This is a genomic window from Thalassolituus marinus, assembly GCF_020320395.1.
Lineage (GTDB): Bacteria > Pseudomonadota > Gammaproteobacteria > Pseudomonadales > Oceanobacteraceae > Venatoribacter > Venatoribacter marinus.
Genome location: NZ_JAEDAH010000005.1, coordinates 1 through 56269, shown reverse-complemented (window position 1 = coordinate 56269; position 56269 = coordinate 1). Strand labels below are relative to the sequence as shown.

Sequence of the window (56269 nt, the reverse complement as noted above, 5' to 3'; positions counted from 1 at the left end):
AATGGCCTCTCTGGGGGTTCTGGCTGCCGGGGTTGCCCACGAAATAAATAATCCTCTGGGCTATATCTACAGCAACTTCTCCAGTCTGGTGGAAGGGTTGCAGGATATTCAGCGTTTTCTGAATCAGGCCGACCAGCTGATTGTTGGTGGACAATCCGTCGAACAGATTCAGGAAGCATGGCGGGAAGGTCTGATGCTGTTTGATATCGCCTATCTGCTAAGCGATTATCAGAATCTGGCGATTGAAACGATAGAGGGGCTTGAGCGGGTTAAGCAGATTGTTGCGGATCTTAAGTCCTTTACCCGCCAGGACGATGGGACAAGAACGGCCGTCGATATTAACGACTGTTTGCGTGCGGCTATCAATATTCTCAATAATCAGACGAAGTATCATGCTCAGCTCAGCGTCGATTACGGCGAGTTGCCGGAGATCAGTGGCTATTTTGGCAAGCTGAACCAGGTGTTTGTCAATCTGATAGCCAATGCCAATCAGGCGGTTGAGGAAAATGGTCAGATTGAAATTGTCAGCCGGGTAAACAACGGCTTCATTGAGGTTGTGATCCGTGATGATGGGCATGGCATTGACGAAGAGCACATGAAGTATCTGTTTACGCCATTCTTCACTACCAAGCCCGTGGGACAGGGAACAGGTCTTGGCCTGTCGATTTCGCATAATGCGGTGCAGGAGCACGGTGGCGATATCCGGGTCGAAAGTACCCTGGGGGTTGGCACGACCTTCACCGTAAGAATTCCGCTCGATAAGGCCTGATTTTCGCAACAAACGCAGGCTTTAACCTCTTATTATTTCCGCGCAGTCAGGTTGAATACCCCCATTCATCTGGGAAATGTCAGATATACATCTTATTGATTTCAATTATGGGGGGTAAGCCTCTACTATTCCCCTGCAATTTTTACGTAGGTTCGCCGCCATTAAGGCATCCGGACAACGTCACCCACCCAAAACTGAAGGATTGACTCATGTCATACCAAGACGAAATCAAAGCTGCAGCGGCAGTTCTCGAGAAAGCAGATGCTTCCTGGTCAGCAATCCAGGCTGAATCTGTTGCGCGTATGCGTCTGCAGAACAAATTCAAAACTGGTCTGGACATCGCTAAGTACACCGCCTCTATCATGCGTCGTGACATGGCTGAGTTCGACAAAGACAAAACCAAATACACTCAGTCTCTGGGTTGCTGGCACGGTTTCGTAGGTCAGCAGAAGCTGATCTCCATCAAGAAGCACTTCGGTTCTACCGAACGTCGTTACCTCTACCTGTCTGGCTGGATGGTTGCAGCTCTGCGTTCTGACTTCGGTCCACTGCCTGACCAGTCTATGCACGAGAAAACTGCTGTAGCTTCTCTGGTTAACGAACTGTACACCTTCCTGCGTCAGGCTGACGCTCGTGAACTGGGTGGTCTGTTCCGTGCTCTGGACGCAGCTCGTGCAGCTGGCGACGAAGCAAAAGCAAAAGAAATCGAAGCTCAGATCGATGGTTACGAAACTCACATCGTGCCTATCATTGCTGACATCGACGCTGGTTTCGGTAACGCTGAAGCGACTTACCTGATGGCTAAGCAGATGATCGAAGCGGGCGCTTGCTGTCTGCAGATCGAAAACCAGGTTGCTGATGAGAAGCAGTGTGGTCACCAGGACGGTAAAGTAACCGTTCCTCACAACGACTTCCACGCTAAGCTGCGCGCTCTGCGTTACGCTTTCCTGGAACTGGGTGTTGACGATGGTCTGATCGTTGCACGTACTGACTCCGAAGGCGCTGGCCTGACCAAAGAAATCGCAGTGGTTAAAGAGCCAGGCGATCAGGGTGACGTTTACAACTCTTTCCTGGACGTTGAAGAAGTTGACGTTGCTGACATGAAGCAGGGTGACGTTGTATTCAACCGTGACGGCAAGCTGGTTCGTCCTAAGCGTCTGCCTTCTGGTTTGTACCAGTTCCGTCCTGGCACTGGCCACGAGCGTTGTGTATTCGACTGTATCGAAGCGATCAATGCTGGCGCTGACCTGCTGTGGATTGAAACTGCAATCCCAACAGTTCACGAAATCAAAGGCATGATGGACGAAGTACGTAAAGTACACCCAGACGCGAAACTGGTTTACAACAACTCTCCATCTTTCAACTGGACTCTGAGCTTCCGTCAGCAGACCTATGATGCATGGGCAGCTGAAGGTAAAGACGTTTCTGCATACGATCGCGCTAATCTGATGTCTGCTGAATACGATGAGTCTGAGCTGTCTGCAGCTGCTGATGCTCGTATCAAGACTTTCCAGGCGGATACTTCTCGCGAAGCGAACGTATTCCACCACCTGATCACTCTGCCTACTTACCACACGACTGCGCTGTCTGTTGATAACCTGGCTAAAGAGTACTTCGGTGAAGCCGGTATGCTGGGCTACGTTGCTGGCGTACAGCGTAAAGAAATCCGTCAGGGTATTGCGTGCGTTAAGCACCAGAACATGGCTGGCTCCGACATGGGCGACGACCACAAAGAATACTTTGCTGGTGAGAACGCTCTGAAAGCCGGTGGTGCTAAGAACACTTCTAACCAGTTCAACAACATCTAATTGTTGCTGACACGTTAGTGTTCTGAAAAGGCGACCTTCGGGTCGCCTTTTTTATGCCTGTAATTCTCGGATCGTCGTGAGCACCAGCAAAGCTTTGTGGCGGCCACAAAGGCACAAAGAAAGCCTGTTGCTGGTGAGAACGCTCTGAAAGCCGGTGGTGCTAAGAACACTTCTAACCAGTTCAACAACATCTAATTGCTGACTGGCTACATCCATGTAGCCAGCTCTTCGAGCAATCTGATGATTGTCCAAACCTTCTTTCCTGAAGGTTTGTGCTGACACGTTAGTGTTCTGAAAAGGCGACCTTAGGGTCGCCTTTTTTATGCCTGCAATTCACGGATAGTGGCTTTGCTGACAGGTCCGATCATCATTGGTACGTGCTTGCCAACATTGGCGGGCTTTTACCTATTCCTGATACGACAGCGCAGCGCCTTTCCAATAGAATGCTGAAGCTATTAATATTGTCAGTAGGCGAAAGGGAATTCAGCGATGTCACTGCGGGAGCCATTACACCGGCGAACACTGATCAAAATCCTGTTACTGATTACAGGTGTCAGTGGCGTTATTTTCTTTGCCCTGAATATGAGTCGTGGTCTCTATGTACTGGGTACGGTTGAACTGATCGTGGCAGCCTATTCTTTGTTGCTGTATCGCGTTGTCAGTCGTACAGAGCATCTCGATAAATGGATTCTTGCGTATCTCATCCCCTTTCTGACGACTATGATGTTTGCACTGGCTCAGCCAGGGGCATCTGACACTATTTTTGTCTGGGTCTTCCTCATTCCTCAGATTTCTTATCTGCTGACGGGGGTAGGTCGTGGGTTTGTAATCACTGCGTTTTATTTATTCACCGCAGCCTGTATTTTCCTCTACCGTTTCTACTCCTCCGGGGTGATCAGTCCGGTCAGTGTGGCGAACATCGTTATATGTGCCGTCGCCATCTGGAGTTTCGCACACCACTACGAACATGGGCGCGAGCGCTATAGTCGCAAGCTTTTGCATTTTGCCGAACGTGACAGCCTGACCGGGTTACTGAACCGGATGCGACTGGCGGAGCTGGTGGAGTCTGAAATTCGCAATGCCAGGGCACGCCAGCAGAGTGTAGCCATCGTGTTGCTGGATCTCGACTATTTCAAAACCGTTAATGATCGCTATGGCCACCCGGCGGGAGATGAGGCATTGATTTTCACAGCCGAAAAACTGCAGTCTGTGGTGCGCAGGACCGACTATATCTTCCGCCTGGGTGGCGAAGAGTTCTGTATTTTGCTGCCAGGCGCCGATTTAAATGCCGGGCGGGAGGTCGCTGAGTCTGCCCGGCGTGCCCTGGAGCAGGGGGATTTCCACATCGGCGAGCTGGATGTTCCTTTCACTGGTAGTTTTGGCGTGGCAGTCAGTGGACGCGATGGCGACTCCCTGATTGACCTTTATCATGCCGCAGACCAGCGGTTGTATGCCGCAAAACATGCGGGTCGAAACCGGGTTGTGAGCGATGAAATGGAGTTGATGTTCAGTGTTGCGGAACCCGCTGACTGAGCGTCTGTGAGGTCAAAATATTATTTCCTTAAAGTTAATAGTATTTGAGTTTAAGCTCTAAATTATTCATATATTTCACCTTTTAATGTTAATCATCCGGTGTTCACTGTGATAGCAGGTTTGTAAGTGCTAACCTGATTTTGCTTACAAAATGTAACAATTTACGCCACCAAAATCCTCTCAGCCAGGCCATTGGACTTTGGTTTTAGGAGTCGTTAAAACGCGCCGTATGTGCCTTTTGCACCCTGCAAACGTGCCACGATGGACGATGAAAATGACTCAATCTCAGACACTTGAACTTAATACCTGGAGCAGAGGCCTGCGTTGGGTGACCAGCGCCGTGACGCTGCATCAAAACCTGGCGGATTACGTTGAACCTCTGGCGCAAATGATCTGGCCTGGGTGGCAGGCGAGTAGCTGGCGTGCCCGCGTGCTGGAGGTTCGCCCTGAGCAAGCTGATGTATATACGCTGGTACTGCGCCCTTCAGCCAGCTGGAAAGGGTTTTTAGCAGGTCAGTACATTGAACTGTCTGCAGAGAAAAATGGTGCCAGGGCTATCCGTTGTTTCAGTATTTCGTCTTCACCGGATCACTATCGTCGTACCGGGTTAATTGAACTGACGATTCGTGAACAGCAGGGTGGACTGATTACTCCATGGCTGAAACAGGCCTTCGCCAGCGGCGGCGGTGTGAATATTTCGGCGGCAAAAGGTGAGTTTCTCTGGCCACAGGGTGATAAGCCTCTGCTTATGATCGCCGGTGGCAGCGGTATCACACCGTTTCGCTCCATGTTGCAGGAAGCTGCAGCGCGCAGCAGTACTCGTGCGGTGCATCTTATGTATTACGCACGTGATGCACATTCGTGGCTCTTTCATGAGGAATTTCAGAAGCTGATGCTGAGCTTTCCGGGGCTGACGCTGTCTTTTATGGATTCAGATGTTCAGGGCTTCATCAGCGCCCAGCATTTACACGACTTTTGCCCTGACTTTGTGACGCGGGAAGTCATGATCTGCGGGCCTTCTGCCATGATTGGCATGGCCCGCGATATTTGTGCGGGTGCGGGGATCGTATCTGACCATATCCACTTCGAGTATTTCGGCGCAGCGCCCCTGGATATGCCTGAAGCGGCGGATGGCAATTACGTGGTGTCGTTTGAGCGAGAGGGAAAAGCGGTTGCTACTGATTCTGATGCACCACAGACGTTGCTGGATGTGGCAGAGGCTAATGGTCTGAAACCGGTTTCCGGTTGTCGTATGGGAGTGTGTCATCAGTGTATCTGCCAGAAAAAGAGTGGTGTGGTGTTCAACACTCAGACTGGCCGTTATTCAGACACCGGCCCTGGCGAAATTCAGCTGTGCGTATCCGTCGCCAGCAGTGATGTCATTCTGGATTTGTGAGTTTACCCATGACGAAAACAGCTACTCCTTCAGCAGAAACACTGAATGCTTTTGAGCGTGAACTGAACGACGTTCGCGACGACTTTATGTCCCGCATTGGCCAGGCCGATGCAGATTATATTCGCAAGGTTATCCGAACTCAGCGTCTGCTTGAACTGAGCGGCCGTCTGGTGATGGTGCTGGGGTTTGTTCATCCGCTATGGTGGGTAGCCGGTGTGATCATGCTGGGCCTTGCCAAGATTCTGGATAATATGGAAATCGGCCACAATGTGATGCACGGTCAGTACGACTGGATGAATGATCCGAATATCAGCTCGCGCCGCTTTGAATGGGAAAATGCCGGTGACGGAAATTCCTGGAAGCGTTACCACAACCATGAGCACCATACCTATACCAATATTATTGGTAAGGATCGTGACTATGGGTATGGCATGCTGCGTTTGAGTGACGACTTGCCGTGGCGTCCTAAAAATCTCTGGCAATTTATCAGTTATATTAATCTGAGTTTATTGTTTCAGTGGGGCGTTGCGTACCATGAAGTGGCGGCGGAGCGCATTTTTGTCGGTAAGAACAAGCGCCGTAAAGACAGTAGCCTGCCAATCAGTCGCCGTCAGCTACGTAACGATTTCCTGAATAAAGCCGGCAAAACGATTTTTCGTGATTATATTTTCTGGCCACTGGTGTGTTTCCCTGTGTTCTGGTGGGTGTTCTTTGGCAACCTGGCAGCGAACATTATTCGTAACCTGTGGACTTCAACCATTATTTTCTGCGGTCACTTTACGGAAGAAGCGCAAACCTTTCGTGAGGAGGATTGCATTAATGAAACCCGCGGGCAGTGGTATTTTCGCCAGATCCTTGGTTCGTCTAATCTGGAAGGGCCACGCTGGTTTCATATTCTGACGGGGCACCTGAGCTGCCAGGTTGAGCACCATTTGTTCCCGGATATTCCTGCACGCCATTATCCTGAGATGGCGAAGCGCGTTGCGGAAATCTGTCATCGTCATCAGATTCCCTACAACACTGGTAGTTTCGGGCATCAGTACTTCACGGTGGTTAAGCGCGTACTCAAGTATTCTCTGCCGGATTATTTTCACTCCCGACCACGGGCTGCCGCCTGATTTCTCTGACCTGCCTTAGTGCAGTGTCTGGCCCGATGCGTATGATTTTGGTGCGCTCGGGCCTGCCTCACATATTTGCTGCCAGCAAAATGCTATTCTTCAGGCCAGATCTGACGCGGATGAGTGACTTTTTTCAGTTTTCTTGACCAATTGGCCAACTTATTGCTAAAAGCCTCTTACCAAAGCTTAAAAGGCCCTCAGGGGCACACGCTTAAATAACGGAGAGAGTTATGAAGAAAAAGCATACCAACCTGCAACGGCTGCTGGCATCAGCTGCACTGGCTCTGGGCCTCGGAGTGTCCGCTTCCGGTGCGCTGGCTGAAGATCCGCTGAAAGTCGGTTTCGTTTACGTTGGCCCGGTCGGTGACTATGGCTGGTCTTACGAGCACGATCGTGCCCGTCAGCAGGTTGAAGAACACTTCGGCGATAAAGTTAAAACCACTTACGTTGAGAAAGTGCCGGCAGGTGCTGATGCCGAGCGTGTTATCCGTCAGATGGCGCAAAGCGGCAACGACATCATTTTCACTACTTCCTTCGGTTTCATGAACCCAACCGAAAAAGTGGCCAAGCGTTTCCCTAAAGTTACTTTTGAGCACGCCACTGGTTACAAGCGCAGCAAGAACATGTCTACTTACGCGCTGCGTACCTATGAAGGCCGTTACCTGTCTGGTACTGCTGCCGGTATGATGACCAAGAGCAACACCATTGGTTACATCGCGTCTTTCCCTATTCCGGAAGTCATTCGTGATATCAACTCTGTGTACATGGCGGCTAAGGCTGTCAATCCAGAGGTTAAAATCAAAATCATGTGGGTAAGCACCTGGTACGATCCGGTTAAAGAAAGCGAAGCTGCAAACGCACTGATCGATCAGGGCGTTGATGTGATTATTCAGCACACTGACTCCCCGGCACCTCTGATGGCTGCTGAAAAACGTGGTATTAAAGCTATTGGTCAGGCGTCAGACATGAGCAAGTTCGCACCGAACGCGCATATGTTCTCTATCCGTGATGACTGGGCACCACGCTACATTGACGTTATCGAGAAAGTGAAAGCCGGTACCTGGGCACCACAGGACTTCTGGGGCGGTTTTGCTGAAGACATGCTGTCGGTTGCTTCTATGAATGACAACCTGCCAGCAGACGTTAAGAAGGCAGTTACCGAACTGCAGGCGAAGATCAAATCCGGTGAATTCCACCCATTCACTGGTCCGATCAAAGATAACCAGGGCAACGAAGTGGTTCCGGCTGGTCATACTCTGACTGACGCGGAACTGGCTGGTGTTAACTGGTATGTAGAAGGCATTGATGCCACTATTCCGAAGTAAGACATCTGTTATCTCACGCAGATGATAAACAGAGCGGCACCCGCCGCTCTGTTTGCATGGAAGCCAGACCATAAGAGCCTTGAAGCCACTCTTGGTAAGAAGATGAGCCAGCACAGCCCTGTGCAATAGACGGCTTGAAATACCCTCTTGGTAAGAGCGAATACCGGCAATGCACACGGAGTTCCGTGTGGCACCCGTTCCATTGGGGAGCAGGTGTAACATTTACCGAAAAGGCCTGACACTATGACAACAATTCCTGTCATTGATATTTCAGCACTGAGCAGTGCAAACCGTGATGACTGGCAACCAGTGATTGCCCAGATCGACCAAGCCTGTCGCGAGATCGGCTTTCTGGCCATTACCGGCCATGGCATCTCACAACATCAACTCGACTCGATGTTTGCTTTGTCCAAACGATTTTTTGAACAGCCAATGGCCGCAAAAGAAGCCATGGCAATCGCCAACAGCAGTAATCACCGTGGCTGGGGCAGCCATGGTGCTGAGCAATTGGATCCGAGCAATCCCGGAGACTGGAAAGAAACCTTCGATATGGCGATGGATATCCATCCGCAGCATCCGGTGGCACAGGCCTGTCCTGCGCTTTACGGCCCGAACCAGTACGGTGAGCTGTCAGGTTTTCAGCAGCAGATGAATCAGCACTACGGCTTACTGATGAGCGTCGCCCGCCGCATGCTGAGGGCCATGGCAATTGCACTTGGGCTCGAGGACGATTTCTTTACCCGCTATTTTACCAGCGAGCACATTTCCGTGTTACGCATGATTCACTATCCGCCGCGCCCGGCGGACCAGGTGGTGGCAGAAGGCGCCATGGCTGCCGGAGCTCACACCGATTACGGCTGTATCACTTTGCTGGCGCAGGATGACGTTGGTGGTCTTGAGGTGCAAAGCAAAGATGGCTCGTGGATCAGTGCGCCACCGGTTGCAGGCTCGCTGGTGGTAAATATCGGTGATTTACTGCAGCGCTGGACTAATGACGTCTATCGCTCTACGGCGCACCGGGTGCGCAACCTGGCGCCTGGCAAACACCGCTACTCAATGCCATTCTTTGTAGAACCGCGCTATGACACACCGGTAGCGACCATTGATGCCTGTATTTCTGCAGACAACCCGGCTCGTTATGAACCGACCACCAGTGGCGAATGGATTCTGTCACGTTTCGCTGCCACTTATGCCTATCGTCAGGATGATGCTGACGCCTGAGGCAAGCTGCGCAGGGATGCGCTGACGATCATGCGGCATCCGCCGCTGAGGAGTAACTTATGACGTTAATCGTGAAGCAGGGGCAGGAGAAAGCCAGTGAAGCATTTATTCGCATGCTGCCTAAGGCTGAGCTTCATCTGCACCTTGAAGGCTCACTTGAGCCGGAGTTAATGTTCCGCCTGGCGGAGCGCAACGGTATTCAGTTGCCGTATGGCAGTGTCGATGAAGTTCGCAAAGCCTACGATTTTACCAACCTGCAGTCGTTTCTCGATATTTATTATCAGTGCGCTGATGTCCTCAGAACCGAACAGGATTTTTATGATTTAACCTGGGCGTACCTTGAACATTGTCAGCAGGATGGGGTGGTTCATATTGAACCCTTTTTCGATCCGCAGACGCACACGGATCGTGGTATTGATATTGGTACTGTGGTCAGTGGCATTACCCGTGCGCTGCGCGACGGTAACGAGCAGCTGGACATCAGCAGTGGTCTGATTTTGTGTTTTCTGCGCCACCTGAGCGAAGACGATGCCTTTGCAACGCTGGATCTGGCGCAACCCTATCTGCAGCATTTTGTTGGTGTGGGGCTCGACTCATCTGAGGTTGGCAATCCACCTGAAAAGTTTGCGCGGGTCTTTTCCCGTTGTAAGGAACTGGGTCTGAAACGGGTGGCTCATGCGGGGGAAGAGGGGCCGGTTGCTTATATCGAAGGTGCACTTGATATCCTTGATGTGCAACGTATCGACCATGGTGTTCGCTGTACCGACAGCGAGGCCATGATGGCGCGGCTGGCACATGAGAATATACCGCTGACCGTATGTCCGCTGTCGAATACCAGACTCAAGGTCTATCAGCACATGAGTGAGCACCCGATTCTGACCTTGCTGGAGCGTGGTCTGTGCGTCACTGTTAATGCTGATGACCCCGCTTTTTTTGGCGGCTATCTGTTAACCAATTATATGGCGCTGGTGGATAGTCTCGATATGAGTCGCGAACAGGCCGCCAGGCTTGCGGCGAACAGTCTGACGGCGAGCTTCGCCAGCGAGGAGCAGAAAGCGCTCTGGCTTGAACAGCTGCAGCAAGTCTGCGCATAAATTATCAGGGGCTCAGCCCCCTTTTTATTCGCTTAAATACACCAGAAGATCGGCCAACAGTTTGTTGGCAGCACCGGCATAAGCAGTGATGCCTCTCTCGATAACATCTGCCGACTGAATCCCTGGTTCAGCTTTTAATTCCCAGGAAAAATCCCGAATAAAATACTGAATTTCTGCTGAAGTCATTTCCGGATGAAACTGTAAGCCGATAATTCGGCGGCCGATCTGAAAGGCCTGATTTTCATAGCTTGGAGAGGAAGCCAGACGTTTAGCACCAGCAGGCAAATCAAAGGTATCGTAGTGCCATTCCATCACGGTGAAAGTATCGGGGAAACGATAGGTATCGGCGTCCGGACTGAGCCCGGTTAATTCAAACCAACCGATTTCTGCCTGATGATTACGACGTATTTCGGCACCGCATTGGCTGGCAATTAACTGGGCACCTAAACACAGTCCGAGAATGGCGCAGCCACTATCAATGGCTTGTCTGATATACGCTTTCTCAGCACTAAGCCACGGGTGTTCGTGCTCATCGTGAATGCTCATCGGACCGCCACAGATAATCAGCAGATCGACGTGGGCTAAACCAGGCAGAATATAGTGCTCGTTGTACAGTTGGACCCGGCTGATTTCTGCTGTGTGTAACTGCAACCACTGTTCGCAGTAACCTGACCCTTCGTATTCAATATGCTCAAGAATGACTGCGTGCATTGCTCAGTATCCGCAAGTGTTTCCGCCAGCATATAAGGTGTTATGCGTGAATGGCATATCCTTCAGGGGGTAGGCAGCAGACATAAAAAAAGCCACCGTTAAGGTGGCTTTTTTTATGTCTGCTGAGAGGCTGCTGCTTATTTGCCGCCTTTCAGCACGTGATTAATACGTGCCTGGGTTTCCGGAGTATCCAGCAGGTTGCCAAACATCTCCATTTCCAGCTCAACCGCTTTATTAACACGCGCCTCGTGGCCCTCGGCTTTGCCCAGTTTCTTGATGGCACGAATAGAATCCTGGGAATTCTTCAGCAGCTCGCGTGCGGTATTCATGGCGGTTTCCAGTGCCTGGCCATCGTCGACCATGGCAGTCAGCAGACCCCATTTCTCGGCTTCTTCAGCGCTGAAGAAGCGGCCGGTGTACAGCAGTTCATTGGCGCGCTTAGGACCAATCGCTTCAGCCAGCAGAACAGAGCAGGCGCCTTCAGAGGTTACACCGATTTTGGCGAATGGCAGGCTGTAACGGATGCTCTTGCCAGCATAGGCGATATCAGCATGCAGCAGCATGTTGGCACCAATGCCAATCGCGACGCCTTCCTGAGCAATGATCAGGGGCTTGCTGAGTCTGGCGAAGGCTTCAAATATACCGCCGACGCGCTTTTTCAGTTCGCGAATATCGCTTGGTGGCAGCAGATCTGACAGATCGTTCCCGGCGGTAAAGCGACCTTCGGCACCGGTCAGTACCAGAACTTTTACTTCGTCATTCTGATCACTGCTGTTCAGTGCATCAATCAGATCATCGTAAGTCTGAATACGGATGGCGTTCAGTACTTTCGGGCGGTTAATGGTGATCACGGCGATGCCGTTATCAATGCTGTAAGTAATGTCCTGATACATGGTCTGACCCCGTGAATTCATGTTGGCGGGCATGATGGCAAACCCTGTAAGACAGAGCAATGATCAAAGATTACAACTCTTCGTTTTGCTGTTGTGGATGATCATCCACAACCGTTTGCCAGTAAACGTGCCAGTGCCCGGGTTGCCGGCCCTGCAGTTTCGCGCTGAGCTTCAATCAGGTACAGGTCAACATAGCGGGTACCGTCTGGTTCCAGCGGCAGTTCTTTCAGTATTCCGCGGGCCAGATCCTGTTCAATCAGATTTTCCGGCAGCCAGGCAAAGCCCAGACCGCGCCGGACTATGTTATAGCGGGTGCTGGTATGTGTGACAGTCCAGCGCTGGTGGGCCCCCAGCCAACCGCCGCTGCTGCTGCGTTTTTTGCTGCTGTCGCGCAGGACGACCTGACGATGCTGAGCAAGGTCGTCATAGGTTACCTGGCGACCAAGCAGTTGCAGAGGATGATCCGGAGTCGTTACCGGCTTAAAGCGTGAACGGTAAATATGTTCACCGTGCCAGCCATTCGGTATTTGTGGCGTTACCAGAATGTCGATGCTGTCTTCAGCAAGCATCTCATTACCGCCGCTGAGCACGAACTCTTCAAGGTCTATACGGGTATCGGGAAATTCCTGTGAGAAGGCCTCGAAAATATCGAACAGCACATTGGTGGGGTAGATAGTATCGATCGCTACGCGCACCAGCGGTTCAACTCCGCGGCTGAGGGAGTTTGCGACTTTATCCAGATGTTCGGCCTGATCCAGTAACTGATCGGCACGCAACAGCAGCAGGCGTCCGTGTTCAGTGAGCACAGCCTTACGTCCTTCGACTTCCAGTAATTGCACACCCAGCTGTTCCTGCAATTTGTGTACACCATAGCTGATGGTCGACTGACTCTTATGAATGGCTTCTGCAGCCTGGGCGTAACCACCGTGTTCGACCACAGCTTTGAACATGCGCCATTGCTCAAGGGTTGTCTTCATAATGGAACCTTTCGTTTGGGTCGAATGTAATGGGCGAAAATATGTGATTTTTTATCGAATTTACCGGATTAATATATTCATAACAACTGAGGAAACATCGTTATGAACGTATTTGAAGCCCTGACACAGCGTACGTCTGTGAACTATTTTGACACCGAACGCAGTGTTGATTCAGACACGGTTGCCGAACTGATTAATTATGCCCAGAAAGCACCGACCGCGTTCAATATTCAGCATACCCGCTATCTGGTGATCCGTGAGCAGAGCAGCAAGGATGCACTGAAAGAGATTGCCTACGGTCAGCAGAAGGTTGCCGATGCGCCGGTGGTGATTCTGGTGCTGGCAGACGAACTGGGTCATGAACGCATGCCTGAGATTGCACAGCGTGGCGTCGATGCCGGTATTTATGATGCAGGTGTACGTGACTACATGGTGGGCGCAGTGAATAACAGCTACGCCAGTAATCCAGCGTCTGCCCATGATGAAGCACTGCGCTCAGCCAGTATGGCGACGATGAATCTGATGACGGCTGCCACGGCAATGGGACTGGCCACAGGCCCGATGATTGGCTTCGACGCGCAACGGCTGAAACAGGCGCTGCACATTGGCGAGCGCTATACGCCAGCGATGATGATCACATTGGGGTATGCCCGCGAAGGTAACTGGCCTGGCAAGCCAAGGCTGGCGGCAGAAGAAGTCTCTGTATTTGATCTGAAAGTTGGCGAGACGCACGCGTTCAGCGACTGAACCAGCTACGCACCGCACTCCAGCGGTTAACCAGCAGGGCGCTGAGGATCAGTGAGCAGCCGAGTATCTGAGCGGCTGCCATGCGTTCCTCAAACCAGAATGCGGCAATGATAGCGGTCCAGACCGGCTCCAGAATCATAATCACGGCGGCGTGACTGGGACTGGTCATACCCTGAGCGTAGGTTTGCAACAGAAAACGGGCAGCGGTACCGACGGTGATACTCAGCACTAACCACATCCACATAATGGGTGGAAATGCATCCGGCCAGTCTTCCAGAAAGAACGACAGGCTCAGCGCCACGATGCCAACCAGAGCCAGCTGAATAGCACTCAGCGCCAGGGCTGAAATTCTGGCCGCAGCGCGTCCGTTAAGGATGAAGGTTACCGACAGCAATAAGGCAGCGGTAAAGAAAAACAACTGGCCCGGGTCTGGATGAAAGCCGTCTCTTAACGACAGCAGGGCCAGACCGCAAACTGCCAGCGGCAGGGCAATAAACAGTGTTGCAGCTGGTCGTTCACCAAATACCAGCCAGTTCAGCAGTGGCACCAGTACAACGGCCAGACTGGTAATAAAAGCGCCTTCGCCAAGCGTGTGGGCGTTAAACAGCCCCATGATCCAGAAACTCATGGCGGCGCCGAACACCAGGCCGACCAGTGCAGATGTTCGCCATTCGCCAGCATTCAATGTGGCCAGTGGACGGCGTCCGGGAATGGCCAGCAGCAGACCGGCGAGCAGAAAGCGATAGCCCATGAACAGCAGCGGTGGAATGCCCGCCAGGGCTTCCTTGGAAAACATCCAGCTGATAGCTGCCAGCAGGGTAACCAGTAACAGAATCAGGTCGGCGCGCAGATGTTGTGCGCCAGCAGAAGAATGAGCAGACGATGACACTCAGAGCTCAGTACAGGCAAGCAAAAGGGCGGGCAGTATTTCATACCCGACGCAGGCTGTCTGCCGCTGATGAGTGTGCTTCGGGCAATTGAGTGTTCCGCAGACGGAGGTGATCAATATGATGGTATTCAGACCGGCAGATGAACGTGGTCAGGCTGACTTTGGCTGGCTGAACAGTGCCCATACATTTTCCTTTGGCGAATATTATGATCCGCAGCATATGGGCTTTTCTGCGCTGCGGGTTATTAATGACGATCGGGTGGCACCGGCGGCTGGGTTTGCAACCCATGGTCACCGTAATATGGAGATCATCAGTCTGGTGCTTTCCGGTCAGATTGCCCACCGTGACTCCGCTGGCAATCAGCGTGTTCTTCCGGCCGGTGAGTTTCAGCTGATGTCGGCGGGCAGTGGTATTCGCCACAGCGAATTCAATGCATCAACGGCTGAGCCGCTGCATTTCCTGCAGATCTGGATACAGCCGGACGAACTGAATACCGAGCCTGGCTATCAGCAGGCCGCGTTTGACCGGCAGGCGGCGGTACAGCCCGTCATCACTGCCGATGGTCGGGATGGCACTCTGTCAATTCGACAGGATGCTGTGGTTAGTCATGTTCGTTTGCTGGAGGATACTGAGGTTGTTGATATGTCCGCAGACCGAGCCTACTACCTGCATGTCATCGACGGGCCGCTGTTGCTGAATGGGCAGGGGGACGATGTGACGGAAAAGTACCTGCAGGCTGGTGATGGCGTGGCCATAACGGCTGAAGCCGGGATCGTGCTGAGCGGTAACGGCGCTCAGGCACTGCTGTTTGATCTGCCCGGCATTCGCTGAGCGGGCAGATCAGGTGCAGACTTAATCTAGGGTGATTTCGACCATCAGATCGTTGGAAATGGCTTCCAGGCGGTCGGCCAGGTCATCCACCTCAAAACCCTGTGGAACGCGCAGGCGTGCTTCGGCCTTGAACAGAGGCACAGCTGACATTTCTGCACTGGCGCAGTCGGTGGTGAGCTCCAGAACGTTAACACCCATACCAGCCAGAGCCTGAGAAACCTCTTTTACAATGCCGGCGCGGTCGTTGCCTACCAGGTTCAGAGTCAATTCGATGCTGGCGTCTTCTCCTGCAGCGGAGCCTTGTTCTGCGTTGACCAGAATACCGCTGCTGTTGAGCGCGCTCAGGTCAGCCATCAGTGCATTGGATGCTTCCGCCGGGATGGCAATGCGCAGAATACCGGCAAATTTGCCTGCCATATGCGCCATGCGGCTTTCCAGCCAGTTACCACCATTCTTCGCGATTGCTGCAGACAGCTGCTCGACAATGCCTGGTTTATCGTCGGCTATGACCGTCAGTACCAGAAAATTTGCCATGGTTTTGATCCTTCCGATGTTCTTTCTTTATTGGATAACCTGACACTAACACAGCGGGCTGACAGCGCCCAGCCAGATAATTGATCAGCCATTGGGCAACGGCCGCGGCTTAGCGTAGAATAGCGGCCTTTATTTACCCGGATGGACCGGGGTGACTACGACAACATCTCTGATAAGACAGGAGAGACGACCTTGAAACCGGTAAAAGTAGGTATCTGTGGTTTAGGTACAGTTGGTGGCGGTACCTTCAATGTACTGACCCGAAATGCAAAAGACATCGCACGCCGGGCGGGTCGTGAGATTATTATCGAGCAGGTGGCTACCCGTCACCCGAACCCGAATGTTGATACCGGTACGGTCGCGGTTACCGACGACGTTAAGAACGTATACACCAACCCCGAAATCGATGTTGTGGTTGAGCTGATTGGCGGTTACACCATCGCCAAAGATGTTGTTCTGGGCGCCATTGAAAACGGTAAGCACGTGGTAACTGCTAACAAGGCGCTGATTGCCGTGCACGGTGATGAAATCTTCGCTGCGGCTGAAGCCAAAGGCGTGAGCGTGATGTATGAAGCAGCGGTTGCTGGTGGTATTCCGGTGATTAAAGCGGTTCGTGAAGGTCTGGCTGCTAACCGCATTAACTGGCTGGCGGGTATTATTAACGGCACCGGTAACTTCATTCTCACCGAAATGCGCGACAAAGGCCGCGACTTCGCTGATGTGCTGGCTGAAGCTCAGGCTCTGGGTTATGCCGAAGCCGATCCTACGTTTGACGTTGAAGGTATCGATGCAGCCCATAAGCTGACCATTCTGTCTTCGATTGCTTACGGTATTCCGCTGCAGTTCGAGCGTTGTTATACCGAAGGCATCTCTAAGGTGACACCGGAAGACGTTGAATACGCAGACGAACTGGGTTACCGCATCAAACACCTGGGTGTGAGTCGTCGTACCGAGCGTGGTATCGACCTGCGCGTACACCCGACCATGATTCCGGTTGGTCGTCCGATCGCAACCGTTGATGGCGTACTGAACGCAGTGATGGTGAATGGCGATGCTGTTGGCGATACCCTCTATGTAGGTGCCGGCGCGGGCGCTGAACCAACAGCTTCTGCCGTGGTTGCTGATATCGTCGATATTGCTCGTGGCTACGATGCGCCAGCGCACGCCAGCGTAAACCATCTGGCCTTCGATAAAATCGAAGACGTCCAGGTTCTGCCAATCGAAGAAATTGAAACCGCTTACTATCTGCGTCTGCAGGTGGAAGACAAAGCTGGTGTACTGGCTTCTGTTGCCACCATCCTGAGTGAGCGCGGTATCAATATTGAAGCGCTTATTCAGAAAGAGCCTAAATCTGAAGAAACCAAAGCACAGATCATCCTGCTGACTCATAAAGTGATGGAGAAGCAGATGAATGATGCGATCACGGCAATCGAAGCGCTGTCCAGCACTGTGGGTTCCGTGACCCGTATCCGTGTTGAGCACCTGAACTGATTCATTTCGATTCAGGGAATAGATAAACGGAGCTATGCTCCGTTTTTTATTTCTGGAATTTGCTGCGCGGGCTGGTTTTAAACTAGTGTTAAGTAAACCAATCCCGGCTGGAGGGATTATGCGTATTGCAGCGGTGATATTCGGCTTATGCTTTATGCTGCCATTACAGGTCACGGCAGATGAGCGTGTCGTGCGCCTGGCGTCGCTGAATTGGCCTCCGTATTCCGGTGAAACTCTGCCCGGGCAGGGAGCCAGTGTCGAAGTGGTACGTCGCGCGCTGGCTGAAATGGATTATCAGCTGGTGGTAGAGTTCTTTCCCTGGTCTCGGGTGGTGCATGTCGCTGAAGAGGAGGGCAGCCGCTTTCACGGCTATTTCCCGGAATACTTCAGCGACGCAATCAGCCAGAACTTTATATATTCTTCATCCATTGGCTCCGGTCCTCTTGGCTTTGTAGAAAATAATGAAGCACCGGTGGTCTGGCATTCTCTGGAGGATTTGAGCCGATTCCGAATCGGTGTGGTCAGTGACTACGTAAATACCAGTGAGTTCGACCGCCTTGTAGAGAATGGACATCTGCATGTTGCACCGGTGGTATCGGACAAAAACAATATCCAGAAGGTTGCGTTCGGCAGAATCGATATTGCGGTTATTGATCAGAATTTACTTGAGTACAGTATTAACAACGATCCGGAGCTAATCCCGTTAGCATCGAAAGTCCGCTTTAACCGGCACCTGCTGGAGTTAAAACAGCTGTATGTCTGTCTCCGTCGCAATTATCCGCATTTAGCTAAGGTGCTTGATGAGGGATTACAACGAATCGATATCGCCAGAATTCAGCGAGAGTATCTGCAATCTTTAAACGATTCCGCTGAACGTAATTCGATACCTGACGGAAATTAGACTCCTGTCTTTTGTGCTTTTTATTTATCTTTATAACCTTCATAACACTAAAGGCGCCAGTTTTGTGGGGCTTTACCGTGCTTCAACTATGATTTAAAGCGGGTAATCATTAACTGCTCGCAGTCAAATAACGCCCGCAAATATTTGCCTTGGTTTTGTCGATAATCTGTGCAATGACAGATTTTGAAAAACATCAGGCCGCTGTTGATAACTTGCTGTCTGCGTCTGTAAAGGCAGAGCGTGAGTATTTTCCCCGGAGGAAAAAAGCATGAAAAAATATCTGACTTCTGCGCTTCTTTGTTTCCCCTTATCTGCGATGGCAGGTGTTTCTGCTGAACTGAGTCTGGTATCCGATTATCGTTACAACGGTGTTTCACAAACAGACAAGGGAGCCGCGCTTCAGGGCTCGCTTGATTATGCTCATGATTCAGGTGTGTACGCCGGTACCTGGGCCAGTAATCTGGACTACGGCAGTGGTGACGATACCAATCTCGAAGTGGACGTTTACCTGGGGTACTACCGGGATTTAAACGACAGTCTGGCGTTCGACCTGGGGTATGCACAGTACACTTATCACGGAGCTGATTACTCTGGTGACTATGATTACGGAGAGTTTTATGCGGGCGTTGTGCTGGCTTCAGGTACGTCGTTTTACTGGAATCATGCGAGTGAGTATTTCGGAATGGATGTTGCGCACGATATTCTGAAAATCAGTCACTCAATGACAATAGGGGACTATGGAGTGGCATTGACGCTGGATTACAACAAGTCTGCCGATGTCGATGTTTACGAGTGGGATGATGGCGAGGCGTCTTATTTCGGCTACGAAGTAGCGGTCAGTCGCGATGTGGCAGATTTTACCGTCACGGCAACGCTGATGGCGACCAGCATTGACTCGGACTACAACGACAATGCTGATACAACACTGGTGCTCGGCATAAGCCGTGGCTTTGATCTGTTGCCCTGACTTGTTAAACCCGGGCGGGTTATTCCGGCGCAGTGCTGCGCCGGAGTGTTTGTGCTTCAGCGCGGCAGGTGCTGCTTAATGATGTCGTAAAGCTCCGGGCGGTTCTGTTCAATTTCATCGGCGCTGAGCCCCTCAAGGGAATGCGGGTACTTCAGCCAGGCTTCTGTTTCGTGCACAAAGTAGTCCGGTACGCGGTCTGTCTGATTACGAGTTGGCTTGTAATAGGGCACTGCTACACGGATATCGTGTGGTGTATTCAGACGCGCCAGGCGTTTCAGCTCGGTAATGATGGCTTCAATCGAACGGCCGGTGTCATAGACATCATCGACGATCAACAGGCTGTCTTCGTGAGTGATGTTTTTCACCAGATAATTCAGGCCATGAACTTTGACTTCTTTGGCCTGGTTATCAATGCCCTGATAGGACGATGTCCGTATCGCGATGTTATCGGTTTCGATACCGTGGAAGTCGAGGAATTCCTGTACTGCAATACCGATGGGGGCGCCACCACGCCAGACCGCGATCATAAAGGTTGGCCGGAAGCCACTATCGAGCACCTGTCTGGCCAGCTGGTATGAGTCTTCCAGTAAGCCCTGAGCGGTTAAGTACAGTTTGGCACCCATCTTTGTGTGTCTCCGGTTAAATCGATTACCTGACCGAATGGTCAGGTGTTATCATACCGTCCTGATACATACTCTGTCACATAAGGTTCACCATGCAGAAACGATTTTTAGATGAAGAATCCGTCATTCAGGACGCTTTCCGTCTGGGAGTACAGATTTTTGAAAGTGGTTTCCGCCCGACCTTTATCGTTGGCCTGTGGCGTGGCGGCAGCTCCGTTGGTATCTATGTACAGGAATGCCTGCAGACGCTGGGGGTGAAAACCGACCATATCGCGCTGCGAACGTCCTATCGTGGTCTTCCTGCTTATCAGAGCATGGTGGAGGCGCCGGAGGATATCCGTGTTCATGGTACCCAGTACCTGATTGAAAATCTCAATGTTGATGACGGTTTGCTGATTGTCGATGACGTGTTCAGTACCGGCCTTAACATCAGTGCAGTGATTCGCCGACTGCAGACCAAAATGAAGCGCAACTTTCCAGAGGAAGTTCGTATCGCAACGCTGTATCAGCGTCCCGAGTTCAATCGCACCGAGCTGAAACCGGATTTCTTTCTGCATGAAACCGGTGACTGGCTGGTGTTTCCATACGAACTCAAAGGCCTGAGTCGTGAAGAAATCGACAGTTCCAAATCCTGGGTTGCACCGTATCTGGCTGATTAAATCATCATCAGTGATACTAAAGCGTCAGATCATAGGCTTGGTGAATACCTGAAAGCCTGAGACAATGGCCTCCCGAAGCGGAGAAGCCGACGTGAACCTCGATCGAATAGACCTGAATCTGCTGGTGTATCTGGACGTACTGCTGCGTGAAGGCAGTGTGACCAAGGCTGCCCAGCAGCTCGGTATTACCCAGCCCGCCATGAGCAACGGCCTGCGCCGTCTGCGCGAACTGTTCAATGACCCATTACTGGTGCGCACTTCCGATGGTATGACACCAACTGAACGGGCGCAGGAACTGCAACCGGTGATCCGCAAGGCGCTGGGTGAGCTTGAAATTGCCCTGCAACCGCTGGAAGAATTCGATGCCCAGAGCAGTCATCGGGTGTTCCGGATTATGGTCAGTGATTATGCTGAATCAACTCTGGTGCCCGAGCTGGTTAAGCGTCTGCGTACCGACGCACCGGACATCATTCTCGATGTACTGACGCCTTCGGATGTGACCTTCAAAGATGTGGAAGCCGGTAAGGTTGATATGGCGATCAACCGTTTCGACGAGATGCCGCAGTCTTTCCATCAGATGACCCTGTGGCAGGACGATTTTGTCTGTCTGGTTAATCCGGATCATCCTGGTATTAAGAACTTTGATCTGAATGCCTACCTGGCCAGCAAGCACATCTGGGTGAGCAAAACCGGCATGGGCGCAGGGGTTGGTATCGACCCGGAAAAGGTTATTCGTCTGGGATGGGTGGATAACGCTCTGTCCAAATTGGGGCAGAAACGTAAAATTTCGGTGTTCACTCGTCACTATCAGATGCCGGCATTACTGGCCCTGAACAATGATCTGGTGGCCACTCTTCCGCGCAAAGTGGCGGATATGCAGGCCGAGTCGGCCTCGCTGGTAGTGAAGGAGCCGCCGTTCAAAATCCCGCCGTTCGAGCTGAAAATGGCCTGGTCACCACTGCTGCAGCATCATCAGGCGCATCGCTGGCTGCGCCGAACGATTGTCGACGTTGCCCAGTACTGCTGAGTGCGTGTCCTTAGTTGATGGTGGTCAATATTGCCTGAACTTCCTTCGGTTATCGTGCTCGCAGATCAGATAACTGAAGGAGGCGCTATGACCATCGTTATGCGCGACTACCCTCCGATGGCGCAGGATTTCATGAATCGCGAGCATGAAGACTTCGCCAATCTCCTCAACGCTGCCGAACAGGCGCTGCTGATGGGTGAGGCTGCCTTGCCACACCTGAATCTCCTGTACGACCACTGTGTGAAGCATTTCGCCCACGAAGAGGAGGAGATGCAGCGTTATCACTTTCCTCCTTATCCGGTGCACAAGGCAGAACACGAACGGGTGCTGGGCATGTTCCGTGATCAGCTGGCAAATTTTGAAGCCACAGGTGATGTCAGTCCGGTGCTGGAATTTTTACTGGAGACCGTACCGGACTGGTTTGGTCAGCATCTGCGCAGTATGGATCGGGTCACTTCGCAGTTCCTGTTCCAGCAAAAGGGGGACGCCGCCTGACATCATGGAATGATGTCGGGCTGTACGTAAATGGATTGGCGCTGGGGGTTCTGGCCTGGGTTCAGACCCACGGCTGGCCTCACGGCTAAGATTTCTGCCCGCTTCAGCGGCGGGTCAGCAGCATGCACAGCACGTGCTCGTCTCCTGCCGCCAGCGTGACCGCATCGTCGGCCGCATTGGCGGTTTCAACACAGAACATGCGCTGGTAGTCATCAGCGGCAAACTGGCTCAGGCGCAGACTTTTCTCAATCCACGGGTTCCACACCACGGCACTGTGACTGCCCTGACAGCTGAGGTCTGTGGTGTGTTTCGGGGTGATCAGCGACAGGGTTTCCTCACCAAAGTAAATGCGGTCAGTTTCACCACCGAAGCTGATATCGCCTTGCTGGGTTTTGCGTTGCCAGCCTTCCAGTGTTTCCAGATACGATTCGCCATCGAAGCCAGATATACGCGTGTTGTGAATGTCGGACGTCGGGAAGTAAGTATGCAGTGCCTGTGAGAAACTGACCGCAGTCTCACCCTTATTCGTCGTCGCCAGAACCACGCTCACGCTGGATGCGGTAAAACGGAATTCCGCTTCTACGGCCAGATCGGCCTGCCACAGTGGATGCTGACAGTCATCGAGGGTCAGCGTAATAACCACTTCGTCATTATCCTCATAAGCCTCGGCCAGCGACCAGATACGGGTGCGGGCAAAACCATGGGCCGGAGCCTGTTCTGCATCGGCAATATGATGTTTTACCGCGTCCGGGTTCATGGTGGCATTGCCGAACCACGGCCAGCATAGCGGAATGCCACCGCGCAGTGAGGTACCTTGTTTGTATTCCACCGAGTCGCTGAGCCATAGCCAGCTTTCTTCACCTGCCGGAGCATAATGCAGCAACTGCGCGCCCTGAAGTAACAGGTCTGCGCTGAAAGCCGGATGGCGGACCTCCAGGCAGTCGAGCTCGCCTCGTTTATTAACGGAAATGCTCGGTGCCGCAGTCTTAAGGAGGGTGGAAATATCAGACATGGAAAATCCCTTTTGCAGAGAGGGGAAAATGATTCGTGGTTATAATGGCACAAAACCTTAAACAGCGGCGTTCCGGGTAGTTAAAAGCAGTGAGTATTCCGTCGAAAAATGAACTGAAGTCAGCCTTGCTCGCCAGTCTCGATAACGATATCGATGCGGCGCTGGCTGCCGCCCGTCAGGCCCAGGCAACGGCGTCACATGAGCAGAACAAGCCGGAAAATCAGTACGACACGCTGGCGCTGGAAGCCGCATACCTGGCCCATGGTCAGTCTGAGCGTATCCGGGAGTTACAGCAGCTGCGCATTCGCATCGGCCAGTGGTCGGTACCGGAATTCGATGCCGATGATCTGGCCGGGTTAGGAGCGCTGGTGCAACTACAGGGCGGTGCTGAAAATGATCACCCCGCTGAGCGCTGGCTGTGGATCGCGCCTGTCGGTGGGCGTCAGATAGAGGTCGATGGTTTGTCGGTTCAGGTTATCAGCCTTCAGGCGCCATTAGCTCAGCAACTGATACGTCTGGGCGAGGGAGATGAACTTACGCTGGGCACCGATTGTTGGCAGCTCGAACACCTCAGTTAGTAGCTGTTCTATCTATTAATAGGGGCGAAGCTCCTCTCGCTGTTGCCAATCTCTTTTATGACTCATTTCGTCTGATATTTTCCCTCTAGGAAAGTATCTGTCGCATTGTGCTGTATTAGCTCATCTATAAGGTGTATTCCCGGCCATATCGGCTATGTATAAGTGTTTACTTATGGACCTTATAAAAAATCAATTTGGTTAAAACCTGTCCGACAGGTTGCTACAAAAGTCTAAGATCTGTATAAATCGCCGTCCCGTGCAAAGGGCATAGGGTAATTCGGGCCACAAGCCCAGTTAGAGGCGCATATCCGCGCTGGAACGACAATCTGATTTTTACCTACAGGCGAAATCAAAATGGCTACAAATAAGCTGGACGTACTGCTGGTTGGCGGCGGCGTGATGAGCGCAACGCTGGGCACGCTGCTCAGTAAACTGGACCCCTCGTTCAAACTGATGATGGTTGAACGCCTGGATCGGGTGGCACATGAAAGTACGGATGGCTGGAACAACGCGGGTACAGGACACGCAGGTTACTGCGAGCTGAACTACACGCCGGAAGACGCGAAGGGTAACGTGGAAATCGACCGTGCCCTTACGATCAATGCCAATTTTGAAATTTCTCTGCAGCTGTGGACCACTTTGATCGGCACTGGCGATCTGCCGGCTCCACAGAACTTTATCAATACCACGCCACACATCAGCTTCGTCTGGGGCGAGAAGAACGTTAACTTCCTGCGTCAGCGCTGGGAAAAACTGTCGGCTCATCACCTGTTCCGGGAAATGGAATACAGCGAAGACCCGGAAGTTCTGCGTCAGTGGATGCCGCTGGTGATGGAAGGCCGCAGTGCGGATGAAAAGGTTGCAGCTACTCGTATCGCGCATGGCAGCGATGTCGACTTCGGCTCCCTGACCCGCAATCTGGTCGGCTCCCTGCAAAAGCATGACAACTTTGAACTGGCACTCAGCACTGAGGTGTCTTCGATTAAGAAGACCGCTGATGGTCGCTGGGATGTGCGTTTGAAAAACCGCGCCAGCGGCAAGACTCAGACAGTAAACACTGCCTTCGTATTCCTTGGTGCCGGTGGTGGTGCGCTGCCGCTGCTGCAGATGTCTGGTATCCCGGAAGGCAAGGGCTACGGTGGCTTCCCGGTATCTGGTCAGTGGCTGGTGTGTCAGGACGAAGCGGTTATCAAGCAGCATTACGCCAAGGTCTATGGCAAGGCGGCGATCGGTGCGCCACCGATGTCTGTACCACACATGGATACCCGTATCATCAACGGCAAACCAGCACTGCTGTTTGGTCCGTACGCCGGTTTCACCACCAAGTTCCTGAAAGAAGGTTCGGTGATGGATCTGATTAAGTCCGTGCGTCCCAACAATCTGCTGCCGATGATGGATGTGGGTCTGCACAACTTCGACCTGACCAAATATCTGATCAGCGAAGTGATGCAATCACATGAAGATCGTGTAAATGCGCTGCGTGATTACTTCCCGGCTGCGGAATCCGCTAAGTGGACTCTGGCACAGGCCGGTCAGCGTGTGCAGATCATCAAAAAAGATACCAATGGCCGCGGCAAACTGGAGTTCGGTACTGAACTCGTGGCTGCGGCTGATGGCTCTCTGGCAGCTCTGCTGGGGGCCTCGCCAGGTGCATCGGTGGCGGCTCAGGCCATGATCGAAGTGCTTGAGCGCTGCTTTAAGGACCGTATGGATGGCGGCTGGACTGCGCGCCTGAAAGAACTGGTGCCTTCCTATGGTGAATCCCTGATTGCCGACGCCGAACTGCTCGGTCGGGTTCGTCAGAACACTTTGTCTACCCTGGGGCTGCAGCGCGATTAAGCACTGCGGTCTCACCAAGCTTTTAAGTAATCCAACAGGAGTGTTAACTATGTTGATTGGTGTACCTAAGGAAATCTATCCTGGGGAAGCCCGGGTCGCCCTGATTCCATCAGGTATTCAGACTCTTCTGGACGCTGGCTTCGAAGTCGTTGTTCAGGAAGGTGCTGGCGATGCCGCTCACTTTGCCGATGATGAATACCGTAACTGTGGTGCGAGTATCGCACCGACGGCGGAATCCCTGTACGAACAGGCAGACATCATCCTTAAAGTCCGTCAGCCGCTGGACAGCGAAGTACCAATGCTGAAAGAAAACAGCACGCTGATCTGTATGCTGGACGCCTGGTTCAACCTGCCTCTGGTTAAACAACTGGCTGCACGTAACGTGCGCTCATTTGCGCTGGAATTCATTCCGCGTACCACCCGCGCGCAGTCTATGGACGTACTCAGCTCCATGGGTGCGATCTCCGGTTATCGTTCAGTACTGACCGGCGCTATGGCGCTGCCACAGTACTTCCCGATGCTGATGACTGCTGCCGGTACCATTCACCCGGCGCGCGTATTCATCATCGGTGCCGGTGTTGCTGGTCTGATGGCTATCTCTACTGCTCGTCGTCTGGGCGCTGTTGTTGAAGCGTACGATACCCGTGCCGAAGTACGTGAACAGGTTGAATCTCTGGGCGCTAAGTTCGTTGAATTCGATCTGCCACAGGAAGAGGGCGGTGCAACCGGCGGTTACGCGACTGAGAAGTCTGAAGAGTTTTACCGTAAGCAGCGCGAGCAGATGACCACCAAGATCTCCCAGGCAGATCTGGTTATCACCACCGCTGCGATCCCTGGTAAGGCGTCTCCACGTCTGATCACCAAAGACATGCTGCACTACATGAAGAAAGGTTCGGTCATCGTGGATCTGGCTGCTGAGCGTGGCGGTAACGTCGAAGGCACAGTATCCGGTGAAAAAGTGTACCTGGACGGCGTCACCATCATTGGTTACACCGACCACCCGGGCCGTGTACCGGTTCATGCATCCCAGCTGCTGACCAAAAACATCTCTACATTCCTGCTGAATATGGCTGCTGACGGCCAGCTCAACGTGAATATGGAAGACGACATTGTGGCCGCCACTCTGGTAACAGAAAACGGCGAAATCAAACACGAAGGCCTGAAGGCCCAGATCGGGGAGTAAGTCTGATGGAAATGTTCATCATGAGCCTCACCATTTTCGTACTGGCGATCTTCGTCGGTGTGGAAGTGATTAACAAAGTACCACCAACACTGCACACCCCGCTGATGAGCGGCACGAACGCCATCTCCGGTATCGTGGTTGTGGGTGCAATCCTCAGCTCTGGCGGCAGCGAGCACACCACTGTGCTGTCCACCGTTCTGGGTGTGGCGGCGATCGCGCTGGCCACCATCAACATCGTGGCCGGTTTTATGGTAACCGACCGCATGCTGAACATGTTCAAGAAGAAATAAGGTAGCGTTTTACAATGGAAATTCTGATTAATCTGGGTTACCTCGTTGCTGCCGTTCTGTTCATCCTCGGCATCAAGGGTATGACCACCCCTAAAACTGCAGTTCGTGGTAACCAGTTTTCTGCCAGCGGTATGCTGATTGCTGTGATCGTGGCGCTGCTGGATCACAATGTTGTGAGCTACGAGTACATCATTATTGGTGTTCTGATTGGTGGCACCATCGGTGGCATTATGGCGAAGAAAGTAGCCATGACCGATATGCCGGAAATGGTTGCTGCGCTGAATGGTATCGGTGGTGGTGCATCCCTGCTGGTAGCAGCGGCTAACTACCTGGAAAGCCAGAAACTGGCGGAAATGGGCAAGTTCGTTCCAACTTACGACTGGTCTATCGCGGTTATTCTGTCCATCCTGATCGGTGCGGTAACCCTGACCGGTTCTTTCGTTGCTGTGGGCAAACTGAAAGGCAAAATCGGCGACAGCAACAAAGTTAAGCTGTTCAAGTGGATCGTTAAACTGTGTCTGCTGACTCTGCTGGCCGGTGCTGGTTACTTCGCTGCGGTTGATCCGCTGCACGCTGACCTGCTGGTTGCTGGTCTGATCGTACTGTGTCTGGTTCTGGGTGTGTGTCTGGTAATGCCTATCGGTGGTGCCGACATGCCGGTTGTGGTTTCTCTGCTGAACTCCTACTCCGGCCTGGCCGGTGCGGCTGCCGGTTTCGTTCTGGGTAACAACGGTCTGATCATCACCGGTTCTCTGGTTGGTGCGTCCGGTATCATCCTGACGTCCATCATGTGTAAAGCGATGAACCGTTCCCTGACTAACGTACTGTTCGGTGGTTCTATGGCGGCAACGGCTGGCGTGAGCAAGTCTGAGAACGATGCTTTCTACGAAGGCAAAGTGAAGTTCTCTTCTGCTGATGAACTGGCGATGTTGCTCGACGGTGCACAGAAAGTGGTATTCGTACCGGGTTACGGTCTGGCGGTAGCTCAGGCTCAGCACGCCACTCGTGAACTGGCTAACATGCTGGAAGCCAATGGCGCTGAAGTTAAGTACGCGATTCACCCGGTTGCCGGCCGTATGCCTGGTCATATGAACGTACTGCTGGCGGAAGCCGAAGTACCTTACGATCAGCTGGTTGAAATGGACACCATCAACCCTGAGTTCTCTCAGACTGATGTTGCCATTGTTCTGGGTGCTAACGACGTGGTTAACCCTGCGGCTTCTAAAGATCCTAACTCTCCGATCTTTGGTATGCCTATTCTGGATGTACATAACGCACGTACCGTGGTTGTGGTTAAACGTGGTCTGTCTCCAGGCTTCGCTGGTATCCCGAACGAACTCTTCATCCGTGACAACAGCCTGATGGTGTCCGGTGATGCGAAGAAAGTTCTGCAGGACACTATTTCTGCGCTGAAAGATCTGTAATTACAGACTTACCGCAGATACAGAAAAGCCGCCTCCGGGCGGCTTTTTTTATGTCTGCTTCCTGTACCTGAGCGTGCTCGTTCAGCGATGTGCTATCTTTTTGGGATAAGTTAGCTCTTTCTGCTGAGGCCTGTTTATGCCAGCCATACTGCGTTTTCCCTGTTTGATGGTTGCTCTGCTGGTCTTCAATATACCGTTATCTTCTGCGGCGGATTCTGCGCTGATTCGGGTGCAGCCCCAGCGCACAACACTGGATGGCAGCCACCGTTATTTCATTGACCTCCTGCAGCGCGTTATTGAAGTGACAGAAGACGAGTTCGGCCCGGCAAGGGTTGAGACCAGTCGCTTACGTTTCAGTCAGGCGCGGGCATTTCAGGCGCTGACAGATCATCAGATTGATGTCTTCTGGGCGGGAACCAATCCCGATCGGGAATTACCGGTGGCTCCGGTGCGGGTGCCTTTGTACGGTGGTCTGCTCGGGGGGCGGGTGCCGGTCATCCGCCGTGCCGATAAAGCGCGTTTTGATGCGATTGAAAATGACCGGCAGTTACAGGCGATGCTCGCCTGTCAGGGGGGATCACTGGCCGGATTCCGATATTCTGGAAGCTAATCACTACCGGGTGCAGCGCGTTACCCTGTTTGAGGTGATGTACAACATGCTGCAAAGCGGACGTTGCGATTATTTCCCGCGAGGGTTAAATGAGGTTTACGCCGAGGTCGGTAATGTGCAGCGCCATGATCTTATGGCCTATGACCGACTGCTCCTGAGCTATCCGTTTCCTATGTACTTCTTTGTGGCACAGGACAATCCTCAACTGCTGAAGCGACTGGAAACAGGAATGAATCAACTGGTCGACAGTGGCGAGTTGTGGCGCTTTATGCAGCAGCACGAAACGACACGGCAGATTTTTCCTCTGGGTCGTCTGCGTGACAGTACGATCTTTCATCTGACTAATCCGTTATTGCCAGATAAAACGCCGCTGGATGATCAGCGCCTGTGGTTGCGTATTGAGTAACACGCTATGCCATAAACAGAAAAGGGCAGTCCGGTTTCCCGGACTGCCCTTTTTGTGGGAAGCGTGCTTACTTCAGATCAAAACGATCCGCGTTCATCACTTTTACCCAGGCCTTCACGAAGTCTTTTACAAACTTCTCTTTGTTGTCGTCCTGTGCGTACACCTCTGCGTAGGAGCGCAGGATGGAGTTGGAGCCAAACACCAGATCGACGCGGGTTGCCGTCCATTTCACATCGCCGCTCTTACGGTCAACGATGTTGTAGGAGTTTTTACCCGTCGGCTTCCAGCTGTTACCCATGTCGGTGAGGTTCACAAAGAAGTCGTTGCTTAACACGCCTTCTTTATCGGTGAACACACCGTGCTTGCTGCCGCCGTGGTTTGTGCCCAGTACACGCATACCACCGACCAGCACGGTCATCTCAGGGGCAGTGAGGCCCATTAACTGAGTGCGGTCGAGCATCAGTTCTTCCGGCATCACTGTGTAGTCTTTCTTCACCCAGTTACGGAAGCCATCGTGAATCGGCTCCAGTGGCTCGAAAGACGCTGCATCGGTCATCGCGTCGGTGGCATCACCACGACCCGCTGCGAACGGTACAACAATATCCACGCCGCCATCTTTAGCTGCTTTCTCAACTGCTGCACTACCACCCAGTACGATCAGGTCGGCCATGCTGACTGGCTTGCTCAAGCCAGACTGAATGCTTTCCAGTACGCTGAGTACGCGCTGCAGACGTTCTGGCTCGTTGCCTTCCCAGTCTTTCTGCGGTGCCAGGCGAATACGGCCGCCGTTTGCACCACCGCGGTAATCAGAACCACGGAAGGTACGGGCGCTGTCCCAGGCGGTGGCAACCAGATCTGCCACGCTCACACCGGAGGCGAGAATTTTCGCCTTGATGTCGGCAACCTCGGCATCGCTCAGGGTGTAATCCACCGCTGGTACAGGGTCCTGCCAGATCAGATCTTCTGCCGGTACGTCAGCACCCAGGTAGCGGCTCTTCGGACCGAGGTCGCGGTGAGTCAGCTTGAACCAGGCACGGGCGAACACTTCTTCGAAGTAAGCCTGATCGTCACGGAAACGCTCAGAGATCTTGCGGTATTCCGGGTCCATCTTCATCGCCATATCCGCATCGGTCATGATCGGGTTGTAGCGGATGGATGGATCTTCTACATCCACCGGTTTGTCTTCTTCTTTAATGTTCACCGGTTCCCACTGCCATGCACCGGCCGGGCTTTTCTTCAGTTCCCAGTCGTACTTGAACAACAGGTCGAAGTAACCGTTATCCCACTGTGTCGGGTTGCTGGTCCACGCACCTTCAATACCGCTGGTGACGGTGTCGCGGCCAATGCCACGGCCTTTGTGGTTCATCCAGCCGAGACCCTGTTCTTCTACATTGGCACCTTCCGGATCCGGGCCGAGGTTGGCGGCGTCGCCATTACCGTGACATTTACCCACGGTGTGACCACCGGCGGTCAGAGCGACAGTTTCTTCGTCGTTCATCGCCATGCGTTCAAAGGTGATGCGTACGTCCTGGGCAGTTTTCAGTGGGTCCGGCTTGCCGTCCACACCTTCCGGGTTTACATAGATCAGACCCATCATTACCGCTGCCAGCGGGTTTTCCAGATCACGCTGGCCGGAGTAACGGCTGCCTTCACCACCGGATGGTGCTAACCATTCTTTTTCCGAACCCCAGTAGGTGTCCTTTTCCGGATGCCAGATGTCTTCACGGCCACCGGCGAAACCGAAGGTTTTGAAACCCATGGATTCGTACGCCATGTTGCCGGCCAGGATCATCAGGTCAGCCCAGGAAATTTTGTTGCCGTATTTCTTTTTGACCGGCCATAACAGGCGGCGGGCTTTATCCAGGTTGGCGTTATCCGGCCAGCTGTTCAGCGGCGCAAAACGCTGGTTACCGGTATTGGCACCGCCACGGCCGTCAGCCACACGGTAAGAGCCGGCGCTGTGCCAGGCCATACGGATCATCAGACCACCGTAATGACCCCAGTCGGCAGGCCACCATTCCTGACTATCGGTCATCATGGCTTTGATGTCGTTTTTAACGGCTTCGAGATCCAGCTTTTTGAATTCTTCGGCGTAATTGAATTCTTCGCCCAGCGGATTGGTCTTGGTGTCGTGCTGGTGGAGGATGTCCAGATTCAGGGCATTTGGCCACCAGGCCATATTGTCATTGCCGGATGCGGTGTTGCCACCATGCATTACCGGGCATTGTCCTGCTTTCTTGTCGGTCATGGTCGTCTCCTCTGGGTCGCTTCAGCGATCTCTGTGATGCCTGCCCTGGCGGGCGTCGTTAAGTGATGAATCCAGAATAGGAGAGCTGCAGCCGTTTGCCGAATTGGTTGTAGCAATACAGTTGTTAGGAAAAAACTATAAAAAAATAAAATTGATGTAAATCAATCTATTGATGTTGCTTCCCACTGAAAAGTCATAGCAATTGTGAGGGTATTCAGGGCGCAGAGGCCCTGAACTGGCTTATTCTTCGAGAAAATCACGCCATTCGATCAGCAGGTCACGGAAGTCTTCCAGGCCACACATTGCGCGAGACTCGGCGTCGTAGAAGTCGAGGTCTTCGTCTTCCAGGTCTTCCAGTGAGTGTTCCTGCAGCAGTTCTAACGCGATGACTTCAGCATCATCACGGTTCAGACGCAGCAGGAAATCCTGACCACGCCATTCGTACTCCGGTTTGCGGCCTTCGATGATGGCATCAATGGCTTCAATAAGTTCTGCCAGGCGGGTGCCATCATCACTGAGGTCGTCACTGAGCCACAGGCCAAAGGCCTCGTGATCCATAGACAGTCGCGCACAGGGTAGCTGCCGGTCGTTGTAGTAAAAGCGAAAATCCATAAAGGGTTCTGTAGCAGTGGGGTGTCAGTCGTCGATGTCTTCAGCAGACGCGATTGGCCAGCCACCCAGGTCTTTGTAACGGTTCACAATAAAGCAGAACAGCTCTGCTGTTTTGTAAGTGTCGTAAGCGGCACTGTGTGCCTCGCTGTTATCAAAGTCGATTCCGGCCATTTTGCAACTTTTCGCCAGCACGGTATGGCCAAGAGCGATCGCAGCAATGGAGGCGGTATCAAACGATGAAAACGGGTGAAACGGATCGCGCTTGATATCGTTGCGGGCTACCGCTGCTCGCAGGAAACCATGATCGAAATGGGCGTTGTGACCCACCAGTACAGCGCGGTTACAGCCGTTGGCTTTAATTTCACGACGTACTGTCTGGAACATGCTGCTCAGGGCATCGATTTCGAATTCGGCATCGCGCTCAGGATCAAACGGGTCGATCCCTGTGAAGTCCAGCGCTTCCTGTTGCAGGTTGGCGCCGTCAAACGGATGGATATTGGCACTCATGGTCTCGTTGGGATGCAGGTAGCCATCCTCATCCATACGCAGTGTGACCATGGCAATTTCCAGCAGGGCGTCGGTTTCTGCCTCGAAGCCGCCGGTCTCAACATCCACGACCACGGGTAAAAAGCCGCGGAAGCGTTGTGCCATCATAGTTTTTTCCTGTTTTTCTTCGCTCACCCTCAGTACTCCAGTTTCCAGCGCAGGGTTTCGCCAGCACGCAGCGGCACAATCACATCGTTTCCGAACGGCATTTCGGACGGCACTCGCCAGGACTCTTTCACCAGCGTGATTTCGTCTGTGTTGCGAGGCATACCGTAGAAATCAGGGCCGTTGAAGCTGGCAAATGCTTCAAACTTATCGAGAACGCCCAGATCTTCAAAAATTTCTGCATACAGCTCGATAGCACCGTAAGCGGTGTAGCAGCCAGCACAACCACACGCCGATTCTTTGGCGCCTTTGGCGTGAGGGGCACTGTCTGTACCGAGGAAAAATTTAGGATTGCCGCTGATCACCGCATCCTGCAGCGCTTGCTGGTGGATGTTGCGCTTGAGAATCGGCAGGCAGTAGAAGTGCGGTTTGATGCCGCCAACCAGCATGTGGTTGCGGTTGTACGCCAGATGCTGAACAGTGATGGTGGCACCCACGTTATCGCCCTGACTCATAACAAATTCTGCGGCGTCTTTGGTGGTGATGTGCTCAACCACCACTTTCAGATTCGGGTGACGGCTGACCAGTGGTGCCAGAATGGTATCGAGGAATTCTTTTTCACGATCGAAAATATCGACGTGATTCTGGGTGACTTCACCGTGTACCAGCAGTGGCATATCGTTTTCCGCCAGAGCGGCAGCAATATGGTCAAGTTTACCCAGGTCCGTTACGCCGGAAGCCGAGTTGGTGGTAGCGCCGGCCGGATACAGTTTAACGGCGACCACGTGACCACTGGCTTTCGCTTCGGCGATCATTTCCGGGGTAGTGTTATCGGTCAGGTACAGCACCATCAGAGGGTTGAACACCAGCCCCTGGGGGACACGGGACAGAATACGGTCACGGTATTCCAGTGCCTGCTCGGCGTTCATCACCGGTGGCTGCAGGTTCGGCATGATAATCGCGCGCTTCATCACCCGGGCAGTTGCCGGCACTGTATATTCCAGCACGGCGCCATCGCGCACATGCAGGTGCCAGTCATCGGGGCGGGTAATCGTCAGACGCTCAGTCATAATGCTCAACCTTTGGCTAGAATTAATGGAGGCGCATTGTACCGGTAAGCGCTGGCTGACACTAATCAAACCGTATTAGTGGAGATTGTCGGTTAAATTTACTGCTGCAGCGGCCGATAACCTCTACGTGATTCTGTTTTCTGGGTGCTGCTGCGGCAGCGGGCGATATTTATGATCAGACTGGCAATCTATCTGCTGGCTACCCTGTCTCTGCCGGCATCGGCAGCGCTTGAATACGGCGGCTCCGTCGGTACGACGCGCTGGGCCGTCAGTGGCTCGGTGTTTGAATGCCGTTTTGAGCAGGAAATACCAGGCTACGGTCAGGCGGTGTTTTATCATCAGGCCGGTGAAGATGTGGAATTTCGTCTCGAAACCCTGCGTAACCTGATGGACTACAGCAAGGCTCAGGTCAGTATTCTGCCACCGCCCTGGCAGCCTGCGACCCGTAGTGAGAACCTGGGCACCAGTAAGCTGGTTAAGGAATCACCCAATCTGACCCTTGATACACGCCGCACCAACCAGTTTCTGCATGCCTTGCTGGAAGGTAAATGGCCGGCAATCAGTCACCATACCTATTACGACGATGACCGTTTTGTGCAGGTGCATGTATCGGCAGTGGAATTTGATCAGTACTACCAGGATTATATGGAGTGCGTAAAACAGTTGTTGCCGCTGAATTTTGGACAGGTTGATCGTTCAAAGGTCTATTTTGGCTCTGGCGAACAGGCGGTTGATGCGCGCGATATGAAAGTTCTCGATAAGATTATTTTCTACATCAAAAATGACCCGCGGGTATTTGCTGTGTATCTCGATGGTCATTCCGATGGACTTGGCCGGCGCTATGATAACCGTCAGATGTCCAAAGCCAGGGTAGAAGACGTGGAACGCTACTTTATAAAGCAGGGTATCGATCCGGACATGATCACGACCCGTTTCCACGGTGACCGCTACCCGGTGGCAACCAACAAAACGGCGCAGGGCAGGGCAGAGAACCGACGTGTCACTATCCGACTGGAGCAGCGTAAAGATATGCCGATTCCGGAGCATCTGATTTTCCGTCCCACCAATCGCAAGGTGAATACCGCCGATTCCGGCTCGTCCTCACAATAATCACGCCGCAGTGCGACATATCACGGTTGGCTAAGCTGTACACAACCAGTACAATATTGCCCCTTTCGATTCTGAGGCTGGCGAGTGTTCGCTGGCCTTGCAAAATTTAACAATCCTGGAGTGTTCCATGTCAGACATCAAAAAAGTGGTGCTGGCCTATTCCGGTGGTCTCGATACCTCAGTGATCGCCAAGTGGCTGCAAGAAGAGTACAAGTGTGAAGTCGTAACCTTTACTGCTGACCTGGGCCAGGGCGAAGAAGTTGAGCCAGCACGTGCGAAAGCCGAGGCTCTGGGCATCAAAGAAATCTATATCGACGACCTGCGTGAAGAGTTTGCCCGTGACTTCGTATTCCCGATGTTCCGTGCGAACACCATCTACGAAGGCGAATACCTGCTGGGTACTTCCATTGCTCGTCCACTGATCTCCAAGCGTCTGATCGAGATTGCTAACGAGACCGGCGCAGACGCGATTGCTCACGGTGCGACCGGTAAAGGTAACGACCAGGTGCGTTTCGAACTGGGTGCCTACGCTCTGAAACCAGGCGTTAAAGTGATTGCTCCATGGCGTGAATGGGATCTGAACTCCCGTGAGAAGCTGATGGCGTACTGTGATGAGCACAACATCCACGTAGAGAAGAAGAAAGGTAAGAAGTCCCCATACTCTATGGACGCTAACCTGCTGCACATCTCTTACGAAGGTGATCTGATCGAAGATCCATGGGCAGAGCCAGAAGAAGATATGTGGCTGTGGTCTGTATCTCCTGAAAATGCGCCAAACGAAGCGACTTACCTGAACATCACCTTCAAGAACGGTGACCCGGTTGCTATCAATGGTGAAGAAAAATCACCAGCGACCATTATGGAAGAGCTGAACAAGCTGGCTGGTGCGAACGGTATTGGCCGTGTGGATATCGTAGAAAACCGCTACGTGGGCATGAAAGCCCGTGGTTGTTACGAGACTCCAGCCGGTACTGTGCTGCTGAAAGCACACCGTGCAATTGAGTCTATTACCCTGGACCGTGAAGCTGCGCACCTGAAAGACTCTCTGATGCCTAAATACGCAGAGCTGATCTACAACGGTTACTGGTGGTCGCCAGAGCGTAAGATGCTGCAGGCAGCCATCGATGAAACGCAGAAAGTTGTTAACGGTGAAGTGCGTCTGAAACTGTACAAAGGCAACGTAATCGTTGTTGGTCGTAAGTCAGAAGACTCTCTGTTCGATGAAGCGATCGCTACATTCGAAGACGATGCTGGTGCATACAACCAGAAAGACGCAGAAGGCTTCATTAAACTGAACGCTCTGCGTCTGCGTACTGCAGCTAAAAAAGGTCGTGATCTGCTGTAAGATTGCTACTTTCTGAGCTGTAAAAAGCGGGGCTTAATGCCCCGTTTTTTTATGCGCTTTGCACGGGGGAAATGAATGGAAAATATTTCTGCAGTGAAGCCGGATGATGCTATCTGTCCGCTGTGCGGCGAAGAAAATCGCTGTGGTCTTAAACAAGCGAGCGTTGAACAAACGTGCTGGTGCTTTTCTGCCGATGTAAGCATTCCACAGGCTTTACTGGATAAAGTGCCTGTCGATCAAAGGCATAAAGCCTGTATCTGTTTGTCGTGCATAACTGAATTCAAGTCGTCGCAGTCGAGAGCATTGTAGCGCTGAAATAATTCAGCCAGCTGACCATTTGTTTTCAGTTCAGAGAATATCCTGTTGAGTTTCCCCGAATCAGCAGGTGATCTCGGGTGAATAATTGCCTGATGTTTAAATTGATTATCCGAGCGCTGAGATATCAGGAAATCTGCTGCCTTATCCGGATGTTTCTGTATAAAGTCCCTCAGATACGCCCAGCTTATGATGGTGACGTCTCCCTGCCTGTCACACAGCATTTCCAAGTTTTTCATATAAGACCAGCTGAAAACGATGTCGAAATTCTGCTCCAGATATTGTTCATCCGCATTAAATTCGGCAAAGCCATAGTGGAATCCGGAAATAGCCAGAATCTTTAACCGCGAAATGTCGTTGAAGTACGATTCATCACGGTCTTCTCCCTGTAAGGCAACATAAACATCACGATCATAAAAGAACGGCTCGGAAATCTGGTGTTCAATGTTTTGCCATCCCCACTGCGGGTTTTCGAAAAGAATGATATCAAACTCGTGCTGTTCAAAAGCATCGAAACGCCGCTTTGGTGATATCGGATAGCTGGTAAAGTGAAGTTCCTGCTGATGGCTGTTGAGGAGGGTAATCAAATCAGCAGCCAGCCCGTGAAACTGTCCCTGTTCATCGACGGCTACAAAAGGCTCGTAAGGATATAGCGCTACGCGAACCGACGTCGGATGATCGGCTGTCGCAACAAGAGAAGTGCAAAGGGACAAGCAAAGGGCTAACAGCAGATCCAGGTTTTTCATAGTGCGTGTCCGGCATAAGAGACAATGGGACGAGCCCTTATCCCTACTGATCGTAAGTCTTCAGGCTACTCCTCAGGGCCCGTTTTGAAAAGGTTTACCCGTTCCGGTCGCTGAGGTAGTCTGCGCCAGAGTTAACAGACAGGGAATAAAGCGCCATTATGTCGTCACAGGACAATGCAGCCAGTCTTACGCCACTGCCTGATAGTCAGAATGGCTCATCTGTGCTGGCGCTGGTCAGTCATTTACGCGATAACGCCGAGCTGGGTAAGCACGGTCACTTCTATGCGTCACTGCGCCGCCGTAAGCTGCACGTTCTCTGTGGTGTGCCTGCAATCATCATTAACCTGCTGTTGGGCTCGGTATTCTTTACCTTGCTTCAGGCTGAATTGCCCGATTGGGGAAAGTGGGCCGGCGCGGTACTGGCTTTGCTGGCAGCAGCGCTGGGTGGTGTGCAGACGTTCTTTGATTTCAAAAAGCATGCTGCCGGTCACCGCGACGTTGGCAATGATTACCTGGCGTTGGCGCGCGAGTGCGAGCGTCTGCTGGCGTTAACCCAGGATGGTCTGATGACGCTTGATGCGCTGGCGCAGGAGTTGCCGCGTCTCAATGATCTGTACGCAGATATCAATGAGCGGGCAGAGAGTTTTGTCGTATCGCCGGTAGAATATACCCAGGCCAGAGCCTTTATGCGCAGCCGCCGGAAACCATGATGGATGGACTGGAACCCTTGTTGGCGGGGTTAACTGAACAACAGGCACTGATTCTTCTGCTGGCCAGTTTTCTCGGCTCTCTGCTCACCGCAGCGCTGGGGGTTGGTGGTGGCGCATTGCTGATCACCGTCATGGCCGGCATTGTGCCGCCGCTGGCGCTGATTCCTGTGCATGGTGTGGTACAGATGGGTTCCAATACATCACGAGCCTGGCTGACGCGGCGTTATACACAATGGTCGAAGGTTGGCTGGTTTCTGGGTGGCAGTGTGCTCGCAGCAGCACTCGGCGGCCTGTTGTTGAATCGCATTGACGAGGCCTGGATTCCGCTGATGGTGGGTCTGTTTATTCTCTGGCTTAGCTGGGGGCCAATGCCTGCGCTGGGATTAGGCTCGACCCGCATGGGGCTGTTCAGTGGTGGTTTGCTGACAACCGGAATGACCGTGCTGGTAGGGGCTACTGGCCCTCTGGTATCCGCCTGGCTGGGCAGAGCAGGAATGGATAAATGGCAGTACACCGCCAATTTTTCAGCCATTATGAGTCTGCAGCACGGATTGAAGTTACTGGTCTTTATGTGTGCGGGATTCGCTTTCCATCAGTGGCTGGCGGTTATGGCCGCTATGATTGCCTGTGGCTATATTGGCACCCTGGTTGGGCTCAGATTACTGGGAAAAATTCCGGAAACACAATTTCGCTACGTATTCCGCTGGGTACTGACATTGCTGGCAATGCGTTTAGTCTGGCAATTTTTTGCTGCCGCTCATTAATCTTCACCCTTCGGGGTGAAGATCCAGACGGACAGTCCTGATTAACTTCCCGGGAAACATGGAATTATCAGGATGCTATATGTTAACCAATAAACTTTCCCTCGCCGTTCTTCTGGCTACCTTATCTTCCATCGCACTGACAGGTTGCGGTGGCAGCAGCTCCTCGAGCAGCAGTGACAATGCTGATGGAACCGGAAATGGTAATGATACTCCGCAAAACCAGGACGACACTCCTGTTGCATTAACCACATATACCGATCTGAGCTGGTCTGTCGGTAGCGATGAGCTGGTTGGTCTGACATACCCGCAAGGAGCTCAGAATGGTCCTCTTGTGGCGCTGAAACGCTCTACCGCAAGCGACAGCAGTGTTACTCATACTTTGATGCTGGCGCAGAGCGCGACTAAAGAATTTACTGCCGTTGATGGACTGACTCTGAGCAGCAATTATTACCGCGATGTGCTGGCACTGCCAGTATCCGGTACGTTTGAAGGTACTGAGGTCAGTACAGTTCTGATCGCGACCTGTGGCTATGCAGAGGCATCTCTGCTGGAAGGTGGCACAGAGCCTGAGCCAGAATCATCGGCGATGGCTGTTGCTCTGGAACCTACGCCAGCTGAAACGGTTGATCCAGCCACTCTGGAGATTTATCTGCCAGGCACGGATGTAAGCTACAGCACCGATTTCGAGGACAACGGTGAATCACTTATCGATTGTCACTCAATGGGCGGTCTGTCGGTGTTTGATACAGCCTCTAAGGGCGGCTCTTCTTATTCTGTAAATTTCTATGTATCCGGCCAGAAAAACGATGGCAAGTTCGGCTTGTTTGAAGTGTCTGTCGAATATGATTACTCGCAGAACGAAATCACTGAGGCAGAAGTATATGAAGAAGACAACATGAGTTTCTTCTTCACGGCTGTCGAAGTGGATCCTGAGGATGACTATTTTTTCACCATTAATGTCGAAGGTAATACTTACCTGCTCGATGATTTTGAATCAAAATCTACTGTATTAGAATTTAATGGCAATCCATTTACCGCTGATACCAGTGAAGGTGCGGATATTCTGGATCTGGTGTACAGCGGCGATGACCTGTTTGCGGTATCGGCTGATGCCGGCCTGGTCGGCGCTGACTTTACCGGGAAAGCTTATGTTCTGTTAAGTGGCGGTGATTTCACGCATTGTGCAGATCAACTGGCTGTCAACGGAACCACGCTGTGGTGTCATGATTCGACTGACGAAGGTAAGCTCATTGAATTTACCGCACCAGACGTGCCGCAGTCACAAGCGCCGGAAGTTGTTGCAGTCAGTCAGCGCTCTGTAAATAAAGTGAGTAAGGAAGAAGCTGAACAGATCAAAGCAGAACTGGAAGGTGCCGGTGCGGAAGTTGAAGTGAAATAACCAGAGCCTGTTTGAAAAGCCCGGTTATGCCGGGCTTTTCATTTTGTATGGTAGTCTGCTAAGCAAGCAATAACGACCATGCTTAGCGAGGAATTCTCGCTCAGAAATGTTGTGGTATTTCCCAGCAGCGTATGCCAGTGAATACTACAATTGAGCCAAAAAATTGAGTGAATAAGTTGCAAGGGAAGGGCACTGATTAATGCTTGAAACGTTGTACAGAAAGTACCTTTCATCCTTTCAGGATCACCCGCTGGCGACTGAAATACAGTGGGAGCGACATAACCTGTTCATGAGCGAAGTCGGATCGCGCATGGTAACGACGGTAATCGGTGCTGGCCTCGTCGGTTTGATGTTCTACTCATCTGCACCCTTTTCAGCGTTAGTAATATGGTTCGCCGCCATTGCTTTTGTGGCACTCAATTCCTGGCTGATTATTCGTCATCATTATCGCCAGCCGGCGCGTGATCAGTCGTTGGCGAATATTGGCTATGTAAGGCGCTGGCATTGGCTAAACCTGTATTTGTCCGTTATCTGGGGGATACTCTGGGGACTGACACCCTTTCTCTTCTTTCCGGATGCTTCTCAGGTTCAGGTACTGTCGGTATTGATGCTGGTGGTGGTTCTTGTGTCTACGCCATCGGTGACCATGGGCTGTTATCCGGACATTTATATAACCTTTCTTACACCAGTATTTTTCAGCTTCGGCTGGCATCTGCTCAGTGTTGATTTTGGTGGTGAGTGGTTACCCGTTATCATTGCGCCATTCACCTGGGTTTCACTGGTGGCCTTCAGTGTGATGATTCATCGTACGCACATGGAAGCGATTATTTTGCGGTTGGAACACCGTGATTCTGAGAAACTCGCGCAGCGCAGAACTCAGGCAAAGACCCGCTTTATTGCTGTAGCAAGCCATGATCTTCGGCAGCCGGTTCAGGCTGCACGCTTGTACGCAGAGGCAATGCAAAGCAATGTCGATCTGCGCAACGACATTACCATTAACAAATTAACCGACAGTTTACATTCCGCCAGTCAGTTACTGGATCGACTACTGGATATTTCGCGTATGGATGCCGGTGTCGTAAAGGTAAAGAAAACGCGTCAGCGACTGGATGAAACACTCAATCGACTGGCTGCGACTCACGCCATTCATGCACAGGAAAAGTCACTGTCGTTTTCTCTGCAAACGGAGCAACTGTGGGCGGATATGGATACGGGAATCGTCAGTGAAATACTCGATAACCTGTTGGCCAACGCAATTCGTTATACCCATAAAGGCAGTGTAAAACTTCTTGCTTCCAACCATCATGGAATGATTTCTGTCGAAGTGTCTGACACAGGAGCAGGCATGACGGAGCAGGAGTTAGATGATGCTTTTGAAGAGTTCGTACAGCTGGCCGATAGTGAAGAATCAGCCCGGCAGGGAATGGGACTTGGGCTACCGATTGTTAAGCGTTTGTGTCACCTGCACGGTATTAAACTGGATGTCATGTCAAAACCCGGCAAAGGGACAACCATTACCTTGTGTTGGCCTGCGGCTGACAAACCGGATGCGGCTGAGGGGGTGAGCTCCCACAGTGTTCAACAAGGATGTCTGAGAATTCTGCTGGTCGAGGATGAGGAGCAGGTTGCCGATGCTATTTCCGCCGTGCTGGTGTCTGCCGGACACGATGTCGCAGTGAGTCACAGTCTGCAAAAAACGCGGGAGCTGTTACACAGTCAGTGGCAGCCGGATATTCTGATTTCGGATGATCGGCTGCCCGAAGGTAAGAATGCACTGGATATTATTCACTGTGTTCACAGCGTTTATCCGCAGTTGCCGGCCATGGTAATTACCGGTAATACATCACCAGAGCGGCTGAAGACTTTGCAGAGTAGCGGCCTGACGGTGCTGTTTAAACCGATGTCTGCCGACAAACTGCGTCAGTCAATTAATGAGCTGTTATTGAGTGTCGAGTAAGCCCATTTCACGGGCTTTATTCAGGCATTCGATACGGCTGGTCACATCCAGTGTGTTGTACATCAGACGGATGTGAGTTTTGATGGTATTGGTACTGAGGCAGAGTGTATCGGCGATGGCTGCATTGCCCATGCCGGATTGCATCAGGGTGAGAATTACGCGCTGCCGGTTAGAAAGCAGAGCCTGCTGTTGTTGGTCGATGTAGTGTTCGGCGCCAGCGGGATAAGATTGCCCGGCCATTACCGCGGTGATGGCCTGTTTTATTTCATCGGTACCCTCAGCTTTGCTGAGAAACCCACGTGCTCCGGCTGACATCACCCGCTGTTTGTTGGCATCGGTCAGATTGCCGGAACAGACCAGCACCGGAATGTTCTTGCCATTCTGTGAGAGAATATCCAGTAACATCAGGCCGTTCACACCAGCCATTTCAAGATCAAGAATAATCAGTTGCGGAGTTTCCTGCTGAATACTTTTCAGTGCATTTTCCGCGGCAGTATAGGCTTTGACTGTACAACCCTGAATCAATCCGCTGACAACCGTTTTCATTGCTTCGGCAAACATCTGGTGGTCGTCGATCAGGTAAATAAGCATAAAGACTCATAGCTTAACTTCAGTAGCCAAAAGATTATCGGCCCGCTGTTGCTGAGTCAATTTAGCAGGCTTTTTCCTGGCGGATTATTCACCGATATCTTCGTTCCATAATTCGGCATTATCAACGATGAACTGGCGCATCAGATGGATGCATTCCTGGTGTTGCAGAATGGTGATTTCAACACCGCGTTCTGTAAGTAAGGATTCCGGGCCTGAAAAAGTGACATTCTCACCAATAACCACTCTGGGAATACCATACAGCAGGGCTGCACCACTGCACATATCGCAGGGCGAAAGAGTAGAGTAGAGCGTGCACTCCTGATAGACAGAGGCTGGCTGGCGTCCGGCATTTTCCAGACAGTCCATTTCAGCATGGCGAATCACACTGCCTTGCTGCACCCGGCGATTATGGCCGCGGCCAATAATGACGCCGTTGTGTACCAGTACCGAACCAATGGGAATGCCACCCTGTTCGCGCCCGCGGCGGGCTTCTTCCAGAGCAGCATTCATGAATATTTCATCGCTGGTGTAAGTCATTAGCAACTCCCTGCTGAGACGTTGCGTTATCCTCACATGTTTTCGGATGGACTACCAGAGGTCGCCGTAGCGGTCGCGGTGGCAGAGGTAGAGACGCAGATCAAATTCCAGCTGGTGGTAATCCGGCTCCATATAACAACAGAGTTTGTAAAAGGCCTTGTTGTGTTCTTTTTCCCGCAGATGCGCCAGTTCGTGAACCAGAATCATACGCAGCAGCGGTTCTGGTACGCGGCGAAACAGCGACGATATTCGGATCTCGTTTTTTGCTTTGAGCTTGTTGCCCTGTACCCGCGAGACAAACGTGTGCAGACCGAGGGCGTTGTTGATAACGTGAATTTTGTCGTCATAGATGACTTTGCTGATCGGTGGTGAGCTGCGCATGTGCTCGTTTTTCAGATCGATAGCGTACTGATACAGCATTTTTTCTGAGCTGAGTTCATGTACGTCGGGATACTTACGCAGCAGTAACGTAGCAGTCTTTTCTTCGTCGAGCAGGCTTTGCGCCTGGGCCTGCAGTTGCGGACTGTAACTTCCCAGATAGTTGGGCTGACGCGGTTTATTCATGGTTGTCGCTCTGCTCCTGACACAACTCCAGCCAGGCGTTGATACCAGCACTGCGATATTTCAGTTTATGCACGATGATGTATAACTGGCGCGAGAAATCACGCGCCGGAACGTCCAGTCGGATCAGGCTGCCACGACGGAAGGCATCCGCCAGGGTTATCAACGACAGGCAGCCAATGCCCAGTCCGGCTTCAACCGCACGTTTAATCGCTTCCGTATGCTGCAGTTCGAGAGCGATGTGCAGATCGGGTAATAAGCCATGCATGGCACGGTCGAAAGCCTGGCGTGTACCAGAACCGGCTTCGCGCAGAATCCACTGGGCATTCCGCAGATCATCATCTGAGAGGTTGGTACTGTTGCTGGCGAGTGGATTGTCACGATCGCAGAAGACGGCGAGCTCGTCCTCGCGCCAGGGAATGATTTCCAGATCGGGATGATTAATCTCACCTTCGATCAGACCTACATCGAGATCGTAATTCAGTACTTTGTCGACGATATGGCGGGTGTTGCCGACATCCAGGGTAATGGCTGATTGCGGATAGCGCTTCATGTAGTCGGCCATCAGCCCCACCGCCATGTAGTTACCAATCGACAGGGTGGCACCGACATTCAGCGGACCCGCTTCCGCGTGTTGCAGCAGGCTCTGCTCAAAATCCCGTGCCTGAGCCAGTAAGGCTTCGGCTTTGGGACGCATCAGGCGTCCCTGTTCATTAAGCTGCAGACGCTTGCCCATACGATCAAACAGCTGCAACCCAAACTGATTCTCAAGGTCTTTCAGTGCACTGCTGGCCGCACTCTGTGACATAGCCAGGCGGTCGGCGGCGCGGGTCAGGTTTTGCTCGTGGGCGATGGCCACAAAGACTTCAAGCTGGCGCAGGGTGTAACGCATGGCGCAATCCTTATCTGAAAAATCGAACAGATATAACTGAATAATCTGATTTGCCGATATTGTCGCTGGCGCTAAGCTGTAACGCAAGTTAAATCATTACCTGCGGAAACCAAGATGAGTAACCTGATCCGGGAAACAGTCACCAGCGTCCACCACTGGAACGAGACACTGTTCAGCTTCACTACCACACGTAACCAGGGCCTGCGTTTCAAGAACGGTCATTTCACTATGATTGGTCTGGAAGTCGCAGATAAACCGCTGTTACGCGCTTACAGTATCGCCAGTGCGAACTATGAAGAGGAGATGGAGTTTTTCTCAATCAAGGTTCAGGATGGTCCGCTGACCTCCCGTTTGCAGAAACTGCAGGTGGGTGATGAAATTCTGGTGGGTACCAAGCCGGTGGGCACGCTGATTACTGACAGCCTGTTGCCGGGCAAGAACCTGTATCTGTTGAGCACGGGCACCGGGCTGGCGCCGTTTATGAGCATCATTAAGGATCTGGATGTTTACGAGCAGTACGACAAGGTAATCCTCACCCATGGTGTGCGTTATGTTTCTGAACTGGCGTATCAGCAGCGTATTGAGGAGGAGCTGCCGAACAATGAGTACTTCGGCGATGTGGTACGTGACAAGCTGATTTATTACCCAACGGTTACGCGTGAGCCTTTCCGTAATCAGGGGCGACTGACTGATGCGTTAACCAGCGGTAAGCTGACCCGCGATATTGGTCTGGCGGATCTTAATCCGGAAACCGACCGTTTTATGCTGTGTGGCAGCCCGGCGATGCTGGCCGATCTGACCGAAATTCTGGATGGTATGGGCTTTAAAGAAGCGCGTGCCGGTCACGCTGGTCACTATGTGATTGAGCGGGCCTTCGTCGAGAAGTAATTCATAGGGGAGGCCATTATGGTCTCCCGTTTCGCGTTATTCGAAATCCGCTAACCATTTCTTCAGCAGCTGATTCAGCTGCTGCTGTTCTTCGTCGCTCAGAGCCTGCAGCAGCTGAGCTTCGGTATCGACATGTTCGCCGATCGCCTGGCTGATTAGCTCGAAGCCGCTGTCCGTCAACTGTACCAGCAGGCTGCGGCGGTCTTCCGGATCGGGCAGGCGCGCAATCAGTCCCTGCTTTTCCAGCTTGTTCAGGCGATTGGTCATCGCGCCGGATGACAGCATGGCCGAGCGAAACAGCAGGGTAGGAGTCAGGCAGTAAGGCTTACCGCTGCGCAGCAGGGTAGCGAGAACATCAAACTCTCCCCACGCCAGGCCAAAACTCTTGTGCTGGTTTTCTATGTGCTGGCGCAGGTGAGTCGTAAGCCGTTTCAGCCGGCCAATCAATGCCATCGGCATAGGCTCCAGCTCAGGACGTTCTGTACGCCATTGGCTGACAACAAAATCAATGTGATCGTTAGAGTCTGGCATCGGGTGTTGTATCCATACGCTTCGTGCGTTGATAGTGTGCCCGGTACATATCTTCACGTAAAGATATTTGACCACTATTGGTCAGGTTGTTATCTTTCTATTAAATATCTTAATGTGAAGATAAAAATGCAAGCAAACACCTCACCTGCTCCAGCATCCGCCTGGTGGCTGGCACTGATCGCGCCCTTGCTGTGGGGGACTACCTACCCGGTTACCAAGGCCTGGTTGGTGGGATTTGACCCTATGTGGCTGGCCACTCTGCGTATTCTGGTACCGGGGCTGCTGATGTTGCCGTTGGTACCACTGTCCGTGTGGCGTAGTCGCTGGCTGGCTATCGCAGTACTCAGCACGTTGAATATCGGCTTGTTTACTGCACTGTTGTTTGCCGGGTTACAGCGGCTGCCGGGCGGCATGGCAGCCACCCTGACGGCCAGTATGCCGTTGCAGATTCTGCTGATTCGCGCGCTACTCGGACGCTTCCCATCGCTACTGCAACTGCTGTGTGCTACAGGCGGTATCGCCGGTGTTGCCTTGCTGGTGTGGCAGTCGCCGGTGACGCCGGACTGGACTGGTGTAGCCTGTTCACTACTGGCAGCAACCAGCATGTCGATTGGTGTTTTGCTGATTCCCGTCCTCGGCAAGGATATCAAACCGATGATTATGACCAGTGCCCAGCTGGCGCTGGCCGGTGTTGTGCTGTTGCTGGTTACCATGCTTGCCGGGCGTCCTTTTCCCCAGCTGACGCTGGGTTCTGTTCTGGCTTTGGGCTGGCTGGGGCCGGTGACGATGGGTATGGGCTACATTCTCTGGTTCCGCTCGGTAGCGCGTCTGCCCGTCGACAAGCTGGCTTTTCTGGGACTGGTGAACCCTGTCGTCGCTGTGGTTGCCGGTGTATTGTTCCTGAGTGAGGCATTGTCTCTCGTTCAGCTGGCCGCGATTGTACTGGTACTGGTATGTGTGGTGATGGCGCAGTTACCTGCACGAACTCAAGCAAAAGGCTGAAAGCTGGCATTGAAGCTGCAGTAGAACCCGTCTGACGGTAATTTCGACGAAAAGTCGACGTTTATTAAAGAATAAAGTGACGGGAGAATGACGATGCCAGGACAAGGTAGCGTTGAAGACGTAATGCGCAGTCTGAATTTCGCGCAGGATGTCAGCAAGCAGATCAAAGAAGCGAACTACCAGATGGATCGGGTTGAGCTGAAGCGTTTGCTGGCGGAAATGACCGCCGCCGTTGCTTCCAGCAAGATGGAACTCAGCTTGTTGCAGGGTGTGTGTGAAGCCCGTGATGCTGAGCTGATCCGTCTGAATGAAGCACTGGTATATCGCGGTAACCTGCGTCGCCGCGGTGATGGTTACTACAAAACCCTCGATGGGCGCCCCTACGGCCAGCCTTACTGTTCTTTCTGCTGGGAGCATGACAACAAGTTGATGCATCTGCACAGCCGTATCCTGAGTAAGGACGTACGTATCTGCCCATGCTGCAAAAATGAGTATCAGGCAATTCGTACTCCGTATCTTGAAGCCGAGGGCTACAGTGTTTAAGGCCGGGTTAACAGGCTCGGGTAGTGCAGGGCGGACGCAGTGTCCCGGTGAGCAAGACTATGATTGACATATTCCTGGGCTATAGTGGCGACTGATCTGTTTGCGGAGCTTTGTTATGTACCGTCTGGCGATTGCCACTGTTGTCGCTGTTGGGTTAAGTCATCTCGCTGTTGCTGAGGAGCCGACGCCATCTGCTGCTGTGCCAGAGTCGGCACCGGTCGAGCTTATGGATGAGCTGGAGTCCTTGTTACCTGAGTCCGGAACAACCCGTACCCAGGCGTATCAGGTAGAAACCATTGCTGAGGACGAGATTAAGGAAGACGTGCGACGTATTCCGGCCATTGTCGAAAAAATTCAGGTGATGCATGTGGCCAGCAAGAACCCGTATGTTCTGATACCACACAGACCCAACTATGTATTGCCGCTGACCTGGCAGGCGCGCCCGAGTGATGCAGAGCGCGACCGCTTACTGGAGCATCTGGGCGATGACCCTGACGAAGCCGGCCTGGATGGTAACGATCATTTTGAGGCGGTGTTTCAGCTCAGTATTAAATATCTGCTGGCCGAAGACGTGTTCGGGAAACTGAGCCGTATTGAGGTTGGCTATACCAACCGCTCTTTCTGGCAGGCCTACAACAGTGATATTTCAAGACCGTTTCGCGAAACGAATCATGAACCAGAGCTGATGTTCTCGTGGCAGACGAGGAATCCCTGGGTCGACTACTTCTCTGTTTCCCTTAATCACCAGTCCAATGGCCAGACCAGTTCATTGTCACGCAGCTGGAACCGGGTGATTCTGTCGACCGTGTCGGTTATCCCCAGTGGTGTCGTGCAGTTACAGGGTTGGTGGCGCGTGCCGGAAGAAAAAGAAGGTGACCCGTGGGACCCGGAAGACAACGACAATCCGGATATTGACGATTACATGGGGCCGGGGCAGCTGACCTACATGCATGTAATGAAGTTGCACACGTTTTCCGTCACGGTTCGCAATAACTTCAACTTTGATGAAAACCGTGGCGCACTGGAGCTGGGGTGGAGTTTCCCTCTGACCAATCGTCTGAAAGGTTATGTCCATTACTTTAACGGTTATGGCGAAAGCCTGATCGACTACAACCGTTATCAGGAACGCTTTGGCCTGGGTATTAAGCTCAGCGACTGGTTCTGATTATAATGGCGCCCCCAGTGAGGAGCGCCAGATGATTACACTCGGACTTATTATTAATCCACTTTCCGGTATCGGCGGAGCTGTTGGTCTCAAAGGCAGTGACGGTACAGATATTGTTGAGCAGGCACTGGCTCTTGGGGCGCAGAAAAAATCACTGGCGCGCAGTCGTCAGGCGCTGCAGGTCATTGCCGATCTGTCATCACGCTTTCAGATACTGACCTGTCCCGCTGAGATGGGGGAAGAGCTTGCTGCTGAATTCGGATTCAGCTACCGCCTGATCGATGCCGATATTGCTCAAACTCACACCTCTGCGGATGACACCCGTAAAGCAGCACAGGCGATGCTGGATGCCGGCGTAGACCTGCTGGTGTTTGCCGGCGGCGACGGTACTGCACGGGATATCTGTGCGGTGATCGGTGACGCTGTTCCGGTTATTGGCATTCCGGCCGGGGTGAAAATCCATTCCGGTGTTTACGGTATTACTCCGCTGGCCACCGGCAACGTTATCCGCAGCCTGCTGTGCGGCGAGCTGGTGGATGTTAAGGAAGCGGAAGTTCGTGATCTGGATGAAGACGCTTTCCGTAACAACCAGGTTCGTGCCCGTCACTATGGTGATATGCGCGTACCTCAGCACGGACATTTCGTGCAGGCGGTAAAGCAGGGCGGCGTAGAGGATGAATCTCTGGTGCTGGTGGATATTGCGGCCTATCTCTGCGAAGAGATGGAAGATGATGTGCTGTATCTGATTGGTTCCGGTAAAACCACGCAGGCTATTATGGATGAGCTGGGTCTGGAAAATACACTGCTCGGCGTGGATGCGGTGTGTAATCGTGAACTGGTGGGCCGTGATCTGAGTGCCAGCCAACTGCTGCAGCTGAGCAGTCAGTATCAACAAACCATTGCCGTTGTCAGCGTGATGGGTGGTCAGGGGCATATTTTCGGTCGTGGCAACCAGCAGTTGTCGCCAGCGTTACTGCATCAGCTGGGCAAGCAGAATATCAGGGTGATCTCGACCAAAACAAAAATAGCCGCCCTGAACGGACGGCCATTGATTATGGACAGCGGTGACCCGCAGCTGGATCAGGCATGGTCGGGCACCATTGAAATCATCACCGGCTACCGCGACCACATTGTGCATACACTGGCCTGATCCTCGGGTCAGAGCCGCGTTTTACGATACTTTGAACAGTGACACGGATTCCGCCAGATCGCGTGCTTTCTGACTCAGAGATAAGCCATCACGGGCAGCTTCGCCTGCCTGGGTTTTGGTCATATCCGCCAGTTCATTGATTTCGATGATATTGCGATTTATCTCGGCGGAAGCCTGAGTCTGCTCTTCGGCGGCGGTGGCGATCTGAATATTCAGGTCGCTGATGCTGCTCATACTGCTGTAAATGTTCTGCAGAGAGTCACTGGTTTCACGCACTTTATTAATACCCGTCTCAGCACGTTTACGGGAGTTCTGAACGGTATTTACGACTTCTTCTGTGCCTTTATTAAATTCACTGATGGTGGTTCGAATGGATTCGGTGGACTCCTGCGTTCGGCTGGCCAGCGTTCGAACTTCGTCGGCTACTACGGCAAACCCTCGTCCCTGCTCACCTGCACGTGCTGCTTCAATGGCAGCGTTCAGTGCCAGCAGGTTGGTCTGTTCCGCAATAGAATTAATTTCAGCCAGAATTGCGCCAATGTTTTCACTGTCGCGCTTCAGTTTTTCAATAGCACCGGTGGCATTTTCGATGTCATGGTTGAGCGTTTCAATTTCAATGCGAGCTTCACCGGATAAGGTTTTGCCACTTTCTACCAGGTGATGAATGTCGCGCACACTGCTGGCTGCCTGATTGGCATTGGCAGCTACTTCCTGAATGGTCGAGGTCATCTGGGTCATGGCGGATACGGTATGCCCAACCTGTTCCTGCTGTTGCTCGCTGGCTTTACCAACCTTATCGGTTATCTGTGACATCCGGTTGGCGGATGTGCTGGTTTCGTCAGCCACAGATCGGATACTGGATATTGTCGTCTTTAACGTCCCGATAAGGTGATCGAAAGCACGCGAAAGTTTGCCTATTTCATCCTGAGACTGGTAGCGGGTTGTAAGGTTTAAATCCAGTTCATTGGCACAGCGGTGAATGGTATTGGTAATGTGTTCGATAGGGTGCCATACCGCGCGTGAAACCATCATCAGCAGGGTGGTGATAATGGCGACCACGATCAGAGTTGCAATCGCCAGCAGTGTGTAAACTGCTGCTACTTTTTCAGCAATCTGATTTTCAATCAGCTGGTTCAGCTCAACGAACGTATCCTCCACTTTTCTGGAAGACTCACGAATCTGGCCACGGATGCCATCCTTTTCTGACAAGCCGATTTTCCGTTCGTCATTAACAAGCTGGGTAAACTGTTGCTGATACGACGACAGCTTCGATCTGATCAGAGCTTCGTCGGACATAAAGGAACGCTCGAGTGTTTGTTCAAAACTACTGATCTGAGCGTTGAACTTATCCATGTATTTTTCCAGACGGCGAAGCATGAAATCTTTTTCATGACGTCGCAGCATCAGCATCTGATAAAGAATTTCGTAATTTCCGGATTCTTTGACCACGCTCTCAATACCGTGTACTGCATCTCGCAGAGAGCCATAAAGTCCCTGCTCGTGGTCCAGACCGATAACCAGCTGATTCTCTACCAGTGCTGTAAAGAGCTTCGAGTAACTGGCGCTTTCGTCCTGCAGTAACCGCAGCAGCGGGGTAGCATCGGACATGCCCCCCAGATCTTCTTCGAGCTTAGCGACAGATTCATTAAGAGAAGCTGAAGCGTCGTTGAATTTGTCGGCATACTTTGTGTCCTTGCGGGCCATAAAGTCTTTTTCATGTCGTCTCAGAGTCAGTAGCTTATTCTCGATGATTTCTGTATCAAGACGAATTTCCTGAAGCTGACTGAGTTGATTAAACTGATTGATGCTGATCAGCAGCGTCAGAGCGATACCGATGACAGAGACAATCAGAATCAGATGATGTTTGGCACGGATGCTGAAATTGCTGAGCAGGTTCATGGCGAAATCTTCTTACACTTGATGTCAATCAAGCTTAGTTGACGCTCCGTAAAGTGCTAGCGCTCATCTGATTCGCGTCAGCAGGTTCTTACAACGGGTATCTGTCGGCTGAATGTCAGCAGATTTACGTATACGCAGCAAAGAATCTGCTTACTTATGCTGGGTAAAATTTACCATGTGTAAAAAAATACCGGCTTACGATCATTTACAAAAAAATTAGATTTTTAATTCTCCAGTAAAATCAATTAATTGAGACGGTTGTGGGGTTTTTACGGTGGCGGGTGTCAATAATCTGTTACTTGTCCATTCTTTCTATAAGGTTTCATTTCGGTTAGATTCCGCCGACGTTGTATCTCACCGAATATTTCGCCGTTATGAAGTGTTGTTTTTGCTTTAAATCTGCTCTGGGTGGAACCCCGATCACTGCCCCGGGTATTGGTCCTGCTCATCAGGCCTGTTACGAAAAATACCTGATCGAGCAACGCGTTTTTCAATCCCTGAACCTGCGCAACCTGACCGATACCGAACTTGGTGATCTGCTGGAAATGGCCACTATGGAGCGCAATGCCCGACAATCAACCTGCGATGAAGTGGAAATCTGGGCCTGATCAGCTGAAGCCTCTTTGGCTTTGATAGTCCTTTCTGGTGATTTTTTGATCTGCTAATTTGGTACTAACGTACAATAACAAATCAAGGACTCACCATGTTCACATTCTCTATGCGCAGGAGGCTGATACTGGCTGCCTCTCTGTTGGCTGCCAGTAGCAGCTATGCGCTGCACAGCCTGCCGTCAGATTCAAAAGTTTCTATCAGTTCCTCGCTGGTCGAAGGTATCGAAGATAAGATCTTCACGGACCAGAGTGGGCGCCAGATCAGCTTACGTGGTTTCAATGTGTCCGGCGAAGTGAAGCTGGCGGAGTCAGGGTTTAAGGCATTTAAAACAGCGCAGGATGCGCATGACAGTCTGACGCTATTGCGCCAGAAGACAGGCGCGAACATGATCCGCTACACCATTGCCTGGGAGGGCGTTCAGCCTTCTGCCGGTGGGGTTGATGAATCATATCTGGCTGCAGTTGCCGAACAGATAGCTATCGCTGCAGACCTGGGCCTCTATGTTCTGATCGACTATCACTCAGACCTGTACAGTCGCCACACCTTTACGGCTGCATCATCTGATACCGGTAATGGCGCTCCTGCCTGGGCGGTCAGTGATGTGTATGGTAAGGATGACTGTGGTCTGCCCTGTGATCTGACCTGGGCCGCTCATAAACAATCGGATTCAGCAGTGCGCAATGCTATGCGCAGCTTCTGGTTTGATCACTGGGCACTGAATCAGGACCTGGCGGATACCGAGTTGTTTATGGCAGATGTGGCTCAGTGTGTGGATGTGTCTTCTGCAGCCATAGTCAACGATGCCAATATCATCACCTGGTCCTGCCACAATGCAGCCAATCAGCGCTGGCATTACCACCGGGATGCCACATTACGCAGCGCTGCTGACGGCAATTTCTGCATAGACGCCGCGGGTGGATACAGCAGTAACGGCACCAACATTCAGCTTTATCAGTGCAACAGCTCGACGGCGCAGAAATTCGCACTGGATCGCCATGGGCGTCTGCACAGTTTACTCGACCTGAATAAGTGCATTACCCGGGTTAACCAGAATCTTGAACTGGCCGAATGCGACGCCGCTGCCAGTGCCGCAGAACAACAGTTTGTTCTGCGGGATGGCAGCAGTGATGCCGTACTGGCGGGAGACCTCGATTATGTACAGAGTCAGTTTGTCTGGCAGCTGGGCGAAATGCTCAGTTATTTACAGCAACATCTGACCTCTGAACAGCTGGCCTACATTATCGGTGTTGATCCGATTAATGAGCCGTTTGATGGCGGTACTGGTGCCATGAGTTATGCCGACTGGGATAACTACGTATTGTGGCCATTTTATGAAAAAGTACGTGCTGAAATGGATCGTCGTGGCTGGTCGGGTACGCCCGTTTATGCCGAGCCTAATGTCTTCTGGAGTTCAATAGCCGGCGCGGTAGCACCAGCAACCGGTGGTCATTATCTGGCTTATCAACCGGGCGACGGTTTTGTGTTTAACAGCCATTTTTATGATCAGGGCCGCATGGGAACCAACGACCTTTCTGTGGCCCGCAATGGTAGCTATTTCGACAACCTTGATCTGATTCGCAATGAGGCGCGCTACCTGAATATTGCACCTTTTCTTTCTGAATTCGGCATGTGGCTGGACGGCTGGGGTCACACCGACACTTCCCGTATTGTGAATGCTACCTATCAGGGGATGGAGTCCTCAGACAGTGCGCGCAGTAAAGATCGTTACCTGAATTTTTATACTCCGCTGATCAGCGGCAGCCAGTGGCAGTGGGATTACTATTACGACAACCACTACGAATTACAGAATGGCAATGAAGAGCAGGTGCGGACAGAGGATGACGCCTGGAACGGTGAAAACTTTTCGGTGATCGCCAATTATGGCCAGAGCTATAACCTTGATGCTCGTCTGCTGGAGCGCGCCTATCCACGTGCTGTTCAGGGGCGCCTGTTGCACTTTGCCTATTCGGGGCAGGTGCCGGATGAAGCCGGAGAAATCATGAACTGGTACAGCATTCGTGCCAGCTTGCCCGGTTATTTCCGTGACCGAGAATTTTTACGTGACAGCATTTTTGCCTTTGCAGCATGGCGTGGCCGCAGCAGCGAGGCACCGACCGAGATTTATTGGCCGCGTCATCGTGATTCCGGGCAGTTAACTCTGATTACCGAGCGTCTGATTGCGAGTGGTAGTGAACTGTCACAGACAGTTCAGCAATCGCCCGACGAGGCTGTACTGGTGGCAGACGGCTCCGCCAGCGGCGGTCAGCGACTACTGGTCTGGGACGATACCAGCCCGGAGGAAAATGAAGATTCTCTGCATTTTGCCTTACTGATCGACGGTACTGATTTGTCCGCCAGTGAACTGCTGCAACTGCAGCAGGCCATTGTGGCGACTCTGGCGTCAGAGCAAAGCCCGGTGTATCTGACGGGGGCGATGACTCACTCTGGCTACGGCGAAGATAAGGGCACAACGGATAATGGTTTTGTTCTGGTTAATGCTGACAGTGGATTGTGTCTGGATGTGGCCGGAGCACGCAGCTGGAATGGCACTAATGTTCAGTCCTATACCTGCAATGGTACTCAGGCTCAGCGCTGGTTTTATGACGAGCAAAGTGGCTATCTGCGCTCAGCGCTGAACACGTCAAAGTGTCTCGATAATGGTGGGCAGATGTACGACGGGGGCAAAGCGGTTCTGTGGACCTGCAGTGGCAACAATATGCGCTGGGATCGCGTGGGCAAGCGGTTGCTACCCCGTCTTAACTCAGGCTTTGCGCTGCACGCCGATGGCGTTTCTGCCTCGTCAGATGTGCGCTTGCGCAGTATCAGTAACAGTTCCCGCCAGCAGTGGGAGATGCAGTACTGAGTGTTTAAATAAAGATGGGTAAATGTGACGGTTGCCGCTTGGGAAGTTGGCGGAAAGGATTATACTGGCTGGATATCCCTGTATAGCTATAAGGAAATACCCATGACGCAACCGTCTGATCAATTCAACCTGGCGACCAAAGTTCTGCACTGGGGCTCGGCGCTGGTCATTTTCGCTCTGCTGATTGTTGGCCACGTGATGGATGGTATGCCGCGTGGTCCGGAAAAGCTGGAGGTTATCACTCTGCACAAGTCCTTCGGCGTACTGGCGTTGTTGCTGCTGCTGATACGTATCCCGGTGCGCATTACCAATCCGGTTGCGCCACTGGCGGGTACTCCACGCGCCGATGTCGTTAAAGCCAAAGCGGTACAGGGCATTCTGTATTTACTGATGCTGATTATGCCAGTGAGCGGTATTCTGATGAGCCAGTCGGCCGGTTACGGTGTTGCTTTATTTGGCCTGGAATTACCCATGCTGATGGGCAAGAGTGAAAGTGCGCATGAATTCTTTGAAGGTGTATACGGTCTGGCGTCCTGGGCGCTGGTGCTGGTACTGGTTGCACATATCGGCGCTGCCTTACTGCATCATTTTAAAATGAAAGACGACACCCTGAAACGCATGTCATTCCGTAAGTAACTGCGTTATTCAGCGTATAAAAAAGCCGGCATACGCCCACTGCTGTCCCACAAATTTTTATTTGAACTTTTGTGAAATATTCATAGCCCCTTGTCCTCATAGAGGGGCCTTACCCCTCTC

At 52.2% G+C, this 56269-nt stretch carries 57 protein-coding genes (1 of these 57 cut by a window edge); 38 read left to right on the top strand and 19 right to left on the bottom strand.

The window, feature by feature from the left end; all coding sequences use genetic code 11:
* Both I9W95_RS01270 and I9W95_RS01265 read left to right on the top strand, forming a co-directional pair.
* On the top strand, positions 1-769 hold the 3' portion of the coding sequence (locus I9W95_RS01270) for a sensor histidine kinase (RefSeq protein ID WP_225670961.1). Its footprint begins 170 nt before the window's first position; the window shows 769 of its 939 coding nt (coding positions 171-939); its start codon lies beyond the left edge, outside the window; it ends in the stop codon at positions 767-769.
* A 209-nt stretch (positions 770-978) separates the two neighbouring features.
* A complete protein-coding gene (locus tag I9W95_RS01265; protein ID WP_225670959.1) occupies positions 979-2577 on the top strand; it encodes an isocitrate lyase in 1599 nt (532 codons plus the stop codon).
* 51 nt (positions 2578-2628) lie between these two features.
* On the opposite strand, the gene I9W95_RS01260 is transcribed toward I9W95_RS01265, so the two are convergent.
* The gene (locus I9W95_RS01260) at positions 2629-2859 is read right to left on the bottom strand and encodes a hypothetical protein (RefSeq protein WP_225670957.1); all 231 of its coding nucleotides are present in this window, start codon (positions 2857-2859) and stop codon (positions 2629-2631) included.
* A gap of 207 nt (positions 2860-3066) precedes the next feature.
* Here I9W95_RS01260 and I9W95_RS01255 point away from each other — a divergent pair, with 207 nt between their 5' ends.
* From I9W95_RS01255 to I9W95_RS01230, 6 genes are all read left to right on the top strand, one after another.
* Positions 3067-4110: a GGDEF domain-containing protein gene (locus I9W95_RS01255; protein ID WP_225670954.1), complete on the top strand. Its 1044-nt coding sequence runs from the start codon at positions 3067-3069 to the stop codon at positions 4108-4110.
* Between the two features lie 274 nt (positions 4111-4384).
* Entirely contained in the window at positions 4385-5506 is a 1122-nt protein-coding gene (locus tag I9W95_RS01250; RefSeq protein WP_225670952.1) for a ferredoxin reductase, read from the top strand.
* Positions 5507-5514: 8 nt separating this feature from the next.
* Entirely contained in the window at positions 5515-6624 is a 1110-nt protein-coding gene (locus tag I9W95_RS01245) for a fatty acid desaturase family protein (RefSeq protein WP_225670950.1), read from the top strand.
* A 230-nt stretch (positions 6625-6854) separates the two neighbouring features.
* A complete protein-coding gene (locus I9W95_RS01240; RefSeq protein ID WP_225670948.1) occupies positions 6855-7949 on the top strand; it encodes a BMP family ABC transporter substrate-binding protein in 1095 nt (364 codons plus the stop codon).
* A 243-nt stretch (positions 7950-8192) separates the two neighbouring features.
* The gene (locus I9W95_RS01235; protein WP_225670946.1) at positions 8193-9170 is read left to right on the top strand and encodes an isopenicillin N synthase family dioxygenase; all 978 of its coding nucleotides are present in this window, start codon (positions 8193-8195) and stop codon (positions 9168-9170) included.
* Positions 9171-9229: 59 nt separating this feature from the next.
* A complete protein-coding gene (locus I9W95_RS01230; RefSeq protein ID WP_225670945.1) occupies positions 9230-10264 on the top strand; it encodes an adenosine deaminase in 1035 nt (344 codons plus the stop codon).
* A gap of 24 nt (positions 10265-10288) precedes the next feature.
* Here I9W95_RS01230 and I9W95_RS01225 read toward each other — a convergent pair whose 3' ends face one another.
* The 3 genes from I9W95_RS01225 to I9W95_RS01215 form a co-directional block, all read right to left on the bottom strand.
* Positions 10289-10975, bottom strand: coding sequence for a type 1 glutamine amidotransferase (locus I9W95_RS01225; protein WP_225670944.1), 687 nt, complete (start codon positions 10973-10975; stop codon positions 10289-10291).
* A gap of 137 nt (positions 10976-11112) precedes the next feature.
* Entirely contained in the window at positions 11113-11901 is a 789-nt protein-coding gene (locus I9W95_RS01220) for an enoyl-CoA hydratase/isomerase family protein (RefSeq protein ID WP_225670943.1), read from the bottom strand.
* A gap of 68 nt (positions 11902-11969) precedes the next feature.
* On the bottom strand, positions 11970-12845 hold the full coding sequence (locus I9W95_RS01215) for a LysR family transcriptional regulator (protein WP_225670942.1): 876 nt from the start codon (positions 12843-12845) through the stop codon (positions 11970-11972).
* Between the two features lie 102 nt (positions 12846-12947).
* On the opposite strand from I9W95_RS01215, the gene I9W95_RS01210 reads away from it, so the two are divergent.
* Positions 12948-13592: a nitroreductase family protein gene (locus tag I9W95_RS01210; RefSeq protein ID WP_225670941.1), complete on the top strand. Its 645-nt coding sequence runs from the start codon at positions 12948-12950 to the stop codon at positions 13590-13592.
* On the opposite strand, the gene I9W95_RS01205 is transcribed toward I9W95_RS01210, so the two are convergent.
* Positions 13582-14481: a DMT family transporter gene (locus I9W95_RS01205; RefSeq protein WP_225670940.1), complete on the bottom strand. Its 900-nt coding sequence runs from the start codon at positions 14479-14481 to the stop codon at positions 13582-13584. The genes I9W95_RS01210 and I9W95_RS01205 overlap by 11 nt on opposite strands.
* Before the next feature lie 118 nt (positions 14482-14599).
* On the opposite strand from I9W95_RS01205, the gene I9W95_RS01200 reads away from it, so the two are divergent.
* Positions 14600-15313 (top strand): pirin family protein, encoded by a 714-nt coding sequence (locus tag I9W95_RS01200; protein WP_225670938.1) that lies wholly within the window; start codon positions 14600-14602, stop codon positions 15311-15313.
* 21 nt (positions 15314-15334) lie between these two features.
* On the opposite strand, the gene I9W95_RS01195 is transcribed toward I9W95_RS01200, so the two are convergent.
* The gene (locus I9W95_RS01195; RefSeq protein WP_225670936.1) at positions 15335-15847 is read right to left on the bottom strand and encodes a glycine cleavage system protein R; all 513 of its coding nucleotides are present in this window, start codon (positions 15845-15847) and stop codon (positions 15335-15337) included.
* A gap of 192 nt (positions 15848-16039) precedes the next feature.
* On the opposite strand from I9W95_RS01195, the gene I9W95_RS01190 reads away from it, so the two are divergent.
* The 3 genes from I9W95_RS01190 to I9W95_RS01180 all read left to right on the top strand — a co-directional run bounded on the left by I9W95_RS01190 (position 16040) and on the right by I9W95_RS01180 (position 19206).
* Complete coding sequence (locus tag I9W95_RS01190; protein ID WP_225670934.1) at positions 16040-17338, top strand: homoserine dehydrogenase; 1299 nt, start codon at positions 16040-16042, stop codon at positions 17336-17338.
* A 34-nt stretch (positions 17339-17372) separates the two neighbouring features.
* A complete protein-coding gene (locus I9W95_RS01185) occupies positions 17373-18239 on the top strand; it encodes a substrate-binding periplasmic protein (protein WP_225670932.1) in 867 nt (288 codons plus the stop codon).
* A 268-nt stretch (positions 18240-18507) separates the two neighbouring features.
* Positions 18508-19206 (top strand): TorF family putative porin, encoded by a 699-nt coding sequence (locus I9W95_RS01180; protein ID WP_225670930.1) that lies wholly within the window; start codon positions 18508-18510, stop codon positions 19204-19206.
* A gap of 56 nt (positions 19207-19262) precedes the next feature.
* On the opposite strand, the gene I9W95_RS01175 is transcribed toward I9W95_RS01180, so the two are convergent.
* Positions 19263-19829, bottom strand: a complete 567-nt coding sequence (locus tag I9W95_RS01175; RefSeq protein ID WP_225670928.1) for a phosphoribosyltransferase — start codon at positions 19827-19829, stop codon at positions 19263-19265.
* Positions 19830-19921: 92 nt separating this feature from the next.
* Here I9W95_RS01175 and I9W95_RS01170 point away from each other — a divergent pair, with 92 nt between their 5' ends.
* The 3 genes from I9W95_RS01170 (at position 19922) to I9W95_RS01160 (ending at position 22010) form a co-directional block, all read left to right on the top strand.
* Positions 19922-20488, top strand: coding sequence for a phosphoribosyltransferase (locus tag I9W95_RS01170; protein ID WP_225670926.1), 567 nt, complete (start codon positions 19922-19924; stop codon positions 20486-20488).
* Positions 20489-20579: 91 nt separating this feature from the next.
* Entirely contained in the window at positions 20580-21515 is a 936-nt protein-coding gene (locus I9W95_RS01165; RefSeq protein ID WP_225670924.1) for a LysR family transcriptional regulator, read from the top strand.
* A gap of 87 nt (positions 21516-21602) precedes the next feature.
* Positions 21603-22010 (top strand): bacteriohemerythrin, encoded by a 408-nt coding sequence (locus I9W95_RS01160; protein WP_225670922.1) that lies wholly within the window; start codon positions 21603-21605, stop codon positions 22008-22010.
* Between the two features lie 103 nt (positions 22011-22113).
* On the opposite strand, the gene I9W95_RS01155 is transcribed toward I9W95_RS01160, so the two are convergent.
* A complete protein-coding gene (locus I9W95_RS01155) occupies positions 22114-23022 on the bottom strand; it encodes a D-hexose-6-phosphate mutarotase (protein ID WP_225670920.1) in 909 nt (302 codons plus the stop codon).
* Between the two features lie 89 nt (positions 23023-23111).
* Between I9W95_RS01155 and I9W95_RS01150 the strand changes: the two genes are divergently transcribed.
* The 7 genes from I9W95_RS01150 (at position 23112) to I9W95_RS01120 (ending at position 29352) form a co-directional block, all read left to right on the top strand.
* A complete protein-coding gene (locus I9W95_RS01150) occupies positions 23112-23600 on the top strand; it encodes a hypothetical protein (protein ID WP_225670918.1) in 489 nt (162 codons plus the stop codon).
* Between the two features lie 354 nt (positions 23601-23954).
* Entirely contained in the window at positions 23955-25439 is a 1485-nt protein-coding gene (gene mqo / locus I9W95_RS01145) for a malate dehydrogenase (quinone) (RefSeq protein ID WP_225670916.1), read from the top strand.
* A 49-nt stretch (positions 25440-25488) separates the two neighbouring features.
* Positions 25489-26622: a Re/Si-specific NAD(P)(+) transhydrogenase subunit alpha gene (locus I9W95_RS01140; protein ID WP_225670914.1), complete on the top strand. Its 1134-nt coding sequence runs from the start codon at positions 25489-25491 to the stop codon at positions 26620-26622.
* Positions 26623-26642: 20 nt separating this feature from the next.
* Positions 26643-26912, top strand: coding sequence for an NAD(P) transhydrogenase subunit alpha (locus I9W95_RS01135; RefSeq protein WP_451923592.1), 270 nt, complete (start codon positions 26643-26645; stop codon positions 26910-26912).
* A gap of 14 nt (positions 26913-26926) precedes the next feature.
* Positions 26927-28336: an NAD(P)(+) transhydrogenase (Re/Si-specific) subunit beta gene (locus I9W95_RS01130; RefSeq protein WP_225670910.1), complete on the top strand. Its 1410-nt coding sequence runs from the start codon at positions 26927-26929 to the stop codon at positions 28334-28336.
* 136 nt (positions 28337-28472) lie between these two features.
* Entirely contained in the window at positions 28473-28946 is a 474-nt protein-coding gene (locus tag I9W95_RS01125) for a hypothetical protein (protein ID WP_225670908.1), read from the top strand.
* Positions 28873-29352: a transporter substrate-binding domain-containing protein gene (locus tag I9W95_RS01120; RefSeq protein ID WP_225670906.1), complete on the top strand. Its 480-nt coding sequence runs from the start codon at positions 28873-28875 to the stop codon at positions 29350-29352. Before I9W95_RS01125 ends, I9W95_RS01120 begins: the two co-directional genes overlap by 74 nt.
* Before the next feature lie 67 nt (positions 29353-29419).
* Here I9W95_RS01120 and katG read toward each other — a convergent pair whose 3' ends face one another.
* The 4 genes from katG to pyrC form a co-directional block, all read right to left on the bottom strand.
* Positions 29420-31600: a catalase/peroxidase HPI gene (katG, locus tag I9W95_RS01115; RefSeq protein WP_225670904.1), complete on the bottom strand. Its 2181-nt coding sequence runs from the start codon at positions 31598-31600 to the stop codon at positions 29420-29422.
* Between the two features lie 240 nt (positions 31601-31840).
* Positions 31841-32212 carry a YacL family protein gene (locus I9W95_RS01110; RefSeq protein ID WP_225670901.1) on the bottom strand — a complete coding sequence of 124 codons (372 nt, stop codon included), beginning with the start codon at positions 32210-32212 and terminating at the stop codon, positions 31841-31843.
* A 24-nt stretch (positions 32213-32236) separates the two neighbouring features.
* Positions 32237-32863 (bottom strand): ribonuclease T, encoded by a 627-nt coding sequence (gene rnt / locus I9W95_RS01105; protein WP_225671014.1) that lies wholly within the window; start codon positions 32861-32863, stop codon positions 32237-32239.
* A 32-nt stretch (positions 32864-32895) separates the two neighbouring features.
* Positions 32896-33933 carry a dihydroorotase gene (gene pyrC, locus I9W95_RS01100; protein ID WP_225670899.1) on the bottom strand — a complete coding sequence of 346 codons (1038 nt, stop codon included), beginning with the start codon at positions 33931-33933 and terminating at the stop codon, positions 32896-32898.
* Between the two features lie 171 nt (positions 33934-34104).
* Between pyrC and I9W95_RS01095 the strand changes: the two genes are divergently transcribed.
* The 3 genes from I9W95_RS01095 to I9W95_RS18575 all read left to right on the top strand — a co-directional run bounded on the left by I9W95_RS01095 (position 34105) and on the right by I9W95_RS18575 (position 36697).
* Entirely contained in the window at positions 34105-35043 is a 939-nt protein-coding gene (locus I9W95_RS01095; protein WP_225670897.1) for a flagellar protein MotY, read from the top strand.
* A 127-nt stretch (positions 35044-35170) separates the two neighbouring features.
* On the top strand, positions 35171-36388 hold the full coding sequence (locus tag I9W95_RS01090; protein WP_225670895.1) for an argininosuccinate synthase: 1218 nt from the start codon (positions 35171-35173) through the stop codon (positions 36386-36388).
* A 75-nt stretch (positions 36389-36463) separates the two neighbouring features.
* Positions 36464-36697 carry a cysteine-rich CWC family protein gene (locus I9W95_RS18575; protein ID WP_225670893.1) on the top strand — a complete coding sequence of 78 codons (234 nt, stop codon included), beginning with the start codon at positions 36464-36466 and terminating at the stop codon, positions 36695-36697.
* Here I9W95_RS18575 and I9W95_RS01080 read toward each other — a convergent pair.
* Positions 36625-37449, bottom strand: a complete 825-nt coding sequence (locus I9W95_RS01080; protein WP_225670891.1) for a substrate-binding periplasmic protein — start codon at positions 37447-37449, stop codon at positions 36625-36627. The two genes, I9W95_RS18575 and I9W95_RS01080, sit on opposite strands and share 73 nt — an antisense overlap.
* 158 nt (positions 37450-37607) lie before the next feature.
* Here I9W95_RS01080 and I9W95_RS01075 point away from each other — a divergent pair, with 158 nt between their 5' ends.
* The 4 genes from I9W95_RS01075 to I9W95_RS01060 all read left to right on the top strand — a co-directional run bounded on the left by I9W95_RS01075 (position 37608) and on the right by I9W95_RS01060 (position 42279).
* On the top strand, positions 37608-38159 hold the full coding sequence (locus I9W95_RS01075; RefSeq protein WP_225670890.1) for an SLATT domain-containing protein: 552 nt from the start codon (positions 37608-37610) through the stop codon (positions 38157-38159).
* Entirely contained in the window at positions 38156-38923 is a 768-nt protein-coding gene (locus I9W95_RS01070; protein ID WP_225670888.1) for a sulfite exporter TauE/SafE family protein, read from the top strand. Before I9W95_RS01075 ends, I9W95_RS01070 begins: the two co-directional genes overlap by 4 nt.
* Before the next feature lie 79 nt (positions 38924-39002).
* The gene (locus tag I9W95_RS01065; RefSeq protein WP_225670886.1) at positions 39003-40322 is read left to right on the top strand and encodes a ribosomal protein L7/L12; all 1320 of its coding nucleotides are present in this window, start codon (positions 39003-39005) and stop codon (positions 40320-40322) included.
* Positions 40323-40521: 199 nt separating this feature from the next.
* On the top strand, positions 40522-42279 hold the full coding sequence (locus tag I9W95_RS01060) for an ATP-binding response regulator (protein WP_225670884.1): 1758 nt from the start codon (positions 40522-40524) through the stop codon (positions 42277-42279).
* Here the strand turns inward: I9W95_RS01060 and I9W95_RS01055 are convergent.
* The 4 genes from I9W95_RS01055 to I9W95_RS01040 all read right to left on the bottom strand — a co-directional run bounded on the left by I9W95_RS01055 (position 42262) and on the right by I9W95_RS01040 (position 44860).
* The gene (locus I9W95_RS01055; RefSeq protein WP_225670881.1) at positions 42262-42870 is read right to left on the bottom strand and encodes a response regulator transcription factor; all 609 of its coding nucleotides are present in this window, start codon (positions 42868-42870) and stop codon (positions 42262-42264) included. The two genes, I9W95_RS01060 and I9W95_RS01055, sit on opposite strands and share 18 nt — an antisense overlap.
* 84 nt (positions 42871-42954) lie before the next feature.
* Positions 42955-43407, bottom strand: coding sequence for a nucleoside deaminase (locus tag I9W95_RS01050; RefSeq protein ID WP_225670879.1), 453 nt, complete (start codon positions 43405-43407; stop codon positions 42955-42957).
* Positions 43408-43458: 51 nt separating this feature from the next.
* Positions 43459-43971, bottom strand: coding sequence for a YgjP-like metallopeptidase domain-containing protein (locus tag I9W95_RS01045; protein WP_225670877.1), 513 nt, complete (start codon positions 43969-43971; stop codon positions 43459-43461).
* Positions 43964-44860 (bottom strand): LysR family transcriptional regulator, encoded by an 897-nt coding sequence (locus I9W95_RS01040; protein ID WP_225670875.1) that lies wholly within the window; start codon positions 44858-44860, stop codon positions 43964-43966. The genes I9W95_RS01045 and I9W95_RS01040 overlap by 8 nt, the downstream gene beginning before the upstream one ends.
* Positions 44861-44974: 114 nt before the next feature.
* Here I9W95_RS01040 and I9W95_RS01035 point away from each other — a divergent pair, with 114 nt between their 5' ends.
* Complete coding sequence (locus I9W95_RS01035; protein ID WP_225670873.1) at positions 44975-45748, top strand: ferredoxin--NADP reductase; 774 nt, start codon at positions 44975-44977, stop codon at positions 45746-45748.
* A gap of 36 nt (positions 45749-45784) precedes the next feature.
* Here I9W95_RS01035 and I9W95_RS01030 read toward each other — a convergent pair whose 3' ends face one another.
* Positions 45785-46279, bottom strand: a complete 495-nt coding sequence (locus I9W95_RS01030) for a MarR family winged helix-turn-helix transcriptional regulator (RefSeq protein ID WP_225670871.1) — start codon at positions 46277-46279, stop codon at positions 45785-45787.
* Positions 46280-46405: 126 nt separating this feature from the next.
* Between I9W95_RS01030 and I9W95_RS01025 the strand changes: the two genes are divergently transcribed.
* The 4 genes from I9W95_RS01025 to I9W95_RS01010 all read left to right on the top strand — a co-directional run bounded on the left by I9W95_RS01025 (position 46406) and on the right by I9W95_RS01010 (position 50139).
* A complete protein-coding gene (locus I9W95_RS01025) occupies positions 46406-47281 on the top strand; it encodes a DMT family transporter (protein WP_225670869.1) in 876 nt (291 codons plus the stop codon).
* 93 nt (positions 47282-47374) lie between these two features.
* Positions 47375-47824, top strand: coding sequence for a hypothetical protein (locus tag I9W95_RS01020; protein WP_225670860.1), 450 nt, complete (start codon positions 47375-47377; stop codon positions 47822-47824).
* Between the two features lie 115 nt (positions 47825-47939).
* On the top strand, positions 47940-48989 hold the full coding sequence (locus I9W95_RS01015; protein ID WP_225670858.1) for a phospholipase A: 1050 nt from the start codon (positions 47940-47942) through the stop codon (positions 48987-48989).
* A 31-nt stretch (positions 48990-49020) separates the two neighbouring features.
* Positions 49021-50139 (top strand): ATP-NAD kinase family protein, encoded by a 1119-nt coding sequence (locus I9W95_RS01010; RefSeq protein WP_225670856.1) that lies wholly within the window; start codon positions 49021-49023, stop codon positions 50137-50139.
* A 21-nt stretch (positions 50140-50160) separates the two neighbouring features.
* Here I9W95_RS01010 and I9W95_RS01005 read toward each other — a convergent pair whose 3' ends face one another.
* Entirely contained in the window at positions 50161-52038 is a 1878-nt protein-coding gene (locus I9W95_RS01005) for a methyl-accepting chemotaxis protein (protein WP_225670854.1), read from the bottom strand.
* A gap of 374 nt (positions 52039-52412) precedes the next feature.
* Between I9W95_RS01005 and I9W95_RS01000 the strand changes: the two genes are divergently transcribed.
* From I9W95_RS01000 to I9W95_RS00990, 3 genes are all read left to right on the top strand, one after another.
* On the top strand, positions 52413-52646 hold the full coding sequence (locus I9W95_RS01000; protein ID WP_225670852.1) for a DUF2175 domain-containing protein: 234 nt from the start codon (positions 52413-52415) through the stop codon (positions 52644-52646).
* A gap of 95 nt (positions 52647-52741) precedes the next feature.
* Complete coding sequence (locus tag I9W95_RS00995; protein WP_225670850.1) at positions 52742-55513, top strand: ricin-type beta-trefoil lectin domain protein; 2772 nt, start codon at positions 52742-52744, stop codon at positions 55511-55513.
* 102 nt (positions 55514-55615) lie between these two features.
* Positions 55616-56149 carry a cytochrome b gene (locus I9W95_RS00990; protein WP_225670848.1) on the top strand — a complete coding sequence of 178 codons (534 nt, stop codon included), beginning with the start codon at positions 55616-55618 and terminating at the stop codon, positions 56147-56149.
* Positions 56150-56269 lie beyond the last annotated feature (120 nt).

What these genes read in the sequence shown, in the direction of transcription:
- I9W95_RS01160 (WP_225670922.1), top strand. Translation starts at nt 21,603, where the DNA reads ATGACCATCGTTATGCGCGACTACCCTCCGATGGCGCAGGATTTCATG.
- I9W95_RS01035 (WP_225670873.1), top strand. Translation starts at nt 44,975, where the DNA reads ATGAGTAACCTGATCCGGGAAACAGTCACCAGCGTCCACCACTGGAAC.
- I9W95_RS01250 (WP_225670952.1), top strand. Translation starts at nt 4,385, where the DNA reads ATGACTCAATCTCAGACACTTGAACTTAATACCTGGAGCAGAGGCCTG.
- I9W95_RS01210 (WP_225670941.1), top strand. Translation starts at nt 12,948, where the DNA reads ATGAACGTATTTGAAGCCCTGACACAGCGTACGTCTGTGAACTATTTT.
- I9W95_RS01030 (WP_225670871.1), bottom strand. Translation starts at nt 46,279, where the DNA reads ATGCCAGACTCTAACGATCACATTGATTTTGTTGTCAGCCAATGGCGT.
- I9W95_RS01020 (WP_225670860.1), top strand. Translation starts at nt 47,375, where the DNA reads ATGCCAGGACAAGGTAGCGTTGAAGACGTAATGCGCAGTCTGAATTTC.
- I9W95_RS01215 (WP_225670942.1), bottom strand. Translation starts at nt 12,845, where the DNA reads ATGAAGACAACCCTTGAGCAATGGCGCATGTTCAAAGCTGTGGTCGAA.
- I9W95_RS00995 (WP_225670850.1), top strand. Translation starts at nt 52,742, where the DNA reads ATGTTCACATTCTCTATGCGCAGGAGGCTGATACTGGCTGCCTCTCTG.
- I9W95_RS01175 (WP_225670928.1), bottom strand. Translation starts at nt 19,829, where the DNA reads ATGGGTGCCAAACTGTACTTAACCGCTCAGGGCTTACTGGAAGACTCA.
- I9W95_RS01120 (WP_225670906.1), top strand. Translation starts at nt 28,873, where the DNA reads ATGACCGGCAGTTACAGGCGATGCTCGCCTGTCAGGGGGGATCACTGG.
- I9W95_RS01055 (WP_225670881.1), bottom strand. Translation starts at nt 42,870, where the DNA reads ATGCTTATTTACCTGATCGACGACCACCAGATGTTTGCCGAAGCAATG.
- I9W95_RS01065 (WP_225670886.1), top strand. Translation starts at nt 39,003, where the DNA reads ATGTTAACCAATAAACTTTCCCTCGCCGTTCTTCTGGCTACCTTATCT.
- katG (WP_225670904.1), bottom strand. Translation starts at nt 31,600, where the DNA reads ATGACCGACAAGAAAGCAGGACAATGCCCGGTAATGCATGGTGGCAAC.
- I9W95_RS01010 (WP_225670856.1), top strand. Translation starts at nt 49,021, where the DNA reads ATGATTACACTCGGACTTATTATTAATCCACTTTCCGGTATCGGCGGA.
- I9W95_RS01225 (WP_225670944.1), bottom strand. Translation starts at nt 10,975, where the DNA reads ATGCACGCAGTCATTCTTGAGCATATTGAATACGAAGGGTCAGGTTAC.
- I9W95_RS01230 (WP_225670945.1), top strand. Translation starts at nt 9,230, where the DNA reads ATGACGTTAATCGTGAAGCAGGGGCAGGAGAAAGCCAGTGAAGCATTT.
- I9W95_RS01170 (WP_225670926.1), top strand. Translation starts at nt 19,922, where the DNA reads ATGCAGAAACGATTTTTAGATGAAGAATCCGTCATTCAGGACGCTTTC.
- I9W95_RS01070 (WP_225670888.1), top strand. Translation starts at nt 38,156, where the DNA reads ATGATGGATGGACTGGAACCCTTGTTGGCGGGGTTAACTGAACAACAG.
- I9W95_RS01195 (WP_225670936.1), bottom strand. Translation starts at nt 15,847, where the DNA reads ATGGCAAATTTTCTGGTACTGACGGTCATAGCCGACGATAAACCAGGC.
- I9W95_RS01050 (WP_225670879.1), bottom strand. Translation starts at nt 43,407, where the DNA reads ATGACTTACACCAGCGATGAAATATTCATGAATGCTGCTCTGGAAGAA.
- mqo (WP_225670916.1), top strand. Translation starts at nt 23,955, where the DNA reads ATGGCTACAAATAAGCTGGACGTACTGCTGGTTGGCGGCGGCGTGATG.
- I9W95_RS01095 (WP_225670897.1), top strand. Translation starts at nt 34,105, where the DNA reads ATGATCAGACTGGCAATCTATCTGCTGGCTACCCTGTCTCTGCCGGCA.
- I9W95_RS01110 (WP_225670901.1), bottom strand. Translation starts at nt 32,212, where the DNA reads ATGGATTTTCGCTTTTACTACAACGACCGGCAGCTACCCTGTGCGCGA.
- I9W95_RS01255 (WP_225670954.1), top strand. Translation starts at nt 3,067, where the DNA reads ATGTCACTGCGGGAGCCATTACACCGGCGAACACTGATCAAAATCCTG.
- I9W95_RS01060 (WP_225670884.1), top strand. Translation starts at nt 40,522, where the DNA reads ATGCTTGAAACGTTGTACAGAAAGTACCTTTCATCCTTTCAGGATCAC.
- I9W95_RS01185 (WP_225670932.1), top strand. Translation starts at nt 17,373, where the DNA reads ATGCTCCGTTTTTTATTTCTGGAATTTGCTGCGCGGGCTGGTTTTAAA.
- I9W95_RS01245 (WP_225670950.1), top strand. Translation starts at nt 5,515, where the DNA reads ATGACGAAAACAGCTACTCCTTCAGCAGAAACACTGAATGCTTTTGAG.
- I9W95_RS01220 (WP_225670943.1), bottom strand. Translation starts at nt 11,901, where the DNA reads ATGCCCGCCAACATGAATTCACGGGGTCAGACCATGTATCAGGACATT.
- I9W95_RS01045 (WP_225670877.1), bottom strand. Translation starts at nt 43,971, where the DNA reads ATGAATAAACCGCGTCAGCCCAACTATCTGGGAAGTTACAGTCCGCAA.
- I9W95_RS01005 (WP_225670854.1), bottom strand. Translation starts at nt 52,038, where the DNA reads ATGAACCTGCTCAGCAATTTCAGCATCCGTGCCAAACATCATCTGATT.
- I9W95_RS01135 (WP_451923592.1), top strand. Translation starts at nt 26,643, where the DNA reads ATGAGCCTCACCATTTTCGTACTGGCGATCTTCGTCGGTGTGGAAGTG.
- pyrC (WP_225670899.1), bottom strand. Translation starts at nt 33,933, where the DNA reads ATGACTGAGCGTCTGACGATTACCCGCCCCGATGACTGGCACCTGCAT.
- I9W95_RS01075 (WP_225670890.1), top strand. Translation starts at nt 37,608, where the DNA reads ATGTCGTCACAGGACAATGCAGCCAGTCTTACGCCACTGCCTGATAGT.
- I9W95_RS01040 (WP_225670875.1), bottom strand. Translation starts at nt 44,860, where the DNA reads ATGCGTTACACCCTGCGCCAGCTTGAAGTCTTTGTGGCCATCGCCCAC.
- I9W95_RS01015 (WP_225670858.1), top strand. Translation starts at nt 47,940, where the DNA reads ATGTACCGTCTGGCGATTGCCACTGTTGTCGCTGTTGGGTTAAGTCAT.
- I9W95_RS01025 (WP_225670869.1), top strand. Translation starts at nt 46,406, where the DNA reads ATGCAAGCAAACACCTCACCTGCTCCAGCATCCGCCTGGTGGCTGGCA.
- I9W95_RS01200 (WP_225670938.1), top strand. Translation starts at nt 14,600, where the DNA reads ATGATGGTATTCAGACCGGCAGATGAACGTGGTCAGGCTGACTTTGGC.
- I9W95_RS01090 (WP_225670895.1), top strand. Translation starts at nt 35,171, where the DNA reads ATGTCAGACATCAAAAAAGTGGTGCTGGCCTATTCCGGTGGTCTCGAT.
- I9W95_RS01235 (WP_225670946.1), top strand. Translation starts at nt 8,193, where the DNA reads ATGACAACAATTCCTGTCATTGATATTTCAGCACTGAGCAGTGCAAAC.
- rnt (WP_225671014.1), bottom strand. Translation starts at nt 32,863, where the DNA reads ATGGCACAACGCTTCCGCGGCTTTTTACCCGTGGTCGTGGATGTTGAG.
- I9W95_RS01000 (WP_225670852.1), top strand. Translation starts at nt 52,413, where the DNA reads ATGAAGTGTTGTTTTTGCTTTAAATCTGCTCTGGGTGGAACCCCGATC.
- I9W95_RS01140 (WP_225670914.1), top strand. Translation starts at nt 25,489, where the DNA reads ATGTTGATTGGTGTACCTAAGGAAATCTATCCTGGGGAAGCCCGGGTC.
- I9W95_RS01155 (WP_225670920.1), bottom strand. Translation starts at nt 23,022, where the DNA reads ATGTCTGATATTTCCACCCTCCTTAAGACTGCGGCACCGAGCATTTCC.
- I9W95_RS18575 (WP_225670893.1), top strand. Translation starts at nt 36,464, where the DNA reads ATGGAAAATATTTCTGCAGTGAAGCCGGATGATGCTATCTGTCCGCTG.
- I9W95_RS01265 (WP_225670959.1), top strand. Translation starts at nt 979, where the DNA reads ATGTCATACCAAGACGAAATCAAAGCTGCAGCGGCAGTTCTCGAGAAA.
- I9W95_RS01180 (WP_225670930.1), top strand. Translation starts at nt 18,508, where the DNA reads ATGAAAAAATATCTGACTTCTGCGCTTCTTTGTTTCCCCTTATCTGCG.
- I9W95_RS01125 (WP_225670908.1), top strand. Translation starts at nt 28,473, where the DNA reads ATGCCAGCCATACTGCGTTTTCCCTGTTTGATGGTTGCTCTGCTGGTC.
- I9W95_RS01080 (WP_225670891.1), bottom strand. Translation starts at nt 37,449, where the DNA reads ATGAAAAACCTGGATCTGCTGTTAGCCCTTTGCTTGTCCCTTTGCACT.
- I9W95_RS01240 (WP_225670948.1), top strand. Translation starts at nt 6,855, where the DNA reads ATGAAGAAAAAGCATACCAACCTGCAACGGCTGCTGGCATCAGCTGCA.
- I9W95_RS00990 (WP_225670848.1), top strand. Translation starts at nt 55,616, where the DNA reads ATGACGCAACCGTCTGATCAATTCAACCTGGCGACCAAAGTTCTGCAC.
- I9W95_RS01130 (WP_225670910.1), top strand. Translation starts at nt 26,927, where the DNA reads ATGGAAATTCTGATTAATCTGGGTTACCTCGTTGCTGCCGTTCTGTTC.